Origin of the sequence: Rhizobium sp. YJ-22 (assembly GCF_029601685.1) — a bacterium.
Classification (GTDB): Bacteria; Pseudomonadota; Alphaproteobacteria; order Rhizobiales; family Rhizobiaceae; genus Metarhizobium.
In genome coordinates this window covers 141,122-198,331 of record NZ_JARRIR010000012.1, presented here as the reverse complement: position 1 = coordinate 198,331, position 57,210 = coordinate 141,122, and the positions used below count along the sequence as shown (strand labels likewise).

50 protein-coding genes and 1 pseudogene (1 of these 51 running past the window's edge) are annotated in these 57,210 nt (G+C 64.8%); 35 read left to right on the top strand and 16 right to left on the bottom strand.

Annotation, left to right across the window (positions count from 1 at the left end; all coding sequences use genetic code 11):
- The 15 genes from dnaK to P7F60_RS24380 all read left to right on the top strand — a co-directional run.
- Positions 1-1,448: the 3' portion of a molecular chaperone DnaK gene (gene dnaK / locus P7F60_RS24450; protein WP_277920309.1), read on the top strand. 430 nt of this gene lie to the left of the window's left edge; the window shows 1,448 of its 1,878 coding nt (coding positions 431-1,878); its start codon lies beyond the left edge, outside the window; its stop codon occupies positions 1,446-1,448.
- 106 nt (positions 1,449-1,554) lie between these two features.
- On the top strand, positions 1,555-2,457 hold the full coding sequence (locus P7F60_RS24445; RefSeq protein ID WP_277920308.1) for a J domain-containing protein: 903 nt from the start codon (positions 1,555-1,557) through the stop codon (positions 2,455-2,457).
- A gap of 3 nt (positions 2,458-2,460) precedes the next feature.
- Positions 2,461-2,742 carry a chaperone modulator CbpM gene (locus tag P7F60_RS24440; protein WP_347276893.1) on the top strand — a complete coding sequence of 94 codons (282 nt, stop codon included), beginning with the start codon at positions 2,461-2,463 and terminating at the stop codon, positions 2,740-2,742.
- 31 nt (positions 2,743-2,773) lie between these two features.
- Entirely contained in the window at positions 2,774-4,159 is a 1,386-nt protein-coding gene (locus tag P7F60_RS24435) for a sigma-54 dependent transcriptional regulator (protein ID WP_277920307.1), read from the top strand.
- Positions 4,152-6,185, top strand: coding sequence for a cache domain-containing protein (locus tag P7F60_RS24430; RefSeq protein WP_277920306.1), 2,034 nt, complete (start codon positions 4,152-4,154; stop codon positions 6,183-6,185). The genes P7F60_RS24435 and P7F60_RS24430 overlap by 8 nt, the downstream gene beginning before the upstream one ends.
- 160 nt (positions 6,186-6,345) lie before the next feature.
- Positions 6,346-8,955: an ATP-dependent chaperone ClpB gene (clpB, locus tag P7F60_RS24425; RefSeq protein WP_277920305.1), complete on the top strand. Its 2,610-nt coding sequence runs from the start codon at positions 6,346-6,348 to the stop codon at positions 8,953-8,955.
- Positions 8,956-8,982: 27 nt separating this feature from the next.
- Entirely contained in the window at positions 8,983-9,237 is a 255-nt protein-coding gene (locus P7F60_RS24420) for a DUF2171 domain-containing protein (protein WP_277920304.1), read from the top strand.
- A gap of 64 nt (positions 9,238-9,301) precedes the next feature.
- On the top strand, positions 9,302-9,496 hold the full coding sequence (locus P7F60_RS24415) for a hypothetical protein (RefSeq protein WP_277920303.1): 195 nt from the start codon (positions 9,302-9,304) through the stop codon (positions 9,494-9,496).
- A 49-nt stretch (positions 9,497-9,545) separates the two neighbouring features.
- On the top strand, positions 9,546-10,607 hold the full coding sequence (locus tag P7F60_RS24410; RefSeq protein ID WP_277920302.1) for a Dyp-type peroxidase: 1,062 nt from the start codon (positions 9,546-9,548) through the stop codon (positions 10,605-10,607).
- The gene (locus P7F60_RS24405; protein ID WP_277920301.1) at positions 10,600-11,412 is read left to right on the top strand and encodes a family 1 encapsulin nanocompartment shell protein; all 813 of its coding nucleotides are present in this window, start codon (positions 10,600-10,602) and stop codon (positions 11,410-11,412) included. The genes P7F60_RS24410 and P7F60_RS24405 overlap by 8 nt, the downstream gene beginning before the upstream one ends.
- A 19-nt stretch (positions 11,413-11,431) precedes the next feature.
- Positions 11,432-12,715: an NAD(P)/FAD-dependent oxidoreductase gene (locus P7F60_RS24400; RefSeq protein ID WP_277920300.1), complete on the top strand. Its 1,284-nt coding sequence runs from the start codon at positions 11,432-11,434 to the stop codon at positions 12,713-12,715.
- Positions 12,712-12,942, top strand: coding sequence for a DUF2945 domain-containing protein (locus tag P7F60_RS24395; RefSeq protein WP_277920299.1), 231 nt, complete (start codon positions 12,712-12,714; stop codon positions 12,940-12,942). Before P7F60_RS24400 ends, P7F60_RS24395 begins: the two co-directional genes overlap by 4 nt.
- A complete protein-coding gene (locus P7F60_RS24390; RefSeq protein WP_277920298.1) occupies positions 12,939-13,331 on the top strand; it encodes a hypothetical protein in 393 nt (130 codons plus the stop codon). The genes P7F60_RS24395 and P7F60_RS24390 overlap by 4 nt, the downstream gene beginning before the upstream one ends.
- 34 nt (positions 13,332-13,365) lie before the next feature.
- Positions 13,366-14,847, top strand: coding sequence for a cardiolipin synthase (cls, locus tag P7F60_RS24385; protein WP_277920297.1), 1,482 nt, complete (start codon positions 13,366-13,368; stop codon positions 14,845-14,847).
- A gap of 259 nt (positions 14,848-15,106) precedes the next feature.
- Entirely contained in the window at positions 15,107-16,390 is a 1,284-nt protein-coding gene (locus P7F60_RS24380) for a cystathionine gamma-synthase family protein (RefSeq protein ID WP_277920296.1), read from the top strand.
- A gap of 21 nt (positions 16,391-16,411) precedes the next feature.
- On the opposite strand, the gene P7F60_RS24375 is transcribed toward P7F60_RS24380, so the two are convergent.
- Positions 16,412-17,149, bottom strand: coding sequence for a GntR family transcriptional regulator (locus P7F60_RS24375; RefSeq protein WP_277920295.1), 738 nt, complete (start codon positions 17,147-17,149; stop codon positions 16,412-16,414).
- 126 nt (positions 17,150-17,275) lie between these two features.
- On the opposite strand from P7F60_RS24375, the gene kynU reads away from it, so the two are divergent.
- On the top strand, positions 17,276-18,532 hold the full coding sequence (kynU, locus tag P7F60_RS24370) for a kynureninase (protein WP_277920294.1): 1,257 nt from the start codon (positions 17,276-17,278) through the stop codon (positions 18,530-18,532).
- A 14-nt stretch (positions 18,533-18,546) separates the two neighbouring features.
- Here kynU and P7F60_RS24365 read toward each other — a convergent pair whose 3' ends face one another.
- The gene (locus P7F60_RS24365) at positions 18,547-19,740 is read right to left on the bottom strand and encodes a citrate synthase family protein (protein WP_277920293.1); all 1,194 of its coding nucleotides are present in this window, start codon (positions 19,738-19,740) and stop codon (positions 18,547-18,549) included.
- Positions 19,741-19,819: 79 nt separating this feature from the next.
- On the opposite strand from P7F60_RS24365, the gene P7F60_RS24360 reads away from it, so the two are divergent.
- Positions 19,820-20,956, top strand: coding sequence for a citrate synthase/methylcitrate synthase (locus P7F60_RS24360; protein ID WP_277920292.1), 1,137 nt, complete (start codon positions 19,820-19,822; stop codon positions 20,954-20,956).
- A gap of 21 nt (positions 20,957-20,977) precedes the next feature.
- Positions 20,978-22,843, top strand: a pseudogene (gene treZ / locus P7F60_RS24355) (malto-oligosyltrehalose trehalohydrolase); the annotation flags it as partial.
- A 141-nt stretch (positions 22,844-22,984) separates the two neighbouring features.
- On the opposite strand, the gene P7F60_RS24350 reads toward treZ, so the two are convergent.
- A complete protein-coding gene (locus P7F60_RS24350) occupies positions 22,985-23,827 on the bottom strand; it encodes a helix-turn-helix transcriptional regulator (RefSeq protein WP_277920291.1) in 843 nt (280 codons plus the stop codon).
- A 95-nt stretch (positions 23,828-23,922) separates the two neighbouring features.
- Here P7F60_RS24350 and P7F60_RS24345 point away from each other — a divergent pair, with 95 nt between their 5' ends.
- Positions 23,923-24,813 (top strand): SDR family oxidoreductase, encoded by an 891-nt coding sequence (locus tag P7F60_RS24345; protein WP_277920290.1) that lies wholly within the window; start codon positions 23,923-23,925, stop codon positions 24,811-24,813.
- A 216-nt stretch (positions 24,814-25,029) separates the two neighbouring features.
- Positions 25,030-25,503 carry a VOC family protein gene (locus P7F60_RS24340; protein ID WP_277920289.1) on the top strand — a complete coding sequence of 158 codons (474 nt, stop codon included), beginning with the start codon at positions 25,030-25,032 and terminating at the stop codon, positions 25,501-25,503.
- 8 nt (positions 25,504-25,511) lie between these two features.
- On the opposite strand, the gene P7F60_RS24335 is transcribed toward P7F60_RS24340, so the two are convergent.
- On the bottom strand, positions 25,512-26,996 hold the full coding sequence (locus P7F60_RS24335; RefSeq protein ID WP_277920288.1) for an MDR family MFS transporter: 1,485 nt from the start codon (positions 26,994-26,996) through the stop codon (positions 25,512-25,514).
- A 252-nt stretch (positions 26,997-27,248) separates the two neighbouring features.
- Positions 27,249-28,124 carry a LysR substrate-binding domain-containing protein gene (locus P7F60_RS24330; protein WP_277920287.1) on the bottom strand — a complete coding sequence of 292 codons (876 nt, stop codon included), beginning with the start codon at positions 28,122-28,124 and terminating at the stop codon, positions 27,249-27,251.
- 202 nt (positions 28,125-28,326) lie between these two features.
- On the opposite strand from P7F60_RS24330, the gene P7F60_RS24325 reads away from it, so the two are divergent.
- The 6 genes from P7F60_RS24325 (at position 28,327) to P7F60_RS24300 (ending at position 36,797) form a co-directional block, all read left to right on the top strand.
- Positions 28,327-29,529, top strand: a complete 1,203-nt coding sequence (locus P7F60_RS24325; RefSeq protein ID WP_277920286.1) for a 2-aminoethylphosphonate--pyruvate transaminase — start codon at positions 28,327-28,329, stop codon at positions 29,527-29,529.
- Positions 29,530-29,546: 17 nt separating this feature from the next.
- On the top strand, positions 29,547-30,809 hold the full coding sequence (gene phnA / locus P7F60_RS24320; RefSeq protein WP_277920285.1) for a phosphonoacetate hydrolase: 1,263 nt from the start codon (positions 29,547-29,549) through the stop codon (positions 30,807-30,809).
- Positions 30,810-30,821: 12 nt separating this feature from the next.
- Positions 30,822-32,276: a phosphonoacetaldehyde dehydrogenase gene (gene phnY / locus P7F60_RS24315; RefSeq protein ID WP_277920284.1), complete on the top strand. Its 1,455-nt coding sequence runs from the start codon at positions 30,822-30,824 to the stop codon at positions 32,274-32,276.
- 240 nt (positions 32,277-32,516) lie between these two features.
- Positions 32,517-33,539, top strand: coding sequence for a putative 2-aminoethylphosphonate ABC transporter substrate-binding protein (locus P7F60_RS24310; RefSeq protein ID WP_277920283.1), 1,023 nt, complete (start codon positions 32,517-32,519; stop codon positions 33,537-33,539).
- Positions 33,540-33,624: 85 nt separating this feature from the next.
- Positions 33,625-34,788 (top strand): putative 2-aminoethylphosphonate ABC transporter ATP-binding protein, encoded by a 1,164-nt coding sequence (locus P7F60_RS24305; protein ID WP_277920282.1) that lies wholly within the window; start codon positions 33,625-33,627, stop codon positions 34,786-34,788.
- Between the two features lie 2 nt (positions 34,789-34,790).
- Positions 34,791-36,797: a putative 2-aminoethylphosphonate ABC transporter permease subunit gene (locus P7F60_RS24300; protein WP_277920281.1), complete on the top strand. Its 2,007-nt coding sequence runs from the start codon at positions 34,791-34,793 to the stop codon at positions 36,795-36,797.
- 72 nt (positions 36,798-36,869) lie between these two features.
- On the opposite strand, the gene P7F60_RS24295 is transcribed toward P7F60_RS24300, so the two are convergent.
- Entirely contained in the window at positions 36,870-37,916 is a 1,047-nt protein-coding gene (locus P7F60_RS24295; RefSeq protein ID WP_277920280.1) for a GlxA family transcriptional regulator, read from the bottom strand.
- A gap of 259 nt (positions 37,917-38,175) precedes the next feature.
- Here P7F60_RS24295 and P7F60_RS24290 point away from each other — a divergent pair, with 259 nt between their 5' ends.
- Together P7F60_RS24290 and P7F60_RS24285 are read left to right on the top strand one after the other, a co-directional pair.
- The gene (locus P7F60_RS24290; RefSeq protein ID WP_277920279.1) at positions 38,176-38,958 is read left to right on the top strand and encodes a DeoR/GlpR family DNA-binding transcription regulator; all 783 of its coding nucleotides are present in this window, start codon (positions 38,176-38,178) and stop codon (positions 38,956-38,958) included.
- 87 nt (positions 38,959-39,045) lie between these two features.
- On the top strand, positions 39,046-41,496 hold the full coding sequence (locus tag P7F60_RS24285) for an FAD-dependent oxidoreductase (RefSeq protein ID WP_277920278.1): 2,451 nt from the start codon (positions 39,046-39,048) through the stop codon (positions 41,494-41,496).
- 6 nt (positions 41,497-41,502) lie between these two features.
- Here P7F60_RS24285 and P7F60_RS24280 read toward each other — a convergent pair whose 3' ends face one another.
- The 3 genes from P7F60_RS24280 to P7F60_RS24270 form a co-directional block, all read right to left on the bottom strand.
- On the bottom strand, positions 41,503-41,880 hold the full coding sequence (locus tag P7F60_RS24280; RefSeq protein ID WP_277920277.1) for a hypothetical protein: 378 nt from the start codon (positions 41,878-41,880) through the stop codon (positions 41,503-41,505).
- A gap of 126 nt (positions 41,881-42,006) precedes the next feature.
- Positions 42,007-42,906 (bottom strand): glutathione-dependent disulfide-bond oxidoreductase, encoded by a 900-nt coding sequence (gene yghU, locus P7F60_RS24275; protein ID WP_277920276.1) that lies wholly within the window; start codon positions 42,904-42,906, stop codon positions 42,007-42,009.
- Positions 42,907-43,108: 202 nt separating this feature from the next.
- Entirely contained in the window at positions 43,109-44,311 is a 1,203-nt protein-coding gene (locus tag P7F60_RS24270; protein WP_277920275.1) for an MFS transporter, read from the bottom strand.
- Between the two features lie 81 nt (positions 44,312-44,392).
- Between P7F60_RS24270 and P7F60_RS24265 the strand changes: the two genes are divergently transcribed.
- The 5 genes from P7F60_RS24265 to P7F60_RS24245 all read left to right on the top strand — a co-directional run bounded on the left by P7F60_RS24265 (position 44,393) and on the right by P7F60_RS24245 (position 48,592).
- Positions 44,393-45,376: an AraC family transcriptional regulator gene (locus tag P7F60_RS24265; protein WP_277920274.1), complete on the top strand. Its 984-nt coding sequence runs from the start codon at positions 44,393-44,395 to the stop codon at positions 45,374-45,376.
- 125 nt (positions 45,377-45,501) lie between these two features.
- The gene (locus P7F60_RS24260; RefSeq protein ID WP_277920273.1) at positions 45,502-46,929 is read left to right on the top strand and encodes an amidase; all 1,428 of its coding nucleotides are present in this window, start codon (positions 45,502-45,504) and stop codon (positions 46,927-46,929) included.
- A gap of 66 nt (positions 46,930-46,995) precedes the next feature.
- Entirely contained in the window at positions 46,996-47,685 is a 690-nt protein-coding gene (locus P7F60_RS24255; protein ID WP_277920272.1) for a TetR/AcrR family transcriptional regulator, read from the top strand.
- Between the two features lie 75 nt (positions 47,686-47,760).
- Positions 47,761-48,279 (top strand): SRPBCC family protein, encoded by a 519-nt coding sequence (locus tag P7F60_RS24250; protein ID WP_277920271.1) that lies wholly within the window; start codon positions 47,761-47,763, stop codon positions 48,277-48,279.
- The gene (locus P7F60_RS24245; protein ID WP_277920270.1) at positions 48,263-48,592 is read left to right on the top strand and encodes a metalloregulator ArsR/SmtB family transcription factor; all 330 of its coding nucleotides are present in this window, start codon (positions 48,263-48,265) and stop codon (positions 48,590-48,592) included. Before P7F60_RS24250 ends, P7F60_RS24245 begins: the two co-directional genes overlap by 17 nt.
- 52 nt (positions 48,593-48,644) lie before the next feature.
- Here the strand turns inward: P7F60_RS24245 and P7F60_RS24240 are convergent, their stop codons facing one another.
- The 5 genes from P7F60_RS24240 to P7F60_RS24220 all read right to left on the bottom strand — a co-directional run bounded on the left by P7F60_RS24240 (position 48,645) and on the right by P7F60_RS24220 (position 55,245).
- Positions 48,645-49,721: an ATP-binding cassette domain-containing protein gene (locus tag P7F60_RS24240; RefSeq protein ID WP_277920269.1), complete on the bottom strand. Its 1,077-nt coding sequence runs from the start codon at positions 49,719-49,721 to the stop codon at positions 48,645-48,647.
- 3 nt (positions 49,722-49,724) lie between these two features.
- Entirely contained in the window at positions 49,725-50,621 is an 897-nt protein-coding gene (locus tag P7F60_RS24235; RefSeq protein ID WP_277920268.1) for a carbohydrate ABC transporter permease, read from the bottom strand.
- Positions 50,618-51,493, bottom strand: a complete 876-nt coding sequence (locus P7F60_RS24230; protein WP_277920267.1) for a sugar ABC transporter permease — start codon at positions 51,491-51,493, stop codon at positions 50,618-50,620. The genes P7F60_RS24235 and P7F60_RS24230 overlap by 4 nt, the downstream gene beginning before the upstream one ends.
- A 68-nt stretch (positions 51,494-51,561) precedes the next feature.
- Positions 51,562-52,797: an ABC transporter substrate-binding protein gene (locus P7F60_RS24225; RefSeq protein WP_277920266.1), complete on the bottom strand. Its 1,236-nt coding sequence runs from the start codon at positions 52,795-52,797 to the stop codon at positions 51,562-51,564.
- A 72-nt stretch (positions 52,798-52,869) separates the two neighbouring features.
- Positions 52,870-55,245, bottom strand: coding sequence for a glycoside hydrolase family 3 C-terminal domain-containing protein (locus P7F60_RS24220; RefSeq protein WP_277920265.1), 2,376 nt, complete (start codon positions 55,243-55,245; stop codon positions 52,870-52,872).
- A gap of 209 nt (positions 55,246-55,454) precedes the next feature.
- Here P7F60_RS24220 and P7F60_RS24215 point away from each other — a divergent pair, with 209 nt between their 5' ends.
- Entirely contained in the window at positions 55,455-55,715 is a 261-nt protein-coding gene (locus P7F60_RS24215; RefSeq protein ID WP_277920264.1) for a cupin domain-containing protein, read from the top strand.
- Positions 55,716-55,742: 27 nt separating this feature from the next.
- Positions 55,743-56,498, top strand: a complete 756-nt coding sequence (locus P7F60_RS24210) for an AraC family transcriptional regulator (RefSeq protein ID WP_277920263.1) — start codon at positions 55,743-55,745, stop codon at positions 56,496-56,498.
- A gap of 4 nt (positions 56,499-56,502) precedes the next feature.
- Here the strand turns inward: P7F60_RS24210 and P7F60_RS24205 are convergent, their stop codons facing one another.
- The gene (locus P7F60_RS24205; RefSeq protein ID WP_277920262.1) at positions 56,503-56,691 is read right to left on the bottom strand and encodes a hypothetical protein; all 189 of its coding nucleotides are present in this window, start codon (positions 56,689-56,691) and stop codon (positions 56,503-56,505) included.
- Positions 56,692-57,019: 328 nt separating this feature from the next.
- On the bottom strand, positions 57,020-57,210 hold a 191-nt coding region (locus tag P7F60_RS24200; protein ID WP_277920261.1), incomplete at its 5' end, for a hypothetical protein.

The window sequence follows — 57,210 nt, the reverse complement described above, 5'->3', positions numbered from 1 at the left end:
CCTATTTCAACGACGCCCAGCGCCAGGCGACCAAGGATGCCGGCAAGATCGCCGGGCTCGAGGTTCTGCGCATCATCAACGAACCGACGGCGGCGGCACTCGCCTATGGCCTTGAAAAGAACAAGCAGGCCAAGATCGCCGTCTACGATCTTGGCGGCGGCACCTTCGACATCTCCATCCTCGACATCGGCGACGGCGTCTTCGAGGTGAAGTCCACCAACGGGGATACCTTCCTCGGCGGCGAGGATTTCGACATGCGCCTGGTCAGCTATATTGCCGACGAGTTCCAGAAGGAGCAGGGCATAGACCTGCGCAAGGACAAGCTCGCCCTGCAGCGCCTCAAGGAGGCGGCGGAAAAGGCCAAGATCGAACTGTCCTCCTCGACGCAGACCGAAGTCAACCTGCCCTTCATCACCGCGGATGCCACAGGGCCGAAGCATCTCCAGGTGAAGATCACCCGCTCGAAGTTCGAGACGCTCGTCGAGGATCTGGTGCAGCGCACGATCGAGCCCTGCCTCAACGCATTAAAGGACGCCGGCCTGGCCGCCAAGGATATTGCCGAGGTCGTGCTGGTCGGCGGCATGACGCGCATGCCCAAGATCCAGGAGGTTGTGCAGAAGGTCTTCGGCAAGGAGCCGCACAAGGGCGTCAATCCCGACGAGGTCGTGGCGGTCGGCGCGGCGATTCAGGGGGGCGTGCTCCAGGGCGACGTCAAGGATGTTCTGCTGCTCGACGTCACGCCGCTGTCGCTCGGCCTCGAAACGCTGGGCGGCGTCTTCACCCGCCTGATCGAGCGCAACACCACCGTGCCGGCGAAGAAGAGCCAGACCTTCTCGACGGCCGAGGACGATCAGAATGCGGTGACGATCCGTGTCTTCCAGGGTGAGCGCGAGATGGCGGCGGACAACAAGATGCTCGGCCAGTTCGACCTGATGGGCATTGCGCCCGCCCCGCGCGGCGTGCCGCAGATCGAGGTGACATTCGACATCGACGCCAACGGCATCGTCAATGTGTCCGCGAAGGACAAGGGCACTGGCAAGGAACAGCGCATCCGCATCCAGGCCTCGGGCGGCCTGTCGGAAGCGGATATCGAGCGCATGGTCAAGGATGCCGAGGCGCATGCGGCCGAGGATGCGAGGCGCCGCGAGATGGTGGAGGCGCGCAACGTCGCCGAAGCCATGCTGCACGCGGCCGACAAGGCGCTCGCCGATCCGGCCGCAGCCGGTGCGTCGGCTGCCCGGCAGGCGGTGGAAACCGCCGCATCCGCCGTGCGCGAGACCTTGGATGGTGACGATGCCGCCGCGATCCGGACGAAGTCCGACGATCTGGAGCAGAAGGTGGTGGCGCTCGCCCAATCCGCTGCGTCATCGGGTGCGGCGGCATCCGCGCCCGATGACGGCGTCGTCGACGCCGAATTCACCGAACTGCCCGACGATGATCGCAAATAGGCAGGCGGTCCGTGGCGGAATCTGGCGACGGGGCGCGTTTGCCTCGTTGCCGGAGGCGCGCGGTGGCTTCATATAGTGTTCAGTCCCATGATTTGCGGAGCCCGTCGTGAAAAATCCCTATGAGGTGCTCGGAGTGGCCTCGACTGCCTCCGCAGCCGAGTTGCAAAGCGCCTATCGCAAGCTCGCCAAGAAGCTGCACCCGGATCTCAATCCGGGTGACAAAGCCGCGGAGGAGAAGTTCAAGGAGGTCGCGGCCGCCTACGATCTCCTGGGCGATGTCGACAAACGCAAGCGTTTCGATGCCGGGGAGATCGACGCTTCCGGCGCCGAGCGCCCACCGCGCCAGCATTTCTACCGCGATTATGCCGGCGGGGAAGCGGAGCATCCTTACGCGGATACCTCCGGCTATGCCGATTTCATGGATGGCGACGACATCTTCGCCGACCTGCTGCGCCGCAGCCAGACCAAGCGCGCCAATCGCCGCGGACAGGACATGCACTACCGCCTGGCGATCGATTTCGCCGAGTCCATCGCCGGCGCGACGAAGCGGATCACCCTGCCGGACGGCGGCACGCTGGATGTGAAGATCCCGGCCGGCCTCGTCGATGGCCAGACGATCCGCCTGCGCGGCAAGGGCGCCCCCGGCGCCGGCACCGGCGGCCCGGGCGACGCGCTGATCGAGGTCGAGGTGCTTCCCGATCCGCGCTTCACCCGCGATGGCGACGACATCAGCATCGAGGTTCCGGTGTCGCTGAGCGAGGCGGTTCTCGGCGGACCGGTCCGCATTCCCACAGCCACCGGCGCGGTGACCATGACCGTGCCGAAAGGATCGAACACCGGCACCACCCTTCGCCTGAAAGGCAAGGGCGCCCCCCGCCATGGCGGCGGCTTCGGCGATCAGTTCGTCAAGCTGAAGGTCGTCCTGCCGAGCCCGCCCGATCCCGAGCTCGAAGCCTTTGTCGCCGGCTGGGCGAAGCGCAAGGCTTTCAACCCGCGCGAGGAGGGCTGATCCATGGCGATGGACAAGCAGGAATTTCTGGAAACCTCCGGCCTGCAGGTGCAGGTGCTGGATGTGTGGATCGAGCAGCAATGGCTGATCCCCGAGAAAACCCCCTCTGGCATGCGTTTCCGGGAGATCGACGTCGCGCGCGCCCGGCTGATCCGCGAGCTGCAGTCGGAGATCGGTGCCAACGATGCGGGCATCGACGTCATTCTCCACCTGATGGACCAGTTGCACGGCATGCGCCGGGTGCTGGCGCAGTTGCGCCGCGAGATGGGCGGGCCGCAGGCCTGACGGCCGCCAGCATTCGAAGGAGAAACGGACGATGACGCAGGATCGGAATGTCCACGCCTTGCCGGGTCAGGCCGAATTCGGGCCGTGGCTTGCCCAGGCGTCGATCCTCGTCGTCGACGACGAACCGGGCATCTGCAATTTCCTGGTCAAGACGCTGCGCCCGCGTTGCCGGCTGATCGAGGTGGCCAGCGATGCCGCGCAGGCCTCGCGGAAAGTCGACGAGCAGAATTTCGACGTCGTCATCATGGACAACATCATGCCTGGCAAGACCGGGCTCGAATGGCTGGCGGAACAGCGGGCGATCGGCCTGTTTTCCGATGTCATCCTGATGACCGCCTATGCCGATCTCGACACGGCGATCGATGCGCTGCGCGTCGGGGTGGTCGATTTCATCCTCAAGCCGTTCCGGTCCAACCAGTTGCTGAACGCCATCGCCCGCTGTCTCGACCGCAAGCGGCTGCAGCGCGAAAACGATGTGTTGCGGCACGAGATGACCGCGCCGCAGCACCAGACGCTCCTGCGCAACCGGCTGATCGGCGCCTCGAAAGCCATCGCGCATGTGCGCGAGACGATTGCTCGGGTCGCCCCCTTGCCGACCTCGGTGTTGCTGACCGGGCAATCGGGCACCGGCAAGGAGGTCGCTGCCCGCTCGCTGCATCTTCTCTCGGACCGGGCGGACAAGCTGTTCGTCCCGATCAATTGCGGGGCCATCCCGACTGATATGATCGAGAGCGAATTGTTCGGCCATGTCAAGGGCGCCTTCACCGGTGCGCTGCGCAGCCGCGAAGGCCTGTTCATGCATGCCCATGGCGGCACGGTGTTCCTCGACGAGGTGGGCGAACTGCCGCCTCTATTGCAGACGCGGTTGTTGCGTGTGCTGGAGGATCGCCGGGTTCGTCCGGTCGGCGCGGAGCGGGAGGTGCCCTTCGAGGCGCGTTTCGTCTTCGCCACGAATGCCGATCTCGCGCGGCGGGTGGAAGAGGGCACCTTCCGTGCGGACCTCTATTTCCGCATCAATGTCATCCAGATCCAGCTCCCGCCGCTGAGCGAGCGCGGCGAGGACGTGCTCGAGCTGGCAAACCTGTTCATGCGGGAAATGGCCGGGCAGCTCGGCATGCCCGCCGTCGCCATCACCGAGCGGGTGCAGGGTGCGCTGTTGCGCTACGACTGGCCCGGCAATATCCGCGAATTGCGCAACCTGATCGAGCGCACGCTCATTCTTGGGAGCTTTCCCGATGCGATCGGGCCGGTGCGCGCCGACGCTGTCCCGCCGCGCAACGAGAGCCTGGCCGAGATGGAGCGGCGGCATATCCTCGCCGTGCTGCGCGAGGCGCGCGGCGACCGGGAGGAGGCGGCGCGGCGCCTCGGCATCTCGCGCAAGACCATCGACCGCAAATATGCAAGCTGGCATGAGTGAGGACGGCGAAACCATCGGCCTCTTCAGGCGCTCGGTTCGCTACCGCCTGCTGGCTATCGCGCTCGTGCCCATGCTGGTCGTCCTGCCCGTGCTGCTTGCCATCGGCATCATCCGTTGGAACGAACGTTTCGATGCGGTGACGCTCGCCAAGGTCGATGACGACCTGACGATTGCGCGGCAATATCTGTCGCGCATCCTCGAAAACACCGAAGGCCGGCTGGTCGCTATCAGCGAATCCGAAGGGTTCCGCAAGCTGCTGCGGGCCGGGGAGGGGGCGGAGCAGGCATTCCCCGCCTATCTCGGTGCGGCCGAACGGCGCGGCGGGTTCGATTTCCTCTATGTGATCGCCGAGGACGGCACGGTGCTCGCCGGCGACCGGCCGGCCATGCCGGCAAGCTTGCGGCTCGATTGGCCGTTGATCTCGTCGGCGCTCTCAGGCCGCTCGCAGACCGGCATCGACGTCTTCGCGAATTCGGAACTGGCCGCCATCTCGCCGCGCCTCGCCGAACGGGCGCGCATCGAGATCGTGCCGACGGCTGAAAGCGATGCGCCCGGCAGCATGGTCGAGGCGCGGGGTCTCGTGCTGCATTCCGCCGCCGCCGTTCTCCTGCCGGATGGCCGCCGCGCGGCGCTGGTCGGCGGCATCCTGCTCAATCGGAATCTCGATTTCGTCGATACGATCAACGATCTCATCTATCATGGATCCGGCCAGCCGGATGGCATCAAGGGCACCGCGACGCTTTTCCTCGACGATATCCGCGTCAGCACCAATGTTCGCCTGTTCGGCGACCGGCGCGCCATCGGCACGCGCGTCTCCGAGGAAGTCCGCAGCGCCGTGCTCGATCAGGGCAGGACGTGGCGCGACCGCGCCTTCGTCGTCAACGACTGGTATGTCTCGGCTTATGAGCCGATCCTCGATACCAATGGCCGCCGGGTCGGCATGCTCTATGTCGGCTTTGCCGAAGCGCCCTTCGTGCGCGCCAAGAACGAGACATGGCTGACCATCGCCGTCGCTTTCCTGCTCGCCGTCGCCGCGACCGTCCCGTTCTTCCTCCTCTGGACGCGCAGCATCTTCAGGCCGCTCGAACGCATGAAGCGGACCATCGGTCGCGTCGAGGCCGGCGATCTTGCCGCGCGAACCGGGCCGGTGGAAAATCGCGACGAGATCGGGCTGGTGGCCGGCGAACTGGACCGGCTGCTGAACGGCATCCAGACACGCGATGCCGAATTGCGATTGTGGAACGAGCAGTTGAGCCAGCGGGCGGATCAGCGCGCGCTGGAACTCAGCGACACCGCGCAGCGGCTGGAGACGACGACGCGGCAGCTCGTCATGTCCGAAAAGCTGGCGGCCATCGGCGAAATCACCGCCGGCGTCGCCCATGAGATCAACAATCCCATCGCCGTCATGCAGGGCAATCTCGAAATCATCCGCGACATGATGGGCCCGGATGCGGAGGAGGCGAAGACCGAGTTCCGCCTGATCGACCAGCAGATGCATCGCATCACCGAAATCGTGACGAAACTGCTGCAATTCGCCAGGCCGCAGGAATTTTCCGGGTTCGTCGAGGACTATTCCCCCGCCGAGGTCATTTCCGATACGCTGCCGCTGGTTCAGCATCTGCTGAAAAAGACGATGATATCGGTCGAGCGCCAGGATCGCGCCATGCGTCTCATCCGCATGAACCGGACGGAATTGCAGCAGGTGCTGGTCAACCTGATCGTCAATGCCATCCATGCCATGCCGAATGGCGGGCGGCTGGAGCTGCGGACCGTCGATGCCGACGTGGACGGAAGGCAGGGGATCTCCATCGAGGTCAGCGATACCGGCCAAGGCATCGCGCCCGATGTGCTGGCGCGGATTTTCGATCCCTTCTTCACCACCAAGTCGCGGGAGGGCACCGGCCTCGGCCTGTCGATCAGCCAGAGACTGGTGGCGCAGGAAGGCGGCCGGATCACGGTTCGCAGCCAGCCGGGCATGGGCACCGCCTTCACGGTCTGGCTGCCGGCGGTCGAGGACATGTTCTAACCGCCGCGATGGACAGATTGTCCGGGACCTTGCCGACACTTTGTCTCCCCGGATCGGATCTGGCGGAATAATCCGTTGATTTTAAATACGGCCCGGGCTGGCACGCGCCTTGCAGACGATCCCCCGAGACCCTGGTTGGCCATAAGGGAGAGATGGATCGATGGACGTCGAGAAATTTACCGATCGCGCGCGCGGCTTCATCCAGTCGGCGCAATCGCTGGCGACGCGCGAAGGCAACCAGCAATTCACCAGCCTGCACCTGCTGAAGGTGCTGCTGGATGACGAGGAGGGTCTGGTGTCCGGCCTTGTCGAGCGGGCCGGCGGCAGTGCCCGCACCCTTCTCTCGGTGACGGAAGCCGAGCTGGCGAAATTGCCGAAGGTGACGGGCGGCTCGGGCCAGGTCTATATCGCCAGCGAGGCGGCGCGTCTGCTCCTGGCTGCCGAAAAGCTGGCGCAGAAGGCCGGAGACAGTTTCGTCACCGTCGAACGCCTGTTCCAGACGATGCTGGAGGACCGCGATAGCGATGCCGGAAAGGTGCTGGCGCGCAGCGGTCTCGACGCCACGCTGCTTGCCGCCGCCATCGACAAATTGCGCAAGGGCCGCACCGCCGATAGTGCCTCTGCCGAAAACGCCTATGACGCCCTCAAGAAATATGCCCGCGACCTGACGCGGGCGGCGCGCGACGGCCAGCTCGATCCGGTGATCGGCCGTGACGAGGAGATCCGCCGCACCATCCAGGTCCTGTCGCGCCGCACCAAGAACAATCCGGTGCTGATCGGCGAGCCCGGTGTCGGCAAGACGGCGATCGTCGAGGGGTTAGCCCTGCGCATCGTCAACGGCGACGTGCCGGAAGGCCTCAAGGACAAATCACTGCTGGCGCTCGATCTCGGCGCTCTGATCGCCGGCGCCAAGTATCGCGGCGAATTCGAGGAGCGACTGAAGGCGGTGCTGCAGGAAGTGACCTCGGCGGCCGGCGGCATCATCCTGTTCATCGACGAGATGCATACATTGATCGGCGCCGGCAAGACGGACGGAGCGATGGATGCCTCCAACCTGCTGAAGCCGGCGCTGGCGCGCGGTGAACTCCACTGTGTCGGCGCAACGACGCTCGACGAATATCGCAGGCATGTCGAGAAGGACCCGGCGCTCGCCCGTCGCTTCCAGCCGGTCTTCGTGCCCGAGCCGACGGTCGAGGACACGATCTCGATCCTGCGCGGCCTCAAGGAGAAATACGAGCTGCATCATGGGGTGCGCATCGCCGATTCGGCGCTGGTGGCGGCGGCGACGCTGTCCAACCGCTACATCACCGACCGCTTCCTGCCCGACAAGGCCATCGACCTGATGGACGAGGCGGCGGCCCGGCTGAAGATGCAGGTGGATTCCAAGCCGGAGGCGCTGGATACGCTCGACCGCGAGATCATCCGCCGCAAGATCGAGCAGGAGGCGCTCAAGAAGGAGTCCGACGCCGGCTCGAAAAGCCGCCTGAAGACGCTTGACAAGGAACTGGCCGGGATGGAGCGCCGCGCTGCCGACCTGACTTCGGCATGGCAGGCGGAAAAGGAAAAGCTTTCCGATGCGCAGAAGATGAAGAGCGAGCTCGAACAGCTGCGCACCGAGCTTGCCAACGCCCAGCGCAAGGGCGAGTTCCAGCGCGCCGGGGAACTGGCCTATAGCCGTATTCCCGATCTGGAAAAGAAGCTCGCCGCCATCGAGGAAAGCGAAAGCGCCTCGGCCGGCGAAACGGTGACGGCGGACAATATCGCCGAGGTCGTGTCGCGCTGGACGGGCGTTCCCGTCGACAGGATGCTGGAGGGCGAGAAGGAGAAGCTGCTCCACATGGAGGAGACGCTGCGCAAGCGCGTCGTCGGCCAGGCGCAGGCCGTCCGCGCCGTTTCCACCGCCGTGCGGCGCGCGCGCGCCGGCCTGCAGGATGCCAACCGCCCCATCGGCTCCTTCATGTTCCTCGGCCCGACCGGCGTCGGCAAGACCGAGCTTGCCAAGGCACTCGCCGCCTTCCTGTTTAACGACGACACGGCGATGCTGCGCATCGATATGTCGGAATTCATGGAAAAGCATGCCGTGGCGCGGCTGATCGGTGCGCCGCCCGGCTATGTCGGTTACGACGAGGGCGGCGTGCTGACGGAGGCCGTGCGGCGGCGGCCCTACCAGGTCATCCTGTTCGACGAGATCGAGAAGGCGCATCCCGATACGTTCAACATCCTGCTGCAGGTACTGGATGACGGTCGCCTGACCGACGGGCAGGGCCGCACGGTCGATTTCCGCAACACGTTGATCATCATGACCTCGAACATTGGCGCCGACTATCTCGTCAACCAGCCGGAAGGCGAGAAGACCGGCGTCGTACGCGACGCGGTCATGACCATGGTACGAGCGCATTTCCGGCCGGAATTCCTCAACCGCATCGATGCGGTCATCCTGTTCCACCGCCTGCAGAAAAGCGACATGGGCAAGATCGTCGACATCCAGTTTTCACGTCTCGCCCGCATGCTGGAGGAGCGCAAGATCACGTTGCGGCTGGAGGCAGCGGGGCGCGACTGGCTGGCCGAGAAGGGCTGGGATCCCGCTTACGGCGCCCGTCCCTTGAAACGGGCGATCCAGCGCTATGTACAGGATCCGCTGGCGGAGATGATTTTGGCTGGCGACATACGGGATGGGGCGAGCGTGCTGATCTCCACCGACGGCAGCGACCTCACCTTCAATGGCAAGAAACCGGAATTCGTCGACGAAGACGAATTCGACATGGCTTGAACACCTTCAACGTCAAGGGAGAAATAGATGAGCGACAAAGTCAGGGAAAACATGGAAGTCATCGGCGCCGACGGCGTGCATGTCGGCACGGTCGACCGCGTCGAGGGCGACCGCATCAAGCTGAAGAAGAGCGACAGCTTCGGCCGTCACGAGGGCCATCATCACTATATCGAAATGGGATTCGTCGCCGGCGTCGAAGGCGACAAGGTGCGCCTTTCGGCAAACGCCGATATCGCCGTCACGCTGGAAGAGGAATCATCCGGCCGTCCGGTCGATCTCTGACCAGCCGCGGGTCGGCTTTCCTCCTGCCGACCCGTTTCCCTTTCCTCCAATGCAGGTTGCCTACATGGAAAACTACGACCTCTATCTCAACCCGCAAAAAGCCTCCATCGGCCTCTATGTGCGCTCCGGCGCCGGCCTGCCCGACATTGCCGACGCCAAGGACTGGATTTTCGATGGCACCGTGGAAAAAGACTCGCTACCTTCCGAGGTCGTAAAAGCGGTCGAGGCGAACGGGCACGCCTTCCGCGACATGGATTGAGCCGGCGCCCGCCGGTTTCGTCTCCCCGCCGTTGCCGAATGGATCATGCATGGATGCAGTCTTACCTTCCGTAGTCCCGCAGCCGGTGGCGGCGCGGCTGACGCGTGCCGCTATCTTCCTGGTCGTGACGCTCGAACCCGGCCTCGAGGCGGAGAATGCCGCGCGAAAGCTGTTCGGCAATCTCTCGGGCCTGCTGCGCGCCGTCGGTTTTCGCGACCTCGAGGGCGGGCTGTCCTGCGTGCTCGGCATTGGCTCCGACGCCTGGGATCGTCTCTTCGGCGCCCCGCGCCCGAAAGATCTGCATCCTTTCCGCGAGATCCGCGGCAGCCACCACGCGGTCGCCACGCCGGGCGACCTTCTCTTTCATATCCGCGCCACGCGCATGGATCTCTGTTTCGAGCTGGCGGCACAGATCATGAGCCGTCTTGCGGGCTTCGTCGTCACCGAGGACGAGGTGCACGGCTTCAGCTATTTCGACGACCGTGATCTGATCGGCTTCGTCGACGGCACGGAGAATCCCGTCGATGCCGCCGCCGTGGCCGCCACGATCATCGGCGGGGAAGATCCGGATTTCGCAGGCGGGAGCTATGTGATCGTCCAGAAATACTTGCACGATCTTCCCGCGTGGAACCGCGTGCCGGTGGCCGAGCAGGAAAGAATCATCGGCCGTGAGAAGCTCTCCGACATCGAGCTCGACGACGCCGCCAAGCCGAGTTATGCCCACAACGTTCTCACCTCCATCGAGGAAAATGGCGAGCCGCTGGAAATTCTCCGCGACAACATGCCGTTCGGCGATATCGGCAAGGGTGAGTTCGGCACCTATTTCATCGGCTATGCGCGCTCGCCGCGGCGCATCGAGACGATGCTGGAAAACATGTTCATCGGCCGTCCGCCCGGCAATTACGACCGGCTGCTGGATTTCAGCCGCGCCGTTACCGGCACGCTGTTCTTCGTGCCCACAGCCTCGTTCCTCGACGCGGTGACGCCCGATGCCGGCCCGGCGCCGGCCGCGGCGCCATCTGCGGCGGAGAACGAACCGTCACACTCCTCACCGCGCCGGGATGGATCGCTCGGCATCGGTTCACTCCGGAAAGGGGCTCCCCATGAATAACCTGCACCGCGAACTGGCCCCTATTTCCGAGGCTGCCTGGGCCGAAATCGAGGAAGAGGCGGCGCGCACGCTCAAGCGCCATCTCGCCGCCCGCCGGGTCGTCGACATGGTCGGCCCGTCCGGTCCTGGCCTTGCGGCGGTCGGAACCGGCCATGTCGCCGCGATCGCCCCGCCGGCGGACGGCGTGCAATCGCTGGCGCGCGAGGTCAAACCGCTGGTCGAATTGCGCGTGCCCTTCCAGCTGTCGCGCGGCGCCATTGACGACGTCGAGCGCGGCGCGCTCGACAGCGACTGGTCGCCCGTCAAGGAAGCGATGCGCAAGATCGCCTTCGTCGAGGATCGCGCCGTGTTCGAAGGCTATGCCGCCGCCGGGATCGAGGGCGTCCGCGAGGCCGCCAGCAATCCGGCCGTGCCGCTGCCGGCCAATGTCGAGCGCTATTCCAATGCCGTGGCACGGGCGGTCGGCGCCTTGCGGCTTGCCGGTGTCGAGGGCCCTTATGCGCTGGTGCTTGGCGGCGATGCCTATACGGCGGCGAGCGGCGGCAGCGACGACGGCTATCCCGTCTTCCACCATCTCGAGCGTATCGTCGACGGTGGCATCGTCTGGGCGCCTGCGATTGCCGGCGGCTTTGTCCTGTCGCTGCGCGGCGGCGATTTCGAACTAACGGTCGGGCAGGATTTTTCCATCGGTTATCTCAGCCATACCGCCACGACTGTCGATCTCTACGTGCAGGAAAGCTTCACCTTCCGCACGCTGACGAGCGAAGCCGCGGTGGCGCTGTCGCTGGACCAGCCTCAAGCCTGACGACGCGCGGGAGGGCGGCATGGCGGAAACGGGCGGGCATCACATCGTCATCGTCGGCGGTGGTTTCGGCGGGCTGGAAGCGGCCCATCGTCTGGCGGCCGGCCCGTTCCGCATCACCGTGCTCGACCGTCGCAACCATCACCTGTTCCAGCCCTTGCTTTACCAGGCGGCGACGGCGTCGCTCGCTCTTTCGGAAATCGCCTGGCCGATCCGCTCGCTCCTGCGTCGCCATCGGAATGCGACGACGCTGCTCGGCGCGGTCTGCGGCGTGGATCCGACGCAAAAGGCGGTGCTGCTCGATGGCGGGCAGCGGGTTTCCTACGACACGCTGATCCTCGCCACCGGCGCGCGCCATGCCTATTTCGGCCATGACGAATGGGAGCCCTATGCGCCGGGGCTGAAGACGCTGGAGGATGCGACGACCATCCGCCGGCGCATCCTCTCCGCTTTCGAGCGGGCGGAATGGCAGACGGAGGCGCAAGAGCGCCGTCGCCTCCTGACCTTCGCCATCATCGGCGCCGGCCCGACCGGCGTCGAGCTTGCCGGCACCATCGCCGAGCTGGCGCATGAGACGCTGCGCCGGGATTTCCGCCACATTGATACGCGCGAGGCGCGGGTGGTGCTGGTCGAGGCAGGCCCGCGCATTCTGGCGGCGTTTACCGAGGACCTCTCGGCCTATGCCGAGCGGGCGCTTGTCCGCCTCGGTGTGGAGGTCCGCACCGGCCATGCGGTCTCGCAATGCAGCGCCGACGGCATCGAACTCGGCGGCGAATTCCTGCCCGCCGCGACCATCCTCTGGGCGGCAGGCGTCGCCGCCTCGCCGGCGGCCGAATGGCTGAAGGTGCCGGCTGACCGGGCCGGCCGGGTCATCGTCGCGCCGGACCTTTCCGTTCCCGGTTTTCCGGATATCTTCGTGATCGGCGACACGGCCCATGTTGCCATGGCAGACGGACGGACGGTGCCGGGCATCGCGCCGGCGGCGAAGCAGGAGGGACGCTATGTCGCCGGCGTGATCCGTGCCCGCCATGACGGAAAGCCGGCGCCGAAACCGTTCGCCTATCGCAACGACGGCAATCTCGCGACCATCGGCAAGCGGGCGGCCATCGTCGATCTCGGCTGGATCAAGCTCAGGGGGCGGCTGGCCTGGTGGACCTGGGGCATCGCCCATGTCTACTTCCTGATCGGCCTGCGCAACCGTCTCGCCGTCGCGTTGAGCTGGCTGTGGATCTATTCGACCGGCCAGCGCAGCGCCCGCCTGATCACCGGGATGGAAGCGGAACCGCCGGAAAGGAACCAACCATGAGCAAGCGCTTCGCGATCGGCGACCATGTCGGCTGGAATTCGGAGGCGGGCCACGTATCGGGCACGATCATCGCCATTCACACCAGCGATTTCGACTACAAGGGCTATACCCACCACGCATCGCCCGACGATCCGCAATACGAGATCAAGAGCGACAAGACCGATCACATCGCCGCCCATAAGGGCCGCGCCCTGACCCTTTTGAAGAAAGAAGGGAGCAAGCCATGACCACCGTGACGACCCGTCAATTGACGCAGGACATGCAGGCGAAAGCCGCCGCGCTCACCGACCGCGCCGGCCTCGTGCCGCAGTCGTCGGACCAGCCGATGGATGCCGGCGACCTATTGTTCTATCTTTCCGAGACCTCGATGCCGATGGCTGCCTTCCTGAGGGAACACGGCCTGTTCACCGACGAGGCCGGATTGCATTTCGATATCGCACAGTTTCCGGTGATTCACGATGTCGCCGATACGGTGATCCGCGACTACGAGGCCGGAAATCGCGACGGCGCGTGGAAGCGCTTCGACCTTTCCGAGGACGATGACGCCGCCGGCAACGGCACCTATCTGCTGATCGTGCTCGCCGCACTCGACCTTCTCTACGGACCTGCCGCGTGACGATCAGGAATGGGGCCAGCAGGGGACAAACGACATGATGTTCATGTCGCTGCATATCGTCGTCGCCGCAGTCGTGATGGCGCATATTCTCCTGCGGCCGCATCGGCAGCCCGAATCGCGGGCCGCCTGGCTCGTGCTCGTCCTGACACTGCCCTATGCCGGGGCGCTCGCCTATCTGTTTCTCGGTCAGACGAATGTCGGGCGTAGGCGGGTGGAGCGGTTGAAGGCCGCCTTTCACACTCTTCCACCTCCATCGCAAGCGCCGGGCTGGCCCGGCGCGCCGCAGGCGCCGAACAGGCACGAGGCGCTTTTCGCCGTTGGCCGCTCGATCAGCGGCTACACGCCGGTGGGCGGCAATACCGCCCGGCTGATGGAGGATTCGAATGCCGCCATCGACGCGATGATCGCCGATATCGATGCGGCCACCGACCATGTCCACCTGCTGTTCTACATCTGGCTTGCCGATCGCAACGGCACGAAGATGGCGGAGGCGGTGCAGCGGGCGGCGCGCCGCGGGGTCGCCTGCCGTATCCTTGTCGACGACCTCGGCTCGCGCGATCTCGTGCGTGGCCCGCTGTGGCGGGACATGGCGGCGGCGGGTGTCGAGGCGCGCCGGGCGCTGGTGATCGGCAACCCGCTCAAGCGGGCGCTCACCGGCCGTATCGATTTACGCAACCATCGCAAGATTGCCGTCATCGACAACCGCATCACCTATTGCGGCAGCCAGAACTGCGCCGATCCGGACTTCCTGCCCAAGGCGAAGTTCGCCCCCTGGGTGGACGTGCTGCTGCGCTTCGAGGGACCGGTGGTGCGCCAGAACCAGCATCTCTTCGCCAGCGACTGGATGGGCAATGGCGGCAGCGATCTCGCCAGCCTCCTGCGCCGGCCGCTGGAGCATTTCCCGGAAGAGTGTGAAACGCGACAAAACGAGGAGATAGACGGAAATTCTCTGGCGGCGTCGGCGCCAGGCTTTACCGCGCAGGTGGTCGCCACCGGTCCCACCTTCCGCAATTCGGCCATGCCGGAAATGTTCGAAACCCTGATCTACGCGGCCAAGCGCTCGCTGTTCGTCACCACGCCCTATTACGTGCCGGATGCGGCGATGCAGGCGGCACTTTGCGCCTGCGCCAACCGGGGCGTCGACACCACCATCGTTTTTCCCGCGCGCAACGACGATTTCGCCGTCGCGGCGGCAAGCCGCAGCTATTATGCCGATCTTCTCGATGCCGGCGTGCGGATCTTCGAATACGAAGCCGGGCTTCTGCACGCCAAGACGCTGACCGTCGACGGTGAGATCGCCCTGATCGGCTCGGCGAACATGGACCGGCGCAGCTTCGATCTCAACTACGAGAACAATATCCTTGTCGAGGACGCCGGCCTGACTGCGACCCTGCGCGCGCGCCAGGAAACCTATCTCGCGCAAAGCCGGCAAATCCTGTCGGAAGAGGTCGCTTCCTGGACGATCTGGCGGCGTCTCTGGAACAACACCCTCGCCATCGTCGGTCCGGTCCTGTAGCCGACCTGCCCCGCGTGAGGGGGCGGGCCGGCAGGACATCCTCGATGCCCACATCGATACGAATGCGCCGTGCGGCCGGACACCGACGCCAGGCCGTCTCTTCTGGCGGCGGTCGCAGCAGGCGCATGATGCCTGATATTTGAATTTGAGCGACAATCTGAGTCCGATACAATCGGTTGCGTCGCATCGCAGGAACACGGCGGCGGATCTGCTGTAATTTGCAATGCGACGCGCCTGACATCGAACGAGGAGAGGTCTCATGACTGCGCCGCATCCCCCGAGAACCCATATCGGCAACCATGCCCTGCATCCCGAAACGCAGATGCTGAACTACGGTTACGATCCCGAGCTGTCCGAAGGCGCGGTCAAGCCGCCGGTCTTCCTGACATCGACCTTCGTGTTCAACTCCGCCGAGGACGGGCGCGACTTCTTCGACTACGTCTCCGGCCGCAAGGAGCCGCCGGAAGGCAAGGGCGCCGGCCTCGTCTATTCGCGCTTCAATCACCCCAACAGCGAGATCGTCGAGGATCGGCTGGCGGTCTATGAGCGGACGGAAAGCTGCGCCCTGTTTTCGTCCGGCATGTCGGCGATCGCCACGACGCTGCTCGCCTTCGTGCGGCCGGGCGATGCCGTCCTGCATTCGCAGCCGCTCTATGGCGGCACCGAAACGCTGCTGGCGAAGACCTTCCTCAATCTCGGCGTCGACGCCGTCGGTTTCGCCGATGGCGTCGGCGAGGACTCGGTGCGGGCGGCGGCCGAGGAGGCGATGGGCAAGGGGCGCGTCTCGGTCATCCTCATCGAAACGCCGGCGAACCCGACCAACAGCCTCGTCGATATCGCCATGATCCGCCGTATCGCCGACATGATCGGGGAAAAGCAGGGCCATATGCCGATCGTCGCCTGCGACAACACGCTGCTCGGCCCGGTCTTCCAGCGCCCGATCGAGCATGGCGCCGATATCTCGCTCTATTCGCTGACCAAATATGTCGGCGGCCATTCCGACCTGATCGCCGGCGCGGCGCTTGGCCGCAAGGCGGTGATGAAGCAGGTGAAGGCGTTGCGCGGCGCCATCGGCACGCAGCTCGATCCGCATTCCTGCTGGATGCTCGGCCGCTCGCTGGAAACGCTGCAGATCCGCATGGAGCGCGCCAACAGCAATGCAAAGGCCGTCGCCGATTTCCTGCGTGAGCATCCCAAGGTCGAGACGATCCACTATCTCTCCTACAGCGATCCCGATTCGCCGACCGGGCGAACCTTCGCCACGCAATGTACGGGCGCGGGCTCAACCTTCTCATTCGACATCAAGGGCGGTCAGCCGGCTTCGTTCCGCTTCCTGAACGCGCTGAAGATCTTCAAGCTTGCCGTCAGCCTCGGGGGAACGGAATCGCTGGCCTCGCATCCGGCGACGATGACCCATTCGGGCGTGCCGGTGGATGTGCGCCAGCGCATCGGCGTACTCGATTCGACCATTCGCCTGTCGATCGGTATCGAACATCCCGACGATCTCGTCGCCGATCTGGCGCTGGCGCTCGATCAGGCCTGAGAATGCTTCCGCCGGCGCCTGTCAGGGCGCTGGCCTGTCCTTGCCATCTGCGGCGGCGAAGACGTCTCGCGTCAGCCCGATATGGACGTCGAGAAGCGCGACGGCGCGGGTGACGTCGCGGTCGAGCGCGGCGTTCATCAGTTCGGTATGCGGCTCCAGCGCCACCGCCTCGCGCAGCGCCCGGTAGACGGCGCTGTCGCGCCATTGCGGTTCCTTCGAGACGGCCAGCGCCGGCGTGAAGGTCAGAGCGCGGTGGTGGCGGCGCAGGTGATCGTGGATTTGCGTGTAGAAGCGGATCTGCCATGGCGACTTACCGGCCGAGACCAGCGCGAAATGGAAGGCCGCATGGCGGTTTTCCCAATCGCTGGCGAACAGATCCTCCGGGTCTTCCGCCGGCGGCCGGCAGCGCGACAGGCGGAAATGCGCCGCCACCAGTTCCGTCTCCCAATCGACGTCGCCATGGGCGATGGAAGATGCCAGCATCGGCAGTTCGACCAGCCGACGCGCCTCGGTGAGGTCGTCCAGTTCCGCCATCGAGACGGCGGCGACCGTAAATCCCTTATTGGCATTGGAGGTGACGAGATGCTCCGCCTCCAGCCGCGACAGCGCCTCGCGCAGCGGCGTCCAGCCCATGCCATAGGCATCGCGGATAGCGCCGAGCCGCAAGGGCGCGCCCGGTTGCAGCCGGGTGTCGAGAATGTCCTGCCGCAGGGTCCGATAGGCGAATTCCGTCTTCGTTGCGTTGTCGCTGCTGTCCATGCCGTCCTCGCTTGAGCGCCACTTATATATAATAGCTGCGCATCGCAGTATTATATATAATAATTGACATTTGCGATAATAAGTCCGATTATCGCAATAAAGGATCAGATCACCCAGGAGAGAACAGTGACAAGAGCGCACGGCCCCGACCTTCCCGTCGACATCAGCAATCGGGATGCGGCCGATCCGCTGGCGCACCTGAAGGCGCGTTTCCATGTGCCCGGCGACCTCGTCTATCTCGCCGGCAACTCGCTTGGGCCGGCGCCGCTCGCCGTCTTCGACGAAATGCAGGCAGCCGTGCGTAACGAATGGGCCGAAGGCCTGATCCGCAGTTGGAACGAGGCCGGCTGGTTCTCGCTGGTGGACAGGCTGGGCGACCGGTTGGGGAAGCTGATCGGCTCCGATGCCGGGCAGACGGTCATTTGTGATTCCGTGTCGATCAATGTTTACAAGGCGTTGCAGGCCGGCCTATCGCTGCGCCCCGGCCGCACGACCATCGTTGCCGAGGGCGGCAGCTTCCCCACCGATCTCTATGTCGCCGAAGGCGTCGCCGCCGGACGTCCGGGCATAAAACTGCTGCTCGAAGGCGTCGATGCCGAGCGGATCGAAGACCTGATCGACGAAAACACCGCCGTCGTCCTCGTCAACCATGTCGACTACAAGACTGGCGCGCTGCGCGACATGGCGGCGCTCACGCGCATCATCCATGCGGCCGGCGCCATCGCCGTCTGGGATCTGTGCCACAGCGCCGGCGTCGTCGATGTGCAACTCGATGCAGCGGGCGCCGATCTCGCCATCGGCTGCACTTACAAATATCTGAATTGCGGCCCCGGTTCGCCCGCCTTCATCTATGCCGCCGCCCGTCACCACGAGGCGCTGAGCCAGCCGCTAACGGGCTGGTGGGGCCATGCCGCGCCCTTCGCCTTCGAGCGCGGCTATCGCCCGGATGGCGGCATTCGCAAGCTGTTGTCTGGCACGCAGCCGATCCTGTCGCTGCGCGCCGTCGGCGCCGGCCTGTCGGCCATCGAGGACGTGCCGATGGCGGAGTTGCGGGCCAAGAGCCTGGCGATGACCGGCCTGTTCATCGACCTCATCGACGAGACCTGCAAGGCGCATGGCCTGACGCTGATGACGCCGCGCGAGCCGGCGTTGCGCGGCAGTCAGGTGTCGATCGCCTTCGCGGACGGTTATCCGGTGATCCAGGCGCTGATCGCCCGCGGCATCGTCGGCGATTTCCGCGCCCCCGACACCATGCGTTTCGGCTTCTCGCCATCCTATATGAGTTTTGCCGATGTCTACCGGGCGGCGGCGGCCTTCAACGAGGTCATCGATACGGGAAGCTGGCGCGATCCGCGTTTTGCCAAGCGCAATGCCGTGACCTGATCGACCCCTGCCTTTCAGCTTCGCGCCGGCGGGCCGGTATAGCGGGCGCGGGGCCGGATGAGTTTTTGGTCGTCACGCTGTTCGAGTGCATGGGCAATCCAGCCGATGGTGCGGCCGATGGCGAACAGCGCCAGCGCCGAGGCCGGCGGCAGGCCAAGGGCGCGACGGATGGCGACTAGCGCGAAATCGATGTTCGGCATCCGCCCGGCCGTTTCGGCCATCACCAGCGCCAGTGCATCTCGGCTGGGATCGGGCGGCAGCAACGGCAACAGCACTGCTGCGCGCGGATCGCCCCCCGGATAGAGCGGATGATCGAAACCGGGCACGCCCTCGCCACGGCGAAGGCGTGCCTCGACGACGGCGTCGGCATCGCCGGCCGCGTCGATCTCTTCCAGCAGAATCTCGACGATGCTTGTCGTGCCGCCATGCAAGGGGCCGCCGAGCGCCGAGAGCCCGGCATTCAGGCAGGCGCCCAGCGAAGCGCCGGTGGAGGCGACGACCCGCACGGCAAAGGCCGAGGCATTCAATTCGTGATCGGCAAGCAGGACGAGGGCGCGGCGCAGGATATCGGCGCCATCGGCGCCCTGGCCCCAGGCGCTGGCGAGGTGATGGTGAAGCGGCGCGTCATCCGGTTGGGTGAGGCTGGCGGCTGCCATCATCGCCCGCAACAACGCAGCCGCCCCCGGCCAGAGTTTTCGCGTGTCGCGCTGCCAGGCGATTGCCCGCCCGGCCGCGACGAAGGGCAGCAGCGCCTGGCAGCGCTCGATCAGCGGCAGGGCGCGGACATTGCGATAGACACTCGCGTCCCAAGCTTCGGGCATGGCGGCCCGTTCGGCGAAGGGATCCTGCGCACCGCAATCCCAGAGCAGCCGGGCCGTGTCCTCCAATGTCGCGGTCTCGGCAAAGGCCAGCGCATCGCGGCCGCGATAGAACAGCCCGTCGCCCTCGATCAGGGTGATTCCGGAGGAGAGGATGGGCAGGCCCCAGTCCAGCGTCGTCTCCGCCACCTGGCGCGGGCGCCGGCCGACCGCCTTGCGCTTGCGCAGCGCCTCGACGTCACGGGCGCTGTAGAGCCGCCGGCGCGGATCGCCCTCGGCTTCGCTGGCGCGGATCAGGCCGCGACTGACGTAGGCGTAAAGCGTGGCGCGGCTGATGCCGAGGCTGGCGGCGGCATTTTCCGCATCCATGAGATGATCTGGTCTGGGCATTTACATTGATCGATTGAATCAAGATTGACTACATATATGTAATCAACATTCTTCACGGCAGTCAATCGTGAGGACCATCATGACCAAACCCACTGCAAACGCGACACCCGCTCTGGCGGTCGATCACACCCCGGCCGGCCTCGACAACGTCGTCGCCGCCGAAACCGTGCTCAGCCATGTCGACGGCATGGCGGGCCGGCTCATCCTGCGCGGATACGATCTCGATCGTCTCGCCGACTGGAGCTTCGAGGCGGTTCTCGCCCTGCTCTGGCGGGATCTACTGCCGGAAGCGCTGGACGAATCGGCGATCCGGGTAAAACTCGGCGCGGCCCGCCAGCGCGCCTTTTCGCTGCTGACGCCGCTTCTGCCGTCGACGGATGGCCTGTCGTCGGTGGAGGCGCTGCGCCTGCTGCTCTCGACGCTGGCGGATGCCGAGCCGGACGCGCATCACATCCTCGCCGTCGCCGCCGTCCCGGTCTTCGCCGCCGCCATCGCCCGGCGTCGCCGGGGCGAAGCTGCCGTGACGCCGGATGCACGGCTCGGCCTTGCCGACGATTTCCTGCGCATGCTGCATGGCGCCGAAGTCGATGCCGGCAAGGTCAGGGCGCTCGATACCTATCTGGTGACGGTCGCCGATCACGGCCTGAATGCCTCGACTTTTACCGCACGCGTCATCGCCTCCACCAAGGCGGGGTTGTTTTCCTCCGTCATCGGCGGGCTCTGCGCGCTGAAGGGACCGCTGCATGGCGGCGCGCCCGGGCCGGTGCTGGATATGCTCGATGCGATCGGCGATCAAAGCCGCATCCGGCCCTGGCTGGTCGATGCGCTGGGGCGTGGCGAACGGCTGATGGGTTTCGGGCACCGCATCTATCGCGTGCGCGATCCACGCGCCGACGTGCTCAAGCATGCGGTCGCCGCTTTGCGGGACGGCGGTGGGCGTATCCGCTTCGCCGAGGCGGTCGAGGTCGAGGCGCTGGCGCTGCTGGCCGAGAAGAAGCCGTTGCGGCCGCTGCAGACCAATGTCGAATTCTACACCGCCCTGTTGCTCGAGGCCGTGGGTTTCCCGCGCGACAGCTTTACCAATGTCTTTGCCGCCGGGCGCATGGCTGGCTGGACGGCGCATGTTCTGGAGCAGGAAAAGACCGGCCGCCTCATCCGCCCGCAATCCCGCTATATCGGCCCGCAGCCGGATGACGCTCCGGTGGCGGCCGAATAAGGGCGGTGCACGCGCCGCGTGATGGTATCGAACAAGCGCGCCGTGGAACCCGGACGCCGCTTGCCGGTTCGGAAGACGCTGCAACCATGGGAGAGGCCGGTGCACCCCTTCGATCCCTCGACGCGTCGTCATCCGGTTGGCGCTGAACTCTCAGGAAGCGGTGTGTCGTTCCGCGTCTGGGCGCCGGCGCAGGACACCGTGGAACTCCTTTACGGTCAGGAAGATGCGGTCTCCATGAGCCGGGAGGACGACGGCTATTTCGCCTGTTTCATCGACGGTGCGCGGGCCGGGGATCGCTATCGCTTCCAACTCGGAACGGGTGGGGAACCGGCCGCCGATCCGGCCTCGCGGTTCCAGCCGGATGGGCCGGACGGCGCTTCACAGATCATCGATCCGGCGCATTATGCCTGGCGGGATGCGGAGTGGAAGGGACTCGATCCAAAGGGCCAGGTTCTCTACGAACTGCATATCGGCACTTTTACGCCCGAGGGAGATTGGGCGGCCGCGGCACGCAAGCTAACGCTTCTCAAGGAGATCGGCATCACCTGCCTGGAAATCATGCCGGTCAACGAATTTGGCGGCGCTTTCGGCTGGGGTTACGATGGCACGCATCCCTTTGCGCCCTATCGGTTTTATGGCCGGCCGGACGACCTCAGGGCTTTCGTCGACAAAGCCCATGGGCTCGGGATCGGCGTCATCCTCGACGTCGTCTACAATCATTTCGGCACCGGCGAACGACTGGCGGAATTTTCGCCGGCCTATTTTACCGAGCGTTATCGCAACGACTGGGGCGCCTCGATCAATTTCGACGGACCGGACAGCGGGCCGGTCCGCGATTTCATCGTCGCCAATGCCGTCCACTGGATCGAGGAATATCATTTCGACGGTTTGCGGCTGGATGCGACGCAGGCGCTGTGCGATGCCGGCGACGAGCATATCATGACGCGCATCGCCCGTGAGGCGCGCGCAGTTGCCGGGCAGCGCGCCTTGCTGCTGATTGGCGAAAACGAGCCGCAAAACCCGCGACTGGTTCGTCCGCCCGACCGGGGCGGTTACGGCCTCGACGCCCTCTGGAACGACGATTTCCACCATTCCGCCATGGTGGCGCTGACCGGGCGACGTGAGGCCTACTACCACGACCACCGGGGCGCGGCGCAGGAATTCGTCGCCAGCGCCAAATACGGCTATCTGTTCCAGGGCCAGCGCTACGATTGGCAGGATGGAGCGCGGGGCCAGCCTTGCCTCGATCTGAAAGCATGGAATTTCGTGCATTTCCTGCAGAACCACGACCAGATCGCCAATTCCGCCCGTGGCGCGCGTATCGGGCAACTTGCCGCGCCGGCGCGCATCCGTGCGCTCACGACGCTGCTGCTGCTGGGGCCGCAGACACCGATGCTGTTTCAGGGCCAGGAGTTCGGCGCCACTGCGCCTTTCCTCTATTTCGCCGACCGGCAGGGTGTGGCAGCGGATGAGGTGCGCGCCGGACGGCTGGCGTTTCTGGCTCAGTTCCCGAGCCTTACCGATCCTGTTTTCGGCACTGTCATGCCGGATCCGCATGATCGCGGCAGTTTTCAGCGCTCGAAGCTGGATTGGCGGGAGCGGGAGCGCAATGCACCACTTCTCGCCTTGCACCGAGACCTCCTGGCGTTGCGGCGCGATGCGCGGGCGTTTTCCGAAGTGGCAGAGGGCAGGGTGGAAGGAAGCTGTCTGTCCTCCACGGCCTTCCTGCTGCGCCGTCTCATGGCGGATCCGGATGACGACCGGCTGCTGCTGATCAATCTCGGTTCGGATATCGAGCGCGACAGTGTTGCCGACCCGCTTCTGGCGCCGCCGCAAGGCAGGCAATGGAAGGTCATCTGGTCCAGCGAGGCTTTTGCCTATGGCGGCGGCGGCATCCGCCCGCTCGATCTGAGCGGACGATGGGCGCTGTCGTCGGACTCGGCGATCGTGCTTGCACCGTCGTCAGCAGGGGAACGCGAGCGCAGCGACCTGCCGGCCTGGCAGAGCGCCATCTCGCGCATCCCGCCCTCAATCACCAGCGAAGGCCGACTCCTTGTCCGACCCGGCCAGGGTGCGAATGCGCGCGGCGACGATGGGATCGACAGGATTGTAGACGACGAGATTGAGATCCGGCCGGCCATCGATGGCGAAGCCTGAATATTCCAGCTCGATATTGCCGAGAATGGGATGGCGCAGCCGCTTGGTGCCTTCGCCATGGGAGATCACGTCGTTCTCCCGCCAGAGCGCGTCGAATTCCCGGCTGGCGATACACAGTTCCGCGACGAGATCGGCAATGTCCGAGGTCGCGCCCGCCCGCGCCACATCGGCGCGAAAGGCGCCGACGACGAAACGGGCCATGGCATCCCAATCGTGCTGGATATCGCGGATGGCGGGATTGCAAAACAGCAGCCGCAGGATGTTTCTATCTTCCGGCGCGAGCCGGCCGTAATCGGTCATCACCACGGTGGCCGCCCGGTTCCAGGCGACGATATCCCATGCGGCGGTCCGCACCAGCGCCGGGCTGGCGTCCAGCGTGTCGATGAGGCGCTGCAGGCGCGGGCTGATCCCCTCCATCGGTCTATAGCGGATTTCGGGCGGGCGGCCGAGCGCCAGCATGAACAGATGCTCGCGCTCCGGCTCGGTGAGCATCAGGCCACGGGCGATGCGGTTCAGGACATCGGCCGAAGGCGCGCCGCCGCGCCCCTGTTCCAGCCATGTATACCAGGTCGAACTGATATTGGCGCGTTGGGCCACCTCTTCCCGTCTCAATCCGGGTGTTCGCCGGCGTCCGGAAAAGCCGAATACTGCCGGATCGAGCCGGGAGCGGCGATCGCGGAGGAAGAGGCCAAGGGCGTTTGTTTCGACGGTCATGGTTTCCTATTGGCCATTATACCAGGATAATGTCACTACTTTAACAGCATGCAGGAGGCGGCAATAGTCCTATCACAAGCAATAGGAGACATCACATGCGTATTTTCGTGACGGGCGCGACCGGCTTCATCGGCTCGGCCATCGTGCCGGAACTGCTGAAGGCAGGCCACCAGGTGATCGGGATGACCCGCTCCGAGGCCGGCGCAAGGGCGCTGGAGGCGGCCGGCGCCGACGTCCATCTGGGAAGGCTGGAAGAGCCCGAGAGCCTGCGCCGCGGCGCGGAAAAGGCCGATGCCGTCATTCACACGGCCTTCGATCACGATTTTTCCCGTTTCGCCGAGAATTGCCGTAAGGACGGTCGCGCGATCCGGGCGCTGGGCGAGGGGTTGAAAGGCTCGGACCGGCCGCTGGTGATCACCTCTGGCACCGGCCTCGGCAATGCCGAACTCGGAAAGCCGGCGATGGAGGATATCTGCAATATGGAGCATCCCAATCCACGCGTCGCTTCCGAACAGGCCGGTCATGCGTTGCTCGACGCCGGCGTGAATGTTTCGGTCATGCGTCTTCCGCAGGTGCATAATACGATCAAGCAGGGACTTGTCACACCGCTGATCGCCATCGCTCGGGACAAGGGCGTGGCCGCCTATGTAGGCGAAGGGCGCAACCGGTTTCCGGCCGGACATCTGCTCGACGTAGCGCGGCTGTACCGGCTGGCGATCGAGCGAGCCGCGCCCGGCGCGCGCTATAATGCAGTCGGCGAGGAAGGAATCGAGACCCGTGCGATCGCCGAAGCGCTCGGTCGCGGCCTGAAACTGCCGGTCGTCTCGATCACTCCGGAGAAGGCGGCGGAGCATTTCGGCTGGATGGCGATGTTTGCGGGACTGGATTTTCCTGCCTCAAGCGCATGGACGCGCCAAACGCTCGGCTGGAACCCGACCGGCCCCGGCCTGATCGCCGATCTCGATGCGATGAAATACGAGGTTTGATCGTCTGGACCCACATCGGACAAACCGGGCCGGCAATGTCGACCAAGCAAGACGTTCACCAGCGCCCGATCAAGTCCGCTTCGGTTCCATAACGTCAATTATCGAACCGAAGCGGACGGCCGGGCGCCGCTCTTGTTCGATATCCCCTCCTCGACAAAAGCGACGCAGCGCTTATGTCACACAGGGACGCCGGAGCGAACGCGAAAGGATCAAGCCATGGCGAAGAACACCATCTGCCTCTGGTTCGACAAGGATGCCGAGGATGCCGCCCGGTTCTATGCGGAAACCTTTCCTGACAGTGCGGTCGGCAAGGTCACGCGTGCGCCGGGGAATTATCCCGAAGGCAAGGAAGGAGACGTGTTGGTGGTCGAATTCACGGTTGCCGGCATCCCCTGCATGGGGCTGAACGGCGGTTCCGCCTTCAAGCATAGCGAGGCCTTCTCGTTCCAGATCCTGACCGAGAATCAGGAAGAGACCGACCGCTACTGGAACGCCATCGTCGGCAATGGCGGCAGGGAAAGCGATTGCGGCTGGTGCAGGGATCGCTGGGGCATCTCTTGGCAGATCACGCCGCGCGTGCTGATGGAGGCGATCAACGCCGGCGGCGGCGAGGCGAAACGCGCCTTCGACGCGATGATGACGATGCAGAAGATCGACGTCGCCAGAATCGAGGCGGCACGGCGCGGCTGAAGGCGGCGCTACTCGACGATGGCCGGCATTTCGCTTTCGTTGCGGCCGCGCAGCGGCTTTTCCGGCATGAGATGGAAGATGGCGAGCGACATGGCCATCGCGACAGCGCAGGCGAGGAAGATATAGGCGAAAGGCATGGCCGAGGCGATGGCGGTGCTCGTCTCCTGCACGGTTTCGCCGACGAGCGGCAGGCCGTTGCCCAGCGCGATGGCGCCGAGGATGGCGACGCCGAGCGCCCCGCCCAGCGAGCGCAGGAAGGTCAGCAGGCCGGTGGCGACACCGAGATGAGCCTGGTCGACGGCATTTTGCACCGAAACGGTGGCGACCGGGAAGGTCATGCCGGTGCCGATGCCGGCGCCGAAGGTCAAGACCTCCAGCACGAGCAAGGACGAGCGCCCCGCCAGCAGGGCCAGGACGGCGAGGCAGAGGAAGCTGACCAGACAGCCGACCAGTGCGATGCGCTTGTAATGGGTGAAGCGCGGGATCGTGCGGCCGCTGCCCGTCGCTCCCATCACGGTGCCAAGCAGCAGGCCGAGCATGGCGATGCCGGAGCTGCTGGCGGAGAGCCCGTGATAGGATTGCATATAGACGGGAATATAGACCGAAAGCCCGACATTGGCGGCCTGCACCAGGAACATTGCCAGCGTTCCATAGCGCACGATCGGATTGCCGAGCACTTCCAGCGAAATCAGCGGTTCGGCCGCCTGCCGCAGGCGCAGGCTGAACAGCAGCCACAGCACCGCCGAGCCGCCGAGCAGGCCGACGATCTCCAGCGAGAACCAGGAATAGCGGCTGCCGCCCCAGCTCAGCGCCAGCAGCAACAGCGCGGTCGCCGCGACCAATAGCGCAGCGCCGGCGCCGTCGATGCGGTGGTTGCGGGCGACGACCGGCAGTTTCTTCAGGGGATTGCTGATGATCGCCAGCGCCGCGAGCCCGAGCGGAATGTTGATCCAGAAGATCAGCGACCAGTGCAGGTGCTGGGCGAAGGTGCCGCCGAGCAGCGGCCCGGCAATGCTGGCCACCGCCCATGTGCCGGAGATCCAGGCGGCGTAGCGCGCCCGCTCGCGCGGCGGCACGAGATCGCCGATCACCGTCTGCGACAGTGCGAACAGCCCGCCGCCGCCCAGCCCCTGCACCATGCGGCCAAGCACCAGCGTCAGCATGTTCGGCGCGAGCGCGCTGATGAGCGAGCCGAGGAGGAACGCTATGATGGCGGAGAAGATCGTCGGGCGGCGTCCGTAGATGTCGGAAATCTTGCCGTAGAGCGGCGCCATGGCGGTCGCGGTCAGCAGGTAGCCGGTGACGATCCACGGCAGGTAGTCGGCATGGCCGAGCGCCTTGCCGATCGTCGGCATGGCGGGTGCGACAATGGTCTGGTCGAGCGCGGCAAGCAGCATGGAAAGAAGAACGCCCGCGATGATGACGTTCTTTTCCGGTTCCGACAGGGCGGGCGTTGCCGCTGTCGTCGCCTTCGGGGGACGGGCTTCGTTCATTCTCATGCAATCCGATTTTAGAGCATTTCCGCTTTTCTTCGAATCGCGAAAACGCTCTCATTTTTGTTTTGCCGCATTTCCGGACGCAAAACCACGTTCTGCAGTTTTGCTGGAAATGCTCCGGGTCGCGACGCGTTCGGCCGCACTGACGCAACCCGGTAGAACATTTTCGCAGGTGTCCAGTCCACCCCATTGGGCCGCTGGAGCGTCTTGTCGGATGGGAAAGCACGAAAATGTGATAGTTGCGGCTTATCAATCCGTCGCCTTGGTCAGCTTGCGGGCGATGTCGTAGAAGGCGCTGACCAGCTTGCCGTTGCTGCGCTCGCGCAGGCAGATCAGCGCCTCGTCCATCAGCATTTCCGGCGCGTCGATGCGGATCGGCGCGAGGCGGCCGTCCTGGCCGAATTCGGCCGAGGAGACGAAGCCGATCCCGCCGCCGGCCGCGACGATCTCGCGCACCGCCTCGCGGCCCTCGGCCTCGATCAGCGGCATCAACGTCACGCCGCATTGCTCGGCCATCGCCTCCAGCTTCTGCCGCGTCTTCGAGCCGCGCTCGCGCATGACCAGCGGCAGCTTTGCCAGTTCCTCCAGCGTCGCCTGCCCGGCGGCGGCCAGCGGATGGTCGCGGCTGCAGAAGGCGATGATCGGCGTCGAATTGAGTTTCAAAATGTCGAAATCGCCGGTCGGCGGGATTTCGCCGAGCACGCCGATATCGGCCTCATAGGCATGCAGGCTGGAAATCACCGTCTCGGTATTGCCGGCATCGATGGAGACCTGCACGGTCGGATAGGTGCGCTGGAAGACGGCGAGGATATGCAGCAGATGGTGGGCGGCATCGGCGACGATGCGCAGCTTGCCGGCCCGAAGCGCCCGCGATTCGGAGAGGAGATCGAGCGCCTGCTGCTCGATATCGAACATGCGGCGGGTGACTTCCAGCAATTGCTGGCCGGCATGGGTCAGCGTTACCTGCTTCTTGGTGCGGTTGAACAGGAGGACGTCGTATTCCTCCTCCAGCTTGCGCACCTGGTCGGAAACCGCCGGCTGGGTGAGGAACAGGGCTTCGGCGGCGCGCGAGAAGCCGCCATGGATCGCGACATTGTGGAAGGCGCGAAGCTGGACATAACGCATGGAGGCGGGTTCTTTCGATAAGCGTTGCCAATGCTTCAAGCAAAACCAACGATCCTGTTTATGTAAAGCCCCGATCGTTCCGCCGGCGCTGATTTTTCAGAAACATAAGTTAAATCTATCATTTCATACAAAAGAACGATTTTACAGATAGATCGACACGCCGCATTGTCCTCGCAGACGCATTCAAGGCGAGGAACGACAGATGTCCCCAATCACCGCAGCCCCCACCGCCATCCCGCTGGAAGCACCCCGGCTCGGCGAACCCTATCTACTCACCCCCGGCCCGTTGACCACGGCCTATTCGGTTAAGGAAGCCATGCTGCGCGATTGGGGCTCCTGGGACGGCGATTTCCGCGCCATGACCGCCGAGCTGCGCCGCCACCTGCTGGAAATTGCCGGCGACGTTGACGGCGAATTCGATTGCGTGCCGATGCAGGGCAGCGGCTCCTTCTCGGTGGAAGCCATGCTCGGCAGCTTCGTGCCGAAGGACGGCAAGGTGCTGGTGCTGATGAACGGCGCCTATGGCAAACGCATTTCCCAGACGCTGACCTATCTCGGCCGCGCCCATGTCGATATCGACAAGGGCGACTACATGCCGCCGCGCGGCCACGAAGTCGCCGCCGCCCTTGAGGCCGATCCCGAGATCACCCATGTCGTCGTCGTCCATTGCGAGACCAGCTCCGGCATCCTCAATCCGCTCAAGGAAATCTCCGAGACGGTCTATGCCCATGGCCGCAAGCTGCTGGTGGATTCGATGAGCGCCTTCGGCGCCGTGCCGGCCGGCATCGCCGATTTCCGCTACGAGGCCATCGTCTCCTCGGCCAACAAATGCATCGAGGGCGTGCCGGGTTTCGGTTTCGTGCTGGCCCGCAAGAGCGCGCTGGAGGAGGCCAGAGGCAACAGCCATTCGCTGAGCCTCGATATCCATGCGCAATGGGATCACATGAACAAGACCGGCCAGTGGCGCTTCACGCCGCCGACGCATGTGGTCGCCGCCTTCCTGGAGGCGCTGCGCATCCACCGCGAGGAAGGCGGCGTTCCCGCCCGCGGCGGTCGCTATGCCCGCAATCGCGACGTGATGGTCGCCGGCATGCGCGGCCTCGGCTTCGAGACGCTGCTGGCCGACCAGTGGCTGTCGCCTGTTATCGTCACCTTCTTCAGCCCGGCCCATCCGGCCTTCGCCTTCGACCGCTTCTACGCGTTGATGAAGGAAAAGGGTTTCATCATCTATCCCGGCAAGCTGACCGTCGTCGACAGTTTCCGCATCGGCTGCATCGGCCGCATGGACGAGCATGTCATGCGCCGCGTTGTCGAGGCCGCCCGCAATTCGCTGACGGAAATGGGCGTCGATACCGCCGCGCCCCCGGCCATCGCCCTTGAAGAACGCAGCCGCCTGGCCGCCTGAAACGGAGTTCCCACCCGATGAACCAGATCTCGAAAATCACCGTCACCGCCAACCGCCGCTCCTACCCCTGGCCGAACGTGCCGGCCATCGCCATCTGCCTCGACGGCTGCGAACCGGCTTACCTCGACGAGGCGATCAACGCAGGCCTGATGCCGACGCTCGCCCGCATCCGCGCCGCCGGCACCGAGCGCACGGCGCTCAGCGTCATCCCGAGCTTCACCAACCCCAACAACCTCTCCATCGCCACCGGCCGCCCGCCGGCGATCCACGGCATCTGCGGCAATTATCTCTACGAGCCGGCGACCGGCAAGGAAGTGATGATGAACGACCCGCGCTTCTTGCGCGCGCCGACGGTCTTCAAGGCCTTTTATGATGCCGGGGCCAAGGTCGCGGTGGTGACGGCCAAGGACAAGCTGCGGGCATTGCTCGGCCACGGCCTGAAATTCGACGAGGGCCGCGCCGTCTGCTTCTCCTCGGAAAAATCCGACACCACCACCAAGGCCGAAAACGGCATCGACAACGCCTCCGCCTGGCTCGGCCGTCCCGTACCGGAAGTCTATTCCGCCGATCTCTCCGAATTCGTTTTCGCGGCCGGCGTAAAACTGCTCAAGGAATTCCGTCCCGACGTCATGTACCTGACGACCACCGACTACGTGCAGCACAAATATGCGCCGGGCGTGCCGGAGGCCAATTCCTTCTACGAAATGTTCGACAAATATCTGACCGAGCTGGATGCGCTGGGGGCTGCCATCGTCGTCACCGCCGACCACGGCATGAAGCCGAAGCACAAGGCGGACGGCACGCCCGACGTCGTCTATGTCCAGGATCTGCTCGACGAATGGCTGGGCAAGGACGCCGCCCGCGTCATCCTGCCGATCACCGACCCGTACGTCGTCCATCACGGTGCGCTCGGCTCCTTCGCCACCGCCTACCTGCCGGAAGGCGCCGACAAGGAGGAAATCATCGAGCGGCTGAAGGCCATCGAGGGCATCGACGTGGTGCTGACGCGCCCCGAGGCCTGCGTGCGCTTCGAGCTGCCGGACGACCGCATCGGCGACATCGTGCTGATCTCCACCGAAAACAAGACGCTCGGCACCAGCGAGCACCGGCATGACCTTGCCGCCCTCAACGAGCCGCTGCGCTCGCATGGCGGCCTGACCGAGCAGCAGGTGCCGTTCATCGTCAACCGCAAGCTGCCGGAACTGCTGACGGCCACGACGCTGCGCAACTTCGACGCCTTCTATTACGCCGTCGTCGCTGCGGCCCAGCCGGTGCATTGAGGGGAAGGTGCCATGACCAAGGTCGAAACCTCCTTCGCGATCCGCCATGAACCGATGCGGATCGCCGGCAAGGCCGTCGATACCGACGGCCGGATCGACGTCCACTATCCCTGGGACGATGCCGTCATCGGCACCGTGCCGGCCGGCAACGCGGAACATGCCCGCAAGGCCTTCGAGATCGCCGCCGCCTACCAGCCGAAGCTGACGCGTTACGAGCGCCAGCGCATCCTGCTCAAGGCGGCGGAGCTGCTCGTCGCCCGCAAGGAGGAGGTGTCCGACCTCATCACCCTCGAACTCGGCATTTCCAAGCAGGATTCGCTTTATGAAGTCGGCCGCGCCTTCGACGTGCTGACGCTGTCGGGCCAGATGTGCATCCATGACGACGGCGAGATCTTCTCCTGCGACCTCACCCCGCATGGCAAGGCGCGCAAGATCTTCACCACCCGCGAGCCGCTGACCGCCATTTCGGCGATCACGCCCTTCAACCATCCGCTCAACATGGTGGCGCACAAGGTGGCGCCGGCCATCGCCACCAACAATTGCGTGGTACTGAAGCCGACCGAGCTGACGCCGATGACGGCGCTGGTGCTCGCCGATATCCTCTACGAGGCCGGCCTGCCGCCGGAAATGCTCTCCGTCGTCACCGGCTGGCCCGGCGATATCGGCATGGAGATGATCACCAACCCGAATTTCGACCTGATCACCTTCACCGGCAGCGTGCCGGTCGGCAAGCTGATATCGGCGCACGCCCACTACAAGCGCCACGTGCTGGAACTCGGGGGCAACGATCCGCTGATCATCCTCAACGACCTCTCGGACGACGATCTCGCCAGGGCCGCCGATCTTGCGGTGGCGGGGGCGACGAAGAATTCCGGCCAGCGCTGCACCGCCGTCAAGCGCATCCTCTGCCAGGAGCGTGTCGCCGACCGTTTCGTACCGCTGGTTCTGGAGCGGGCGAAGAAGCTGCGCTTCGGCGATCCCATGGACCGGACGACCGATCTCGGCACCGTGGTGCATGCCAAGGCAGCGGAGATCTTCGAGCGCCGCGTGCATCGAGCGGCGGAGGAAGGGGCCGAGATCCTCTACAATCCCGGCCGGCAGGGCGCGCTGCTGCCGCCGATCGTCGTCGATCGGGTTCGCCATTCCAGCGAACTGGTCATGGAGGAAACCTTTGGGCCGATCATCCCGATCGTGCGCGCGCCCGACGACGACGACGCGCTGATCGCGCTTTCCAACTCCACCGCCTTCGGCCTGTCCTCCGGCGTCTGTACCAATGACTTCAGGCGCATGCAGAAATACATCGCCGGGCTCAAGGTCGGCACGGTCAATATCTGGGAAGTGCCGGGTTACCGCATCGAGATGAGCCCCTTCGGCGGCATCAAGGATTCGGGCAACGGTTACAAGGAAGGCGTCATCGAGGCGATGAAGAGCTTTACCAACGTCAAGACGTTTTCACTCCCCTGGTGACCGGATGTCCCCCGCCCGCCATGCCTTGGAGCCGCCTTTGCGGCTCCTTTTTTGTTTGTGGAACGCACCGGCCGGCAGCGCCTATTCCATAAGTTTGATCTTGCGAACGATAAAAATAATAAATTTTACTAACCGATACGGCCATCGCAGTATGGTTTGCGAAGCGGACGCCTCAAGAGCGGCAGAGATTGCTCGCGGCGGTTTATCCAGCCTTCCAATCTTCAGAGGAGCAACACGACCATGAACAGACGCATGCTGTGCATTCTGGCCGGCGCGACCGCCGCCCTCTCTTCCACCTCGGCGCTGGCGCAGACGCAATTGACCGTCTACACCGCCATCGAGGCCGTCGATCTCGACCGCTACAAGGCCACCTTCGAAAAGGCCCATCCCGACATCACCATCAACTGGGTGCGCGATTCCACCGGCGTCATGACCGCCAAGCTGCTCGCCGAAAAGGACAATCCGCAGGCGGATGTCGTCTGGGGCCTGGCCGCGACCTCGCTGCTGCTCCTGAAATCCGAGGGTATGCTCGAACCCTACCAGCCCAAGGGCGTCGAGGCGCTCGACAAGAAGTTCGTCGACAGCGACACGCCGCCGAGCTGGGTCGGCATGGACGCGTATGTCGCAGCCCTCTGCTATAACACCGTCGAGGGCCAGAAGCTGGGGCTGACGGCGCCGACGAGCTGGGCCGACCTCACCAAGCCGGAATACAAGGGCCATATCGTCATGCCGAACCCGAATTCCTCGGGCACCGGCTTCCTCGACGTCTCCGGCTGGATGCAGATGTTCGGCGAGCAGAAGGCCTGGGACTACATGGACAAGCTGCATGAGAACATCGCAGCCTATACCCATTCCGGCTCCAAGCCCTGCAAGATGGCCGGCGCCGGTGAAACGGTGATCGGCGTCTCCTTCGAATTCCCCGGCGCCAAGGCCAAGACCGCCGGCGCGCCGATCGACATCCTCTTCCCCTCGGAAGGCTCGGGCTGGGAGGCGGAAGCCACCGCCATCATCGCCGGCAGCGCCAACATGGACGCCGCCAAGACGCTGGTCGACTGGTCGGTGACCAAGGAAGCCAACGAGATGTACAATGCCGGCTATGCCGTGGTCGCCTATCCCGGCGTTGCCAAGGCGGTCGAGCACCTGCCGACCGACCTGCCCTCGAAGATGATCAAGAACGATTTCGAATGGGCCGCCAACAACCGCAACGCCATCCTCAAGGAATGGCAGAAGCGCTACGACGCCAAGTCCGAACCGAAGACCTGACCCGTCTCAGTCTCCCGAAGGGGCGGCCCTCGCCGCCCCTTCGCCCGCCGACAATCCTGCCCTGCGCGAAGCGGAGTTTTTCGAGATGAGACATGCCCTGTCGGTCGAACCGGCGCCCCCTGCCCGCCCCCTGCCCGCCGAAACCGCGCCGGCCTATCTGGACGTTTCCGGCCTCTGGAAGAGCTATGGCGATTTCGTCGCGCTGCGCGACATTTCGCTGTCGATCCGCAAGGGCGAGTTCGTCTGTTTCCTCGGGCCTTCCGGCTGCGGCAAGACCACGCTGCTGCGCGCCATCGCCGGCCTCGACCTGCAAAGCCGGGGCGCCATCGTCCAGGGTGGCCGCGATATCTCGACGCTGCCCGCCGCCCGGCGCGATTACGGCATCGTCTTCCAGTCCTACGCGCTGTTTCCCAACCTGACCATCGAGCAGAACATCGCCTTCGGCCTGGAAAACACCGGCCGCCCGCGCGCCGAGATCGCCGCCCGCGTCGCCGAGTTGCTCGGCCTCGTCGGCCTTGCCGCGCAGGCGAAAAAATATCCGGCCCAGCTTTCCGGCGGCCAGCAGCAGCGCATCGCGCTTGCCCGCGCCATCGCCATTTCGCCGGGCCTGCTGCTGCTCGACGAGCCGCTTTCGGCGCTGGACGCCAAGGTGCGCGTCCATCTGCGCCACGAGATCAAGGCCTTGCAGCGCAAGCTCGGCGTCACCACGATCATGGTCACCCACGATCAGGAAGAGGCGCTGGCCATGGCCGACCGCATCGTGGTCATGAACCACGGCGTCATCGAGCAGGTCGGCACCCCGACCGAGATCTATCGCCACCCCAAGACCCTGTTCGTTGCCGATTTCATCGGCGAAACCAATCAGTTCCCCGCCAGGGTTACGGAAGGCGGCGCGGTCGAGATCGGCCATTCCGCCTTCCTCTGCCAGACGGACGGCTTTGCGGCGGGAGCGACGGCAACCGCCGTGGTGCGCCCCGTCGATATCATTCCCCATGGTGCCGACCTGCATGCCGGCATGGCGGCCGAAAAGCCGACGACGCCGCAGAACGTCATCGACGCGCAGGTCGTCGAGATGGAGTTCCTCGGCATGTTCTGGCGCACCCGCCTGACGGCGCCGCGCTTCGGCGACCGGGTTCTGGTCGCGGATTTTTCGGTCAATGCCGTGCGCCGCCTGCGTATCGAGATCGGCGGCGCCATCCAGGTGGAAATCCCGCAAGAGCGCCTGCTCCTCTTTCCCCGGAGCGCCTGATCATGACCATGGCCCTCGATTCCATGCCGCTCGGCAAGCCCCTGCGCCAGGAGGCCTCGCGCGACGATCTCGTCAAGCGCGGCTTCATGGTCGTCATCGGCCTTTACCTGATCGTCGCGCTCGGCGCGCCGCTCTTCGTCATGCTGTCGAAGTCGCTGTCGACCTATCGCTTCGATCTCGCCGCCTTTGAATTCCAGGTGAGCGACGACACCGGCGGCAACTGGAGTGCGCCGGTCACCGCCGCCGACCTCAATGCGCGGCTGAACGCGGTTGCCGATGTCGACCTGACCACCAATTCCGACGGCCGTCTCGCCGTCACGAAATTCTTCCCCGATTTCAAGTTCCGCAGTCCGGTGCATTATCGCCTCCGCGCCACCGGCGAGGGCGCCAGCTATCTGGTCGGCACGCAGTTGCAGAAGGGAAGCGACTGGCAGGACTACGATTCCGGCACCTTCCGCCGCATCGTGCTGCGCCCGAGCCGGGGTCTCGGCCTTGAGAATTTCAAATCCTATTTCTCGACGCCGGCGCTGGCCCGCTCGATCTATAATTCCATCCTGATGGCCTCGATCTCGACCGTCATCACGGTTGCCGTCGCCTTCGCGCTCGCCTATGCGCTGACCCGCAGCCGGATGCCGCTGAAGGGCCTGTTCCGAGGCGTGCTGACGGTGCCGATCCTGGTGCCGTCGCTGCTGCCCGGCATTGCGCTGGTCTACCTGTTCGGCAATCAGGGCATCTTCCAGCTCTGGCTGCTCGGCCATTCGATCTACGGGCCGATCGGCATTGTCATCGGCTCGGTGTTCTTCACCTTGCCGCATGCCTTCCTGATCATCCTGACGGCGCTGTCGGTGGCCGATGCCCGCCACTATGAGGCGGCGGCCTCGCTGAAATCCAGCGCTTGGCGTACCTTCCGCACAGTGACGGTACCGGGCGCGCGCTACGGTCTCGTCTCCGCCGCCTTCGTCGTCTTCACGCTTGTGATCACCGATTTCGGCCTGCCCAAGGTGATCGGCGGCCAATACGGCATGCTGGCGGTCGATATCTACAAGCAGGTGATCGGCCAGCAGAATTTCGAAATGGGCGCCGTCGTCTCGGTCATCCTGCTGGTTCCGGCGGTGCTCGCCTTCTGGGTCGACCGGCGGATGCAGAAGCGGCAGGTGGCGCTGCTTTCGGCCCGCGCCGTGCCTTATACGCCGAAGCCGAACCGCCGTTTCGATGCGCTGTGCTTCGCCTTCTGCTGCCTGGTGGCCACCTTCATCCTCGGCATGATCGCCATGTGCCAGCTCGCAGCACTCGTCAAGTTCTGGCCCTATGACATGACGCTGACCACCAGGAATTTCGCCTTCGACCTGATGGACGGCGGCGGCTGGGCGGCCTATTCCAACTCGATCAAGCTCGCTCTCCTGACGGCATTGTTCGGTTCGCTCGTCGTCTTCGCCGGCGCATATATGGTGGAAAAGGCCGATGGCTTCCGCACCGGCCGGTCGATCTTCCATTTCCTGGCGATGATGCCGATGGCGGTGCCGGGCATGGTGCTGGGTCTCGCCTATATCTTCTTCTTCAACAATCCGGCCAATCCGCTGCATTCGATCTACGGCACGATGACCATCCTCGTCGTCTGCACGGTGACCCACTTCTACACCGTCGCGCATCTGACGGCGCTGACGGCGCTCAAGCAGATGGATCCGGAATTCGAATCCGTCGCCGCCTCGCTGAAGCAGCCCTTCCACCGGCTGTTCTTCCGGGTGACGGTGCCGGTCTGCCTGCCGGCGATCCTCAACATCGCCATCTATCTGTTCGTCAATGCGATGACGACCGTCTCGGCCGTGGTCTTCCTCTATTCCACCGAGACGAAACTCGCCTCCGTCGCCGTGCTCAACATGGACGATGCCGGCGATATCGCACCGGCGGCGGCGATGGGCATGATGATCTTCTACACCAATGTCGCCGCCAAGCTGATCCACGCCCTGATCGCCCGCGGCCTGCTGGCCCGCACCCAGGCGTGGCGCTGATCCCCCTGCCCTTCCGGCAAGGAAAAAGGCGGAGCCGTCGCTGGCTCCGCCTTTTCGTTTGAGGGTACCCGTTCAGGCCGAGCGGGCGACCTTGCGGAGCGGCCGGATCTGCCAGGCCTCGCCGGCTTGCGCGCAGCCGCGGCGGCGTTCGGCCTCGGCCTGCCGGGTCTGCTGCGGCGTGCAGCCGTAATGGCTGCGATAGGTGCGCGAAAAATGCGAGGGTGAGCCGAAGCCGCAGGCAATGGCGATCTCGATCATCGTCAGCGAGGAATGCGACAAAAGCAGATAGGCCCGCTCCAGCCGCATCTCGACATAATAGCGGGCTGGCGACAGGCCCATTTCCTGCCGGAACAGCCGCTCCACCTGCCGGCGCGACAGCCGGCTTTGGGCGCACAGGCTGGCGAGCGGCAACGGCTCGGCCATGCCGGCCTCCATCTGCGCAATCATCTCGATCAGCACCGGATTGTCGATACCGATGCGGGTCTGCAACGGCAGGCGCTGGCGTTCGCCGGGGGCGCGCACCCGCTCGGCAAGACCGATCTCGCAGATGCGATTGGCGACCGTGCGACCGCAATCGGCCTCGACCTGGCGCAGCAGCATGTCGAAGGCGGCGGGGCCGCCGGCGCAGGTCTGCAGCGTTCCGTCGATTTCGAAGGCCGCCTGGCTGGCCCGCGCCTCTGGAAAGCGCTCGGAAAAATCCGGGAAATGCCGCCAGTGAACCGCCGCGCGCCGCCCCTCCAGCAGGCCGGCCCGCGCCAGAGCATAGACGCCGCCGGCAAGGCCGGCGAGCGACATGCGCTGCTGGTGGCAACTGCGCAGCCAGATGGTCAGCCCGGTCGAGGCCGGCGGCACGTCGTCGCCGCCGCAGATGACCACGGTGCAAGGCCCCGCCCCGCCGCGCCCGGCCTCGCGCGCATCGCTCAACGCCCCATCCACCGCCATGCGCATGCCGCAGCCGGAGCGCACCGCCGTGCCGTCCTCGCTGACCGTCGTCCAGGCATAGCGCTCGCCGGCAAGGCCGTTCGCCAGCCTCAGGACTTCGAGTGCGGCGGAAAAGCCGTGCAGCGAGAAGCCGGGCAGCAGGTAGAAGCGGAAGCGGTGGGCGGGCATGGTTTGCATCGTCATGCTCCTTGATTGGCGTTGCGGGACAAGGCGGATCGTGTGGCTGTTGCGTCAGTCTGCAAGTTTCGAAGAGAAATGCAACATAATATCCGTCAGCGAAACAGAAAACGTCACAATGGATTTTCTCAATTTATGTATTGATAATATGCGTTTATGACAGCACTTGGGCCGCTGTGGTTTGTTGTGTAGTACATGACAATTTGCCGTATTTTGCAACATATCTTGCTTGCGCACTTAAAAATTGCCACATTGCGCTATGACTGACGCTTCCGATTCCCGCGCGCTGGCGCCCCGCCGCCATGACGAGATCCTCAGACGCCTGGCGGCCGACGGATCGGTCAGCATCGCCGCGCTCTCCGCCTTCTTCAACGTCTCGCGCGAAACCATCCGCCGCGACCTGAAACAGCTTGCCGATCGCGGCCAGCTCGGCCTCGTGCATGGCGGCGCGACGCTGTTCGAGCCGACCGAGCCGGCACTGACCCAGCGCGCCCAGGAAAACAGCGCCGCGAAGGCGGTGATCGGCCGCGTGGCCGCCGGGCTGGTGCGGGACGGCATGGTGGTGCTGATCGATTCCGGCACCACGACGCTGGCAGTGGCGCAGGCGCTTTCCGGCTTGAAAAACCTGACGATTTGCACGCCCAGCCTGACGATTGCCCTGCTGCTCTGCCGTCAGCCCTCGACGCGGGTGCATATGCTCGGCGGTGAGATCGATCCGGGCGAAGAAGCGGCGGTCGGCATCGATGCGCTGGAGGCCATCGGCCGGTTCCGCGTCGATATCGCCTTCGTCGGCGGCGGTGGGCTGTCGCCGGATGGCGAAGTCACCGATTTCACCCGCAACGGCGCCGAGCAGCGCTCGCGCATGATCGCCGCCGCCGAACGCGCCTATTTCGTGCTCGACAGCTCGAAATTCGGACGTCTCACGCCGTTGCGCATCCCGCGTTTCGAACTGGCGGCCGGGCTGATCACCGATGCCGCGCCGCCGGCGGCGATTGGCGAGGCGCTGGTGCGCAAGGGGCCGAAGCTGATCGTTGCGACGTGACTATTTGATGCATTTTGTGATATTTTGTGTTGCGCTTTGTGGCGTGGCGGCTATGCTGAAACCTTCTTCGAAACGGGAGGTTGTTTCATGGCGCAGGGTTTGCCCACGCAGGCGCGGGTTGTCATCATCGGCGGCGGCATCATCGGTTGTTCGGTCGCCTATCATCTGACGAAGCTCGGATGGACGGATGTCGTCCTCCTCGAACAGGGCCAGCTCAGCGGCGGCACCACCTGGCATGCCGCCGGCCTTGTCGGCCAGTTGCGCAGCCATGCCAACATGACCGGCCTCATCCGCTATTCCACCAAGCTTTACAGTGAGCTGGAAGCCGAGACGGGGCTGGCGACCGGCTGGAAGAATTGCGGCTCGCTGGCCGTCGCCCGCACCGCCGAGCGCATGACCGTGCTGAAGCGCACCGCCGCTTCCGCCCGCGCGCAAGGGGTGGATGTCGAGGTGATCTCGCCGAAGGAGGCGGGCGATCTGTGGCCGGTCATGGCCATCGACGATCTGGTCGGCGCCGTCTGGCTGCCGGGTGACGGCAAGGCCAACCCCACCGACCTGACGCAATCGCTTGCCAAGGGCGCGCGCAATCGCGGCGCCCGCATCGTCGAGCGGGTGCGCGTCACCGGCATTACCACACGGCAGGGGCAGGTGACCGGCGTCGAGACCGACCGGGGCGCGATTGCCGCCGAGATCGTCGTCAATTGCGCCGGCCAATGGGCGCGCAAGGTCGGGCAGATGTGCGGTGTCAGCGTGCCGCTGCATTCGGCGGAGCATATGTATATCGTCACCGGCCGCATCGAAGGTGTCCACCCGGACCTGCCGGTCATGCGCGATCCCGATGGTTTCATCTATTTCAAGGAGGAGGTCGGCGGCCTCGTCATGGGCGGCTTCGAGCCGGAGGCAAAACCCTGGGGCATGAACGGCATTCCCGATAATTTCGAATTCGCTTTGCTGGAAGACGACTGGGACCAGTTCGAGCCGCTGATGCAGAATGCGCTGACCCGCGTGCCGCAACTCGAAACCGCCGAGATCAGGAAATTCTACAATGGTCCGGAAAGTTTTACGCCGGACAATAATTTCATCCTTGGCGAGGCGCCGGAGTTGCGCAATTTCTATGTCGGCGCCGGCTTCAACTCGATGGGCATCGCCAGCGCCGGCGGCGCCGGGCGGGCGCTGGCCGAATGGATCGTCAATAGCGCGCCGACCATGGATCTCTGGCCGGTCGATATCCGCCGCTTCGCCGGCTTCAACAACAATCCGCGCTGGCTGCACGACCGCGTCAAGGAAACGCTCGGCCTGCATTACGCCATGCCCTGGCCGAACCGCGAGCTGCACACCGCCCGCCCCTTCCGCCGCTCGCCGCTTTATGACCGGCTGGCGGCCCGGGGCGCCTGCTTCGGCTCGAAAATGGGCTGGGAGCGGGCCAACTGGTTCGCGAGCCCGGGCGAAACCCCGGTGACCGACTATGCCTTCGGCCGCCAGAACTGGCATGAGCCGGTGCGCCGCGAAATGCAGGCGGTGCGTCAGGCTGCCGGCCTGTTCGACCAGACCTCCTTCGCCAAGCTGCTGGTGCAGGGGCGCGACGCGGCGGCGGCGCTGAACCGCATCTGCGCCGCCGAGATCGATGTCGCGGTCGGCCGCTCGGTCTATACCGGCCTGCTCAATGAACGTGGCGGCTATGAAAGCGACCTGACGGTGCTGCGGCTTGCGGCGGATCGCTTCCTGCTGGTCACCGGTTCGGCGCAGGCGGTGCATGATGCCGACTGGATCGCCAAGAACATCCCGGCTGACGCCCATGTGACGCTGACCGACGTCACCTCGGCCTATGCCGTCCTGGCGCTGATGGGGCCGAAATCGCGCGACATCCTCGCCCGGCTCACCTCCGCCGATCTTTCCAATGAAGGGTTTTCTTTCGCCACCATCCGCGAGATCGATATCGGCTACGCCACCGGTTATGCCAACCGCATGACCTATGTCGGCGAACTCGGCTGGGAGCTGATCGTGCTGAGCGAATTCGCGGTCGGCGTCTACGAGGCGCTGCACGCGGCCGGCGGGGAGGATGGCATGATCGACTGCGGTTATTACGCGCTGGAAGCGTTGCGGTTGGAAAAGGGCTATCGCGCCTGGAGCCGCGAATTGACGCCGGATATCACGCCTTATGAGGCGGGGCTCGGCTTTGCCGTCGCGCTCGACAAGCCCGGCGGTTTCATCGGCCGCGAGGCGCTGGCCGCCGCTAAGGCGAAGGGCATGCCGGCGCGGCGCATCGTGCAGTTCACCGTCGACGACCCCTCCCCCATGCTGTGGGGCGGCGAACTGGTGCTGCGCAATGGCGAGCCGGTCGGCGAGGTGCGCTCGGCCGCCTATGGCCACACGCTTGGCCGCTCCGTCGCGCTGGCGCTGATCGACAACGCCTCCGGCGTCGATGCGGCTTTCCTGACGGGCGGTCATTTCGAGGTGGATCTGGCCGGCGATCGATTTGCCCTGACGGCGCATCTTTCGCCGGCCTACGATCCGAAAGGCCTGCGGATCAAGGTCTGACGTCCGTCAGACCTCGAACACGTCCTCGAAGGATTCCGGAAAACTCTGCCGGGCGACCCGCTCGTCGATGACGAGCAGGGATTCGTAGGACAGGGGATCGAAATCCTTTTCGGCCGCGACGACCTCGCGGCCGAAAAGCAGGTTGAGGCGCGCGGCATCGAGATTGCCGCGCTCGAAGGGCTCCGACCCGAAATGATGCCAGAGGGCATGCAGGAAGGCGGCATCGATGCGGTGTTCGGCCGTGCCCGGCCGGCCCCGGCGGGGTAAGGCCTTGATCGGCGTCACCCCGCGCGGATTGGCGCGGCGGATGGTGAACTGGATGCCCGTGCCCGGCATGCCGGACGGAAAGCCGCGATGTTTGTTCATGTCGGGCAGGTTTGCCATCCGGGTCTTCCTTATGCTGTCGCCTAGAGTATCGAAGGTAAAAACGGAATCGCCTTCGATACTCTATCTATTTGTTTTTACTTCATTGTTAGACGCAGAAGCGATTTCGCTTCGGCTGGAAATGCTCTAGCCGATCTTGTCCTGCGTCTTCGTATCGAAGTCGGAGGCGTCGTGGCGTTCATGCAACTGGTCGGCGGGGTCGCCGCTCAGGCGATTGACCTTGCGGCCGCGTTGTACGGCCGGGCGGGCGGCGATTTCCGCCGTCCAGCGCTGGACGTTCCTGTAGGTCTGGACATCGAGGAACGTGCCGGCATCGCCATAGGCTTGGCCGAGCGCGATGGCGCCATACCACGGCCAGATCGCCATGTCGGCGATGGTGTATTCGCTGCCCGCCATGAACTGGTTGTCGGCCAGATGCCGGTCGAGCACGTCGAGCTGGCGCTTGACCTCCATGGCGTAGCGGTCGATGGCATACTGGATGCGGATCGGTGCATAGGCATAGAAATGCCCGAAACCGCCGCCGAGGAAGGGCGCCGAGCCCATCTGCCAGAACAACCAGTTGAAGGTTTCGGTGCGGGCGCGCAGGTCCGACGGCAGGAAGGCGCCGAATTTTTCGGCGAGATACAGCAGGATCGAGGCGGATTCGAAGATGCGGACCGGCTCGCCGCCGCCCTTCGGCGCATGGTCCATCAGCGCCGGGATTTTCGAGTTCGGATTGACCTCGACGAAGCCGGAGCCGAACTGGTCGCCATCGCCGATGCGGATCGGCCAGGCATCGTATTCGGCGCCCGAATGGCCGGCGGCCAGCAGCTCTTCCAGCATGATCCCGACTTTCACGCCGTTCGGCGTCGCCAGCGAATAAAGCTGCAGCGGATGCTTGCCGACCGGCAGTTCCTTGTCATGGGTCGGGCCGGCGATGGGACGGTTGATATTGGCGAAGGCGCCGCCATTGGCCTTGTCCCAGGTCCAGACCTTCGGAGGCTCGTAGCCGGCGGGAAAATTGTCGGCGGGGGATTTCTCGGTCATGAAACAGGTTCCTTGTCGTCGAAAGGGCATATCCGATGTGCAGGTAATACGTCGCGGAATATAGGACGGGACGGCTGCTTTGCGATGTTCTATACCCTCCCTTCTTCCTCTGCCAGAGAGGATCGGAACAGGTCGCAATTCCGCCGCCTCATCCAGGGAAAAAACCGGCGGAGGGCGCGCTACTGCGCCCCCGCCTTTTTAATCAGGCGATTTCGGACGCCCGCCGCGGCGAAACGCCGAGCAGGATGCCGATGGCGGCGAGGATCAGGACGAGGGCGCTGACGCTGAAGACGCCGGTGGCACCGCTGGTATCGAAGATCACGCCGCCGGCCGCAGCTCCCATGGCGATGGCGAACTGGATGGCCGCCACCAGCAGGCCGCCGGCACTTTCGGCCTCGTCGGGAATGGTCTTGGCGAGCCATGTGGACCAGGAAACCGGCACCGCGCCGAAGACAAAGCCCCAGGCGGCGACGATGACGGCGGCGCCGGCCAGCGAGGGCTGCAGCGTGACGATCAGCAGCGCCATGGCGCCGAGCGCCAGCGGCATCGCCGTCAGCGCCAGCCGCAGGCTGCGGCCGATGAGGACGCCGGCAAACAGCGTGCCGACGAAATTGGCGATGCCGAAGCCGAGCAGCAGCGACGAGACCGCCTCGATGCCGGCGCCGATATTGAATTCTAGATAGGGCCTGAGATAGGTGAAGAAGGCGAAGTGGCCGCCGAAGACCAAAGTCGCGGCGACGAGGCCGAGCGCGATGCCCGGCCGGGCGAGGACTTCGCCCAGCGTGCGCAGGCTGGTGGTGCCGGTCGGGGTAAGCCGCGGCAGGGTCAGGAACTGCATGACGAGGGCGAGTACGCCAAGGCCTGCGGCAAGCAGGAAGACGGCGCGCCAGCCGGCGATTTCGCCGAGATAGCTGCCGACGGGGGCTGCGACGATAGTCGCGGCCGAGACGCCGCTGAAAATCATCGACAGTGCCCGCGGCACGAATGCGGCCGGCACGAGGCGCATGGCGACGGCGGTCGCCATCGCCCAGAAGCCGCCGAGCGCGATGCCGAGCAGCACACGCCCGACCAGCAGCAGCATCAGGCCGGGCGCGAAGGCGACCATCAGGTTCGAGACGATCAGCAGGGCGGAAAAGCCCATCATCAGGTGCCGGCGGTCTATGCGGCGGGCAAAGGTGGTGATCAGCAGGCTGGCGACCATGCCGACGACGGCTGTCGCCGTCACCGCCTGGCCGGCGGCCCCTTCGCTGATGCCGAGTTCGGCGGCAATCGGCGTCAGCAGGCTGGCGGGCAGGAATTCCGCCGTCACCAGGCCGAAGACGCCGAGCGCCATGGAGACCACCGCGCCCCAGGCCGGCGCATCGGTTCGGCCGTTCACGGCCATGGTATCGAAACTGGGAGTCATGAGCGTATCCTTGGGAGGGATGAACGATAGGCCCGGAAGATAGGCTGGACGAACCGGACGATCTATGTCAAAAAATCCGCCATGCTTGATCGAAAGTCCGAAACTGAGCGCAAGCCGCTCGATCCCGATCTCGTCAGCGAATTGCTGATGGGCATGCGCCTCGTCGGCCTCGATTATCGCCGCATCGAGGCGGCGGCGCCGTTCGGCTTCTCCTTCGGCGAGGTCGGAGGCCGCGCGCAGTTCCATTTCGTGGCGCGCGGGCCGGTGCAGTTGCGTTTGCCGGGCGGCATCGTCCATGGGCTGGAAACCGGGGATGCGGTGCTGTTGCCGCGCGGCGGCTTCCATGCGCTGGTCTCGTCCGACGAGATCAAATGCCGGGATATCCGCGCGCTCGAAGCGGCGCCGCTATGCAGTTCGGTCAGCGCCATCACCGCCTGCGACGGCACGACGGGGCCGGAAGCGCGGGCAATCGTCTTCAGCGGCTGCATGGAATTCGATCTCGGCGGGTTGCATCCGCTGGTGGCGCTGATGCCGGAGGTGATGCGGGTCGGGACTCTGCTGGATCGCTATCCCGAAATCCTGCCGATGCTGGAGGCGATGGAACGCGAGGCCAAGGGCGGGCGGGCCGGCTTTGCCGGCATTCTGGCACGACTTGCGGATGTGGTGGCGGCCTTCATCGTCCGCGCCTGGGTGGAATGCGGCTGCGGCGACGCCAGTGGCTGGATCGCGGCGCTGCGCGATCCGCGTCTCGGCCGCGTCATCGTCGCCATCCATGCGAACCCCGGCCATGACTGGACGCTGGTCGAGCTGGCCGACCGCATGGGCGCCTCCCGCTCGGTCTTTGCCGAGCGTTTTCTGGAGGTCACTGGCGTCACGCCGCTGCGCTATCTGACCGAGCTGCGTATGCGGCTTGCCACGCAATGGATTGCCAAGGAGCGTATGCCGATCGAAACCGCCGCGCAAAAGCTCGGTTACGGTTCGCAGGCCGCCTTCAGCCGCGCCTTCAAGCGCATCACCGGCCACCCGCCCGGCGCTTTGACGGCCGCCAAGGCCGCCAGCGGTTAAGCGAACGCGGCCGTCGCCCCAGCGGCTGCGTGCGAAAATCTATTTGACTAACTATTCAGTTTGTTTTTATCTGCGGCCGGGAGAACGGGCCGGTCGGAGAGCCGGCGCTCGTGGGAGGAACAAGCATGAGTGATGTCGATCTGTGTTATCTGCCGGCGCATGAGGCCCTGCGTCGGTTCAAGAGCCGCGAGCTTTCGCCGATCGAATTGATGGAAGCGACGATCCGGCGGGCGGAGGCCGTACAGCCGGCAATCAACGCCTTCACCTATACCCATTACGACGAAGCCATGGATCTGGCGCGCAAGGCGGAGGCGAAATATGCCCGTGGGGCGCGCACCGGGGCGCTGGAAGGCCTGCCGGTCGGCATCAAGGACGAGAGCGAGATCGAGGGCAAGCCGAGTTCGGTCGGTTCGCTGATCTACAAGGACAATGTCGCGACCCGCACCTCGACGAACAATGCGCGCATCATGGCGGCCGGCGGCATCGTGCATGCGCGCACCGCGACGCCGGAATTCTGCTGCGCCGGCACCACCTGGTCGCGGCTCTGGGGCGTGACCCGCAATCCGTGGAATACGGATTTCACCTGCGGCGGCTCCTCCGGCGGATCAGGCGCGTCGCTGGCCGCCGGCACCTCGTCGGTCGCCACCGGTTCGGATATCGGCGGCTCGATCCGCATTCCGGCCTCGGCCTGCGGCGTCGTCGGCTACAAGCCGCCCTATGGCCGCAATCCCGACGATCCGCCGTTCAACCTCGATTTCTTCTGCCATACCGGGCCGATGGCCCGCACGGTCACTGATGCCATCCTGCTGCAGAACGTAATGGCCGGTCCGAGCCCCACCGATATCGCGACGCTGCGGCCGAAGCTGCGCCTGCCGACGACGTTCAAGCCGATCAAGGGCTGGAAGATCGCCTATTCCATCGATCTCGGTATCTTCGAGGTCGATCCCGACGTGCGCCGCAACACGCTGGCGGCGATGGATGTGTTTCGTTCGCTGGGCGCGACCGTCGAGGAAGTCGATCTCGGCTGGACGCCGGATATTCTCGAAGCCGGCATCACCTATCTGCGCCATCTCTTCGGCGGCTATGTCTCGCGCCTCTTGGATGAGCACGGCGACAAGATGACCACCTATGCAAGGGCGTTCGCCGAGCGCGGGCGGTCGTCGACCTCGGCGGAATTCGTCGGCAGCCTCGAAACCGTCGGCGCCATGTACCAGACGCTCGGGCCGCTGCTCGACCGTTACGACGTGCTGATCTGCCCGACCAATGCCCTGCCCGCCGTTCCGGCCGATTTCGACCATTCGACGACCGGTGTGGAGATCAACGGCAAGGCGGTCGATCCGATGCTCGGCTGGGTGATGACGACGCCGTTCAACATGATGAGCCGCTGCCCGGTGCTGTCGATCCCGACCGGCCATGCCCGCAACAGGGTTCCCACCGGCATGCAGATCGTCGGGCGCAGCTATTGCGATGCCGACGTCTTTCGCGCCGGTCTGGCTTTCGAGGCGGCGCAAGGCCCGTGGTACGGCAAGAAGGTCAGCCGCCCCGCGCTGTGATCGTTGACGACGAGCGGTCCGCCGGCCGATAAGGGCGGACCGCATTCTTTCCCGGGAAACCAAGCCTTGAAGACACCCCGCCCCTCCCCTTCCGAGACGCCCGCCGGGGAAGGCGGGCCGGTGACCAAGGGCGGAAAGCGCGATGGCCGTCACGTTCGCGGCCTTGCCAGCGCCCAGCGGATCGTCGACACGACCATCCAACTGATCGCCGAGGAAGGCATGGCCGGCGTCACCATGCAGCGCATCGCCGCGCGCATCGGCTCCTCGAATGCGCTGGTGGTCTTTCATTTCGGCAGCAAGGACAAGCTGTTTCGCGCCGTCCTCGAATATCTCAACGACCAGTTCGCAAAACTTTGGGAAAACACGGTGCGGGCGCCCGGCCTGTCGCCGGCCAAGCGTATCGTCGCGGCCATGGATTGCGCCCGGCATTTCCGCCGCGAACACCCGGATTGGGTGGTCGTCTGGGTGCTGTTCGGCAGCGACCGCCAGACGATGCAGCTCGACCGGATGATCAGCCTGCCCAATGACCGTGCCTATCTCGCCGAAACTCGGGCACTGCTCGCCGATATCGCCCGCGAGGGCGGCTACGGCGACGTCGATATCGGCAGCCTAGCCGACGGGCTGAACTATCTGGTGCATGGCGCTTGGTACTGGGACACGTTCAACCCGGAAGCGGCGCAATCCGAGGCGCTGCACAAGGCGGGCATGACGTTGCTCCGCCACGCCTTTCCCCGGAGTTTTCCGGTCGGGGAATGATCTGCAACTCTTTTGTTGCACATGTCGATGGATCGGGCTATGGTGCAACCATATCGTTGCACGAAAGAAAAACCCATGAGCTCTCAGGATCGCATCGAAAAGCAGATCGTGCTCAACGCGCCGATCGCACGCGTCTGGCATGCCATTACCGATAGCACGGAGTTCGGCACCTGGTTCGGCGTCAAGCTGCACCAGCCCTTCGCCCCCGGCCGCAAGATCACCGGCAAGTTCGAAGGCGATTTCGACGAAGCAAAAATCCGCGCCTATCAGGCCTCGCTCGGCCTCGAACCCACGGGCATCCGGCCGCTGACGCCCAATTACGTGTTCTGCACCGTCGAGCGCATGGAGGAGCCGCATCTGTTCAGCTTCCGCTGGATCCCCTATGGCATCGACATCGAATGCGACCCGGAAACGGAAACGCCGACGCTGGTCGAATTCCGGCTGGCGCCGGACGGCGCCGGCACGCGGCTGACCATCGTCGAATCCGGCTTCGAGCAGGTGCCGGAACATCGCCGCCAGCGCGCATTCCTGATGAACACGGGTGGCTGGAGCGCCCAGATCGAGAATGTGAAGCGGCATGTCGAACAAGGCTGAGCAGGAACTGGCCGGCGTCTTTGCGGCGCTTGGCGATGCGACGCGGCTGGCGCTGGTCACCCGGCTGCTGGCGGCCGGCGCGCTTTCGGCCACGGCCCTGGCCGAGGGGCAGGCGATCAGCCGGCAGGCCATCGTCAAGCATCTGCAGGTGCTGGAGGCGGCGCGGCTGGTGGTGCATGAACGCCATGGCCGCGAGGTTCTCTATTCGCTCGATGCGCAGCAGGTCGATGCCGCCCGTGCCTTTCTCGATGCGATCTCGGCCGGCTGGGACCGGGCGCTGGCCCGCCTTAGGACACTGGTCGAATCGGACTGAAAACCCCTGGAAACCCGAGGCGGCGCCGGCCATGGACCGAGATCAAGGTTTGTCAAAGCCGCTGTTCGGTATCCTTGGAAAACAGCGAGGCCTTGCCCATGTCGAAGGTCAGGCCCACCTCCCCTTTCATCGCCCGCGCCGCCTCGATGCCGAGGCGGGTGCTGAAGCGTTTGCCGAGGCAATCGAACCAGCCGAGCGCATCGGCGCCGAGCAATTCGGTGAAGGCGAGCGTTGCCGGCAGGCTGCCGGGCGCGCCGCGCTCGGTGACGGTGATATCCTCGCAGCGCACGCCGAGCACCGCCTCGCCTGCCCCCTGCTTTGCCTCGAAGGCATAGGCGGAGACGTCGATGGCGATGTCGCTGTCGCCGGTGATGAAGCGCCCTGCCCCGTCCAGCCGCCCGTCGAGAAAATTCATCGCCGGCGAGCCGACGAAGCCGGCGACGAACAGGCTGGCCGGCTTTTCGTAGATCGATTGCGGATGGGCGAACTGCTCCACCTTGCCCTTGTGCATCACCGCGACGCGGTCGGCCATGGTCATTGCCTCGATCTGGTCGTGGGTGACGTAGATCATCGTCGATTTCAGCGTCTCGTGCAGTTGCTTGAGCTCGACGCGGGTTTCGGCGCGTAGCTTGGCGTCGAGGTTGGAGAGCGGCTCATCGAACAGGCAGATCGAGGAGGAGCGCACCAGCGCCCGGCCGATCGCCACGCGCTGGCGCTGGCCGCCCGAGAGCTGGCTGGGCTTGCGCTCCAGCAGCGGCTCGATCTGCAAGAGTTTTGCCACCCAGGCGACCTTGTCGACGATCTCCGCCTTGGGCGTGCCGGCGATTTCCATGCCGAAGGAGAGGTTGCGGCGCACGGTCATGGCCGGAAACAGCGCATAGGACTGGAACACCATGGCCAGCCCGCGCTGGCTGGGCTCCAGCCCGATGACATCGCGGCCGTCGATGACGATCTGGCCGTCGTCGCAATCGTCGAGACCGGCGATGACGTTGAGCAGGGTCGACTTGCCGCAGCCGGAGGGACCGAGAATGACGACGAACTCGCCCTTCTCGATCTCCATGTCGACAGAGCGCAGGATGGTGAGGCCGGCGAAGGATTTCTTGATCTGGCGAAGAGAAATGCTGGACATGGATCAACCCTTGACGGCGCCGGCGGCGATGCCGCGGACGAAATAGCGGCCGGAGAGGAAGTAGACGACGAGCGTCGGGATGGCGGTGATAAGTGCCGCGGCCATGTTGACATTGGGATTGGCGGCACCACGGGCATTGTTGACGATGTTGGTGAGCTGCACGGTCATCGGCAGATTGTCGTTGCCGGCGAAGATCAGGCCGAGCAGGTAGTCGTTCCAGATGCCGGTGAATTGCAGGATCGCCACCACCACGAGGATATTGGTCGAGATCGGCAGGATGATCGACCAGAAGGTGCGCAGGAAGCTTGCCCCCTCCATGCGTGCCGCCCGGCTGATCTCGTCGGGCACGCCGACATAGAAGTTGCGGAACAGCAGCGTCGTATAGGGCAGGCCATAGATGACATGCACGAAGACGATGCCGGCATAGGTGCGGAACAGCCCGACATTGCTGAGGATTTTCACCGTCGGATAGAGCATCGCCTGATAGGGGATGAACAGGCCGACCGTCACCAGCAGCATCAGCAGATTGGCATGGCGCGATTTCCACTGCGCCAGCGCATAGCCGTTCAGCGCGCCGGCCAGCGTCGAGATGACGACGGCGGGAATGGTGATCTTGATCGAATTCCACACGCCCGGCTGCACGCCGTTGCAATCGAGCCCGGTGCAGGCCGTCTTCCAGGCGGTGACCCAGGCATCGAAGCTCGGATTGACGGGAAAGGCGAGCAGGTTGCCCTGGCGGATTTCTTCGAGCGGTTTCAGCGAATTCATCGCCACCAGCAGGAGCGGCAGCAGGAAGAAGATCGCCGAGACGGTGAGGAAGACATAGAGGCCGATGCGGGCCGCCTGCGGCGCGAAGGGCTTTTTCCTGATGGCGATGGGCGTGGCCACGGCGATGCTCATGTGCGCCTCCGGAATTCGCTGTAGAAATACGGCGCCAGCAGCACCAGCGACAGCACCAGCATCATGATCGAGGCGGCCGAGGCGAGGCCGAGATTGACGCGGGCGAAATAGAAATCGACGGCGAATTTCGCCGGCATTTCCGTAGAGATACCGGGGCCGCCCTTGGTCATGGCGATGATCAGGTCGTAACCGCGAATGACTTCCGACATCAGGAGAACGACGCAGGAGGCGATGACCGGCCGCATGCCGGGGAAGATCACCTGGAGATAAGCCCGCCACAGCGGAATGCCTTCCATGCGGATTGCCTTCCACAGGTCGTTGTCGATGCCGCGCAGGCCGGCAAGCACGATGACCATGACGAGGCCTGCCGAATGCCAGATGCTGGCGATGACAAGCGTATAGAGCGCCCGGTCCGGCCGCGTCAGCCAGTCGAAGGTGAACGCCTCCCAGCCGATGCTGCGCATCAGCGCCTGCAGCCCGTTGGAGGGATCGAGCAGCCAGCGCCAGGAGAGGCCGGTGACGACCAGCGACACGGCCAGCGGATAGAGGAAGATGGTGCGGAACAGCGATTCCGCCTTGATGCGCCGGTCTGCCAACACTGCCAGCAACATGCCGAAGGCCAGCGTCCCGACGATATAGAGCAGGCCGAAGATCACCATGTTGAGGCAGGACACCAGCCAGCGCTGGTTGGTGAACAGCTTTACATACTGGTCGAAACCGTCGATCTCATAGGTCGGCACCAGCGTCGAGCGCGTCAGCGACATCACGAAGGTCCAGACGATCGAACCGTAGAAAAACAATGCGATGACGGCAAAAAACGCCGCCACGGTGATATCCGGCCTGAAAGCCTGCCGGTTGATCCAGCTTGTCATCCCAAATCCTCCCCGGAAAAACCGCGTCCCGCCCATTGGTCTAAATGGGCGGGACGCAGCATATGCCGTTACTGGCTTTGCAGGATGCCGCCCAGCGTTGCAATCGCCGCATCCGCCGTCATCGACGGGTCGGTCCAGAACTGGGTGGCGAGGTCGGTCACCTGGCCGTTCATGTCGCCCGGCAGGGCGTCATAGGCGGCATTGACCGCTTCGCCGGGCTTCGCCAACATGGAAACGCCCTTGGCGGCGCAGGCATCCAGCGTGCTGGTGTCGACGTCGAGGCGCGAGGGCACCGAACCCTTGACGGCGGCGATCTTCGATTCGACGGCCGGATCCATCACGGTTTCGGCCAGCAGCGTCTGGCCTTTGATGCGGTCCTCGTCGGTATTGACCGGGAAGGCGAAGATATCGACGATGACGGCATAGGCGGGCTTGTCGCTCGGCGTCAGGAAGCAGCCGAATTCCTTGCCCGCCGTCTGGCCGGCGGAGAGAAACTCGCCGCGCGCCCAGTCGCCCATGAACTGCATGCCGGCCTTGCCGGTGATGACCAGGTTGGTGGTGTCGTTCCACGAACGGCCGGGGCTGGCCGGATCGGCATAGGTCGAGACCTTGCGGTACAGCTCGAAGGCTTTCGGCAGGATCGGCGATTTCAGCGCTTCCGGGTCGCGCTTGATGAACAGCTCGTTCCAGTAGTCCGGGCCGCCCAGCGCCAGGATGAAATCGTAGAGGATGGAGACTTCCTGCCACGGCTCGCCGCCGACGGCAAAGGGAATGTGGCCGTCCGCCTTCAGCTTGTCGGCGGCTGCGAACATCTCGTCCATCGTCTTCGGCTCGGCGATGCCGGCCTTTTCGAACAGCGATTTGGAATACCAGACCCAGTTGTCGGCATGGATGCCGACCGGCAGGCCGACAAGCTTGCCGTCGACAGTCAGCTTGTCCCAGATCAGCGGCGCCATGACCTTCTGCCAGCCGCCGGCTTCGGCGAGGTCGTTGAAATCGCGAAGCTGGCCGGCCTTGGCGAGGTCGCGCATCGCCCCGCTCGGCGTCATCAGCACGGCCGAGGGCGGCTCGCCGCCGGCGATGCGGCTGGTGGCGGCGGCAATCGCCGAGTCGAAATCGGCGGACGGGCTGTCGATCCACTTGCCGCCGCGCGCCTTGTAGGCATCGGCGATGGCGTTCATCGCCTTGGATTCGCTGGCGCTGGTCCAGTATTGCTGCACATCGACGGTCTGCGCGACGGCGGCGGTGGAACTGGCCAATGCGCCCAGCAGCGCCAGCGTGGAGGAAAGGCGTCTCAGGTTCATTTCATTCCCCTTTTCTTATCGATCCGAACTCAAAAGTTTCCGGCCGGGGCGCCGCAGCGCCCCGTTCCGGCTTTACGCCGCCTTGCCCGGCGCCGTTCCCGCAACGCCGAGTTCGCGGTTGATGCCATCCAGCAGCGCGGCCATGTCGCTCTTGGAGATCTTGTCGCCGGCGACCCAGGCGACGGTGTTGTAGATGCCAAGGAAGGAGCCGCCGCAATATTCAAGCATCTTTTCGGTTTCCTCGTCGTCGAGGCCGAGCTGGGCTTGCAGGAAGGCGCCGAAACGCTTGCGGGCGAATTCCTGCTCCAGCACCATGAAGGGCTGGCTTTCGACATTGAGGATGGTCAGCGGCAGGGCCGCACCCTCGACCTCGACCGTCTTCTCGCCCCTGATGTCACGCGAGGAGGCGGCGACCTCGAAGGTCAGCTTGCCGGCATCGAGCAGCCAGCGGCGATAGTCGGTATCGTAATAGCGCAGATCGCGTGCCTCGATGGTCACGGAAACGCGTTTCGTCTCGCCGGGCTGCAGGGCCACCTTGGCAAAACCCTTGAGTTCGCGCACCGGCCGGATGAGGCGCGGCGCATGCGGACGGGCATAGACCTGCACGATCTCCTTGCCGGCGACATTGCCGGTATTGGTGATATCGACCGAGACGGTGATGCTGTCTTCGGCGCCGAGGCGTTCGCGGTCGACCGCGACATTGGCATAGGCGAAGCTGGTGTAGCTCAGGCCGAAACCGAAGGGGAAGAGCGGTGCAAGCTTGCGCTTGTCATAGGCGCGGTAGCCGACATGGATGCCCTCGCTATAGACATGGCGGTTGTTCTCGCCGGGATAGGAGAGGAAACCGGGCGTGTCTTCCAACTGCATCGGGAAGGTGACGGTGAGCTTGCCGCAGGGCGTCTGGCGGCCGAAGAGGATCTCCGCCAGCGCATGGCCCGCCCCCTGCCCGCCGAAGAAGGCCGAGAGCACGGCCGGCGTGCCGCCGATCCACGGCATGACCACCGCATCCGGCGTCGCCAGGATGACGACGATGTTTTTGTTGCGGGCCGAGAGGCGCGCGATCAACGCATCCTGGCCGTCATGCAGGTCGAGATGGGTACGGTCGGAGCCTTCGCCGTCGTAACCGACTTCGGTGTTGCCGAAGAACAGCACGACATCGGCGCCGTCGATGTCCGCCAGGGCCGCCGCTTCCGTGGCGCTGCCGGCCTCGAAATCCGCGACCGCATGGAAGGAGAGCGTGGCACCCGGTGCCATCAGGCGGATTTCCTCGAAGGGAATGTCGACGTCGGTCGGCCGGGTGGTGGCGCAGCCGGAGCCCTGGATGACCGGCTCCTTGGCGGCGGCGCCGACCACGGCGATGCGCGTGAGCTTGCCGCCATCGAGCGGCAGCAGCGCGCCGTCATTCTTCAGCAGCACGATCGATTCCGCCGCCATGCGCTGGGCGAGCGCATGATGCTTCTTGTAGTCGGCGGTGGCGTTCGGCTTGATGCCGTTGCGGGCGGTGCGCACCAGCTTGAGCACGCGCAGGCAGGCGCGGTCGAGCGCTGCCTGCGGCACGCGGCCGGCCTCGACGGCATCGAACATTTCCTGCTTGCGGGCGCCGCTTTCCGGCATGTCGAGATCGTTGCCGGCGTTCATCGAGGCCGGGCGGTCCTTGATGCCGTGCCAGTCGGACATGACGAGGCCGTCATAGCCCCATTCGTCGCGCAGAACCTCGGTCAGCAGCCAATGGTTTTCGGCGGCCTGCACGCCGTTCAGGCGATTGTAGGAGCTCATCACCGTCCAGGGATCGCTCTTGCGGATGGCGCGCTCGAAGCCGGCGAGGTAGATTTCGCGCAACGCCCGCTCCTCCACTTCGGAGCTCATCGTCGTGCGCTGCACCTCGGAATTGTTGCAGGCGAAATGCTTCAGCGAGGCGCCGACGCCATTTTCCTGCATGCCGTTGATGACGGCGGCGGCGATGTCGCCTGTGACCACCGGATCCTCGGCATAATATTCATAGGCGCGGCCGGCGAGCGGCGTGCGGCGGATGTTGATGCCGGGGCCAAGCAGGATGTTGACGCCGAAGGCCTGGCATTCGGCGGCCAGCGCCTCGCCCAGCTCATAGGCGAGATCCACGTCCCAGGAGCAGCCGAAGGAGGAGCCGTTGGGGAAGCAGGTCGCCGGCCGGGTCGAGCCGAAGGCGCCCTCGACGCCGCGCGACAGATCCGCATTGACGACGCCGAGGAAGGCGGCAAGCTGGCTCTCGCTATCCTGCGGACCGTCGATCTGCTCGATCGAGTAACGCACGCCGTAGGTGCCGTCGGTCATCAGGATTTCCGGGATGTTCAGACGGTAGTTGGCGGCGGTGCGCCACAGCCCGGAGCCGCTGGTGAGCGCGACTTTCTCTTCGAGCGTCATCTGCTCCACGAGCCCGGCAAGTTCCTTATCGGAAATATTCCATGTCATCGCTAATCCATCCCAATGTTGCGGACATAGGCCTTGCGGGCATATGCCGGCCTGCTCTTGCAGGCCTCCTCGCCTGTGCGGTGCTTTCACCGCTCAAAAGAACGGGATCAGTGATGACACAGGCGGGGGCCTGCTTCTAGCCGCGAAACTTGCGCTGGATATAGGACAGTTTTTGATATTTACTGGCGATGCAAACCGGGAGGAGCCCCATGAACGTCGCCTATCTGAAAACCGAAAGCTGGGTGGAAAAGCGCGATTGCGGCTTTGAAAATCACGGGCCGGCGGTCGAATCCCATGCCCGCGCCTTCGTCCACGGCTATGCCGACGTGCCCTATCATTGGCACCGGGAGATGGAGATACTTTTCGTGTTGCGCGGCCGCTTCCGGTTGATCGTCGACGGCCAGCCCTGCGAGATGGGCGAGGACGACATGATCGTCATCAATGCCGACGTGCCGCACAATTCCACCTAGATTTCCCGCGATGCACTGATCTGCGGCGTGCATCTCGACGTCACCCATTTCGAGCGTCTTGGTCTCACCGGTTTTGCCGCGCGCGAATATCTGTGCCGCACCTTCCTGCACAGCCGTTCCTTCATGACCAAGGTCGCGCCGATCAAGGCGCTGATCGCCCGCATCATCCTCGACCAGGCCAGCCGGCCGGAGGAGGTGCTGGCCCGCCAGACGATCGCCAACCTGCTGGCCTGCTATCTCTATCGCTGGATTCCCTACCAGGATGCCGCCGCCGCCAATGGCGCGCTGCGCCCCGACAGCCGCAACCGCATCCTGCGCATCATGGATACGCTCGGCGGCCAGGACGACAGCCAGCATCTGAGCGAGATCGCCGAAGCCGAAGGGCTGACCGTCAGCCACCTGTCACGGCTGTTCAAGCGGCATCTCGGCATCGGCTATCGCGACTATTCGCAGAATCTCAGGCTCGACAATTGCGCCGGCGAGCTGCGCGCCAGCGACGACACGATCAGCACCATCATGGAGCGCAACGGGTTCGGCAATCCGGCAGTATTCTACAATAAGTTCCGCGCCCGCTTCGGCTGCAGCCCGGCCGAATTCCGTCGTGGTCGCCGCCCCCTGCGCCCGCAAAGCCTGCTGACCGAGGAGGATGCGGCCGAAGCGCTGAAGCTGCTCACCGCCCATGCGGCGGGCGTCGGCAAGGCGGCGGAACTGGCGGTCGGGCTCGCGACCGGCCTCAAGCGCCAGACCGTTCTCAGCGCGCCGCACAATGCCAGCCTGAGCTGACGGATTACTCCATCCGCCCGGAAGCAGGCGGATCGCTTGCCGGGAACGATTCCAGAAGCGCCTCTTCGAGAAGGTCGTCGGGTTTGGAATGCGGCGGCGACGGAAGCGTCTTTTCCAGTGCTTCCGGCTCGGGAAGGGTTTCGATGCCGTCCCGGATCTGCGTCTCGTTGTCGTTGGTTGTCATCGCTGCCATGTCCTTTCCTGTTTCCAGCCGGCGATCCGTCGGTTCGCCAGGCCCTGTTCTGGACATTCACGCGGCAAGCTTGCCACAGTTGCTGGCGCAAGTCAGCGCACTTTACGCGCATTCGCCCGTCATGGCTGCCTTATGCCGCAGCCCCTCCCCTCCCCCTCCCGTTTGAGGGGATGGGCCTTGCGGCGCGAAACCCGATTCGCCCGGCCCAGGCCACTGAGTCGCGGCGTTTCCGGCCGGCGGCGAGCGCTTTGTCTAAACGTCGGAAATGATTCACAGAAAGAAGCGACCGACGCTCGATTTTGCGGGAATCGCCTTAACCGGCGGGAATCTATGGTAAACCGGGAGCGGCCGGCGGTAAGGAATCGTTAAGCGCCTGCGCCCGGGCGCCGGCCCGTCCCGCGCCGCCTTGCGGGAATGGAAGAATCGGCCATAATAACGGTTCATGGCGGCTTGGCTGCCGAAAACCGTTATCTGGACGATTGCCGACAATGAACGCTAATTCGCTGGCTTCGCTGAAAG

Excerpts from the sequence above, each read along its gene's own strand:
- P7F60_RS24440 (WP_347276893.1), top strand. The coding sequence starts at position 2,461 with ATGGCGATGGACAAGCAGGAATTTCTGGAAACCTCCGGCCTGCAGGTG.
- P7F60_RS24435 (WP_277920307.1), top strand. The coding sequence starts at position 2,774 with ATGACGCAGGATCGGAATGTCCACGCCTTGCCGGGTCAGGCCGAATTC.
- P7F60_RS24430 (WP_277920306.1), top strand. The coding sequence starts at position 4,152 with ATGAGTGAGGACGGCGAAACCATCGGCCTCTTCAGGCGCTCGGTTCGC.
- clpB (WP_277920305.1), top strand. The coding sequence starts at position 6,346 with ATGGACGTCGAGAAATTTACCGATCGCGCGCGCGGCTTCATCCAGTCG.
- P7F60_RS24420 (WP_277920304.1), top strand. The coding sequence starts at position 8,983 with ATGAGCGACAAAGTCAGGGAAAACATGGAAGTCATCGGCGCCGACGGC.
- P7F60_RS24415 (WP_277920303.1), top strand. The coding sequence starts at position 9,302 with ATGGAAAACTACGACCTCTATCTCAACCCGCAAAAAGCCTCCATCGGC.
- P7F60_RS24410 (WP_277920302.1), top strand. The coding sequence starts at position 9,546 with ATGGATGCAGTCTTACCTTCCGTAGTCCCGCAGCCGGTGGCGGCGCGG.
- P7F60_RS24405 (WP_277920301.1), top strand. The coding sequence starts at position 10,600 with ATGAATAACCTGCACCGCGAACTGGCCCCTATTTCCGAGGCTGCCTGG.
- P7F60_RS24400 (WP_277920300.1), top strand. The coding sequence starts at position 11,432 with ATGGCGGAAACGGGCGGGCATCACATCGTCATCGTCGGCGGTGGTTTC.
- P7F60_RS24395 (WP_277920299.1), top strand. The coding sequence starts at position 12,712 with ATGAGCAAGCGCTTCGCGATCGGCGACCATGTCGGCTGGAATTCGGAG.
- P7F60_RS24390 (WP_277920298.1), top strand. The coding sequence starts at position 12,939 with ATGACCACCGTGACGACCCGTCAATTGACGCAGGACATGCAGGCGAAA.
- cls (WP_277920297.1), top strand. The coding sequence starts at position 13,366 with ATGATGTTCATGTCGCTGCATATCGTCGTCGCCGCAGTCGTGATGGCG.
- P7F60_RS24380 (WP_277920296.1), top strand. The coding sequence starts at position 15,107 with ATGACTGCGCCGCATCCCCCGAGAACCCATATCGGCAACCATGCCCTG.
- P7F60_RS24375 (WP_277920295.1), bottom strand. The coding sequence starts at position 17,149 with ATGGACAGCAGCGACAACGCAACGAAGACGGAATTCGCCTATCGGACC.
- P7F60_RS24365 (WP_277920293.1), bottom strand. The coding sequence starts at position 19,740 with ATGCCCAGACCAGATCATCTCATGGATGCGGAAAATGCCGCCGCCAGC.
- P7F60_RS24360 (WP_277920292.1), top strand. The coding sequence starts at position 19,820 with ATGACCAAACCCACTGCAAACGCGACACCCGCTCTGGCGGTCGATCAC.
- P7F60_RS24350 (WP_277920291.1), bottom strand. The coding sequence starts at position 23,827 with ATGACCGTCGAAACAAACGCCCTTGGCCTCTTCCTCCGCGATCGCCGC.
- P7F60_RS24345 (WP_277920290.1), top strand. The coding sequence starts at position 23,923 with ATGCGTATTTTCGTGACGGGCGCGACCGGCTTCATCGGCTCGGCCATC.
- P7F60_RS24340 (WP_277920289.1), top strand. The coding sequence starts at position 25,030 with ATGGCGAAGAACACCATCTGCCTCTGGTTCGACAAGGATGCCGAGGAT.
- P7F60_RS24335 (WP_277920288.1), bottom strand. The coding sequence starts at position 26,996 with ATGAACGAAGCCCGTCCCCCGAAGGCGACGACAGCGGCAACGCCCGCC.
- P7F60_RS24330 (WP_277920287.1), bottom strand. The coding sequence starts at position 28,124 with ATGCGTTATGTCCAGCTTCGCGCCTTCCACAATGTCGCGATCCATGGC.
- P7F60_RS24325 (WP_277920286.1), top strand. The coding sequence starts at position 28,327 with ATGTCCCCAATCACCGCAGCCCCCACCGCCATCCCGCTGGAAGCACCC.
- phnA (WP_277920285.1), top strand. The coding sequence starts at position 29,547 with ATGAACCAGATCTCGAAAATCACCGTCACCGCCAACCGCCGCTCCTAC.
- phnY (WP_277920284.1), top strand. The coding sequence starts at position 30,822 with ATGACCAAGGTCGAAACCTCCTTCGCGATCCGCCATGAACCGATGCGG.
- P7F60_RS24310 (WP_277920283.1), top strand. The coding sequence starts at position 32,517 with ATGAACAGACGCATGCTGTGCATTCTGGCCGGCGCGACCGCCGCCCTC.
- P7F60_RS24305 (WP_277920282.1), top strand. The coding sequence starts at position 33,625 with ATGAGACATGCCCTGTCGGTCGAACCGGCGCCCCCTGCCCGCCCCCTG.
- P7F60_RS24300 (WP_277920281.1), top strand. The coding sequence starts at position 34,791 with ATGACCATGGCCCTCGATTCCATGCCGCTCGGCAAGCCCCTGCGCCAG.
- P7F60_RS24295 (WP_277920280.1), bottom strand. The coding sequence starts at position 37,916 with ATGCAAACCATGCCCGCCCACCGCTTCCGCTTCTACCTGCTGCCCGGC.
- P7F60_RS24290 (WP_277920279.1), top strand. The coding sequence starts at position 38,176 with ATGACTGACGCTTCCGATTCCCGCGCGCTGGCGCCCCGCCGCCATGAC.
- P7F60_RS24285 (WP_277920278.1), top strand. The coding sequence starts at position 39,046 with ATGGCGCAGGGTTTGCCCACGCAGGCGCGGGTTGTCATCATCGGCGGC.
- P7F60_RS24280 (WP_277920277.1), bottom strand. The coding sequence starts at position 41,880 with ATGGCAAACCTGCCCGACATGAACAAACATCGCGGCTTTCCGTCCGGC.
- yghU (WP_277920276.1), bottom strand. The coding sequence starts at position 42,906 with ATGACCGAGAAATCCCCCGCCGACAATTTTCCCGCCGGCTACGAGCCT.
- P7F60_RS24270 (WP_277920275.1), bottom strand. The coding sequence starts at position 44,311 with ATGACTCCCAGTTTCGATACCATGGCCGTGAACGGCCGAACCGATGCG.
- P7F60_RS24265 (WP_277920274.1), top strand. The coding sequence starts at position 44,393 with ATGCTTGATCGAAAGTCCGAAACTGAGCGCAAGCCGCTCGATCCCGAT.
- P7F60_RS24260 (WP_277920273.1), top strand. The coding sequence starts at position 45,502 with ATGAGTGATGTCGATCTGTGTTATCTGCCGGCGCATGAGGCCCTGCGT.
- P7F60_RS24250 (WP_277920271.1), top strand. The coding sequence starts at position 47,761 with ATGAGCTCTCAGGATCGCATCGAAAAGCAGATCGTGCTCAACGCGCCG.
- P7F60_RS24245 (WP_277920270.1), top strand. The coding sequence starts at position 48,263 with ATGTCGAACAAGGCTGAGCAGGAACTGGCCGGCGTCTTTGCGGCGCTT.
- P7F60_RS24240 (WP_277920269.1), bottom strand. The coding sequence starts at position 49,721 with ATGTCCAGCATTTCTCTTCGCCAGATCAAGAAATCCTTCGCCGGCCTC.
- P7F60_RS24235 (WP_277920268.1), bottom strand. The coding sequence starts at position 50,621 with ATGAGCATCGCCGTGGCCACGCCCATCGCCATCAGGAAAAAGCCCTTC.
- P7F60_RS24230 (WP_277920267.1), bottom strand. The coding sequence starts at position 51,493 with ATGACAAGCTGGATCAACCGGCAGGCTTTCAGGCCGGATATCACCGTG.
- P7F60_RS24225 (WP_277920266.1), bottom strand. The coding sequence starts at position 52,797 with ATGAACCTGAGACGCCTTTCCTCCACGCTGGCGCTGCTGGGCGCATTG.
- P7F60_RS24220 (WP_277920265.1), bottom strand. The coding sequence starts at position 55,245 with ATGACATGGAATATTTCCGATAAGGAACTTGCCGGGCTCGTGGAGCAG.
- P7F60_RS24215 (WP_277920264.1), top strand. The coding sequence starts at position 55,455 with ATGAACGTCGCCTATCTGAAAACCGAAAGCTGGGTGGAAAAGCGCGAT.
- P7F60_RS24205 (WP_277920262.1), bottom strand. The coding sequence starts at position 56,691 with ATGGCAGCGATGACAACCAACGACAACGAGACGCAGATCCGGGACGGC.